The 53190-nt window shown below is 71.8% G+C and carries 52 protein-coding genes, 2 pseudogenes and 1 riboswitch; of the genes and pseudogenes, 31 read left to right on the forward strand and 23 right to left on the reverse strand.

Going from position 1 to position 53190, the window contains the following annotated elements:
• From E1286_RS14925 to E1286_RS50220, 3 genes are all read right to left on the reverse strand, one after another.
• Window positions 1–991, reverse strand: a 991-nt coding sequence (locus E1286_RS14925; protein WP_165969738.1) for a PH domain-containing protein, incomplete at its 3' end; no start/stop codon positions are given.
• Complete coding sequence (locus tag E1286_RS14930) at window positions 988–1479, reverse strand: PH domain-containing protein (RefSeq protein WP_246074868.1); 492 nt, start codon at window positions 1477–1479, stop codon at window positions 988–990. The genes E1286_RS14925 and E1286_RS14930, both read right to left, overlap by 4 nt.
• A complete protein-coding gene (locus tag E1286_RS50220; RefSeq protein WP_246074869.1) occupies window positions 1476–1703 on the reverse strand; it encodes a hypothetical protein in 228 nt (75 codons plus the stop codon). Before E1286_RS50220 ends, E1286_RS14930 begins: the two co-directional genes overlap by 4 nt.
• A gap of 110 nt (window positions 1704–1813) precedes the next feature.
• Here E1286_RS50220 and E1286_RS14935 point away from each other — a divergent pair, with 110 nt between their 5' ends.
• Together E1286_RS14935 and E1286_RS14940 are read left to right on the forward strand one after the other, a co-directional pair.
• Window positions 1814–3037 (forward strand): sensor histidine kinase, encoded by a 1224-nt coding sequence (locus tag E1286_RS14935; protein WP_246074870.1) that lies wholly within the window; start codon window positions 1814–1816, stop codon window positions 3035–3037.
• A complete protein-coding gene (locus tag E1286_RS14940; RefSeq protein WP_132612816.1) occupies window positions 3034–3699 on the forward strand; it encodes a response regulator in 666 nt (221 codons plus the stop codon). The genes E1286_RS14935 and E1286_RS14940 overlap by 4 nt, the downstream gene beginning before the upstream one ends.
• A 4-nt stretch (window positions 3700–3703) precedes the next feature.
• On the opposite strand, the gene E1286_RS14945 is transcribed toward E1286_RS14940, so the two are convergent.
• Window positions 3704–4765 (reverse strand): phosphotransferase family protein, encoded by a 1062-nt coding sequence (locus tag E1286_RS14945; protein ID WP_132612818.1) that lies wholly within the window; start codon window positions 4763–4765, stop codon window positions 3704–3706.
• 154 nt (window positions 4766–4919) lie between these two features.
• Between E1286_RS14945 and E1286_RS51275 the strand changes: the two genes are divergently transcribed.
• Window positions 4920–6242, forward strand: a complete 1323-nt coding sequence (locus E1286_RS51275; protein ID WP_132612820.1) for an NYN domain-containing protein — start codon at window positions 4920–4922, stop codon at window positions 6240–6242.
• Window positions 6243–6340: 98 nt separating this feature from the next.
• Window positions 6341–7300, forward strand: a complete 960-nt coding sequence (locus E1286_RS14955; protein ID WP_132612822.1) for a C40 family peptidase — start codon at window positions 6341–6343, stop codon at window positions 7298–7300.
• 624 nt (window positions 7301–7924) lie between these two features.
• On the opposite strand, the pseudogene E1286_RS50235 reads toward E1286_RS14955, so the two are convergent.
• Window positions 7925–7999, reverse strand: a pseudogene (locus E1286_RS50235) (hypothetical protein); the annotation flags it as partial.
• A gap of 703 nt (window positions 8000–8702) precedes the next feature.
• Window positions 8703–8867: riboswitch (cyclic di-AMP (ydaO/yuaA leader) on the forward strand.
• A gap of 79 nt (window positions 8868–8946) precedes the next feature.
• Between E1286_RS50235 and E1286_RS14965 the strand changes: the two are divergent.
• The 4 genes from E1286_RS14965 (at window position 8947) to E1286_RS14980 (ending at window position 12905) form a co-directional block, all read left to right on the forward strand.
• Complete coding sequence (locus E1286_RS14965; protein ID WP_246074871.1) at window positions 8947–9462, forward strand: C40 family peptidase; 516 nt, start codon at window positions 8947–8949, stop codon at window positions 9460–9462.
• Window positions 9463–9547: 85 nt separating this feature from the next.
• Window positions 9548–10366, forward strand: coding sequence for a gluzincin family metallopeptidase (locus E1286_RS14970; protein ID WP_132612826.1), 819 nt, complete (start codon window positions 9548–9550; stop codon window positions 10364–10366).
• Window positions 10367–10512: 146 nt separating this feature from the next.
• Entirely contained in the window at window positions 10513–11799 is a 1287-nt protein-coding gene (locus E1286_RS14975; RefSeq protein WP_246074872.1) for a M48 family metallopeptidase, read from the forward strand.
• Between the two features lie 20 nt (window positions 11800–11819).
• On the forward strand, window positions 11820–12905 hold the full coding sequence (locus E1286_RS14980) for a glycosyltransferase family 4 protein (protein ID WP_132612830.1): 1086 nt from the start codon (window positions 11820–11822) through the stop codon (window positions 12903–12905).
• A 7-nt stretch (window positions 12906–12912) separates the two neighbouring features.
• On the opposite strand, the gene E1286_RS14985 is transcribed toward E1286_RS14980, so the two are convergent.
• From E1286_RS14985 to E1286_RS14995, 3 genes are read right to left on the reverse strand one after another with little or no spacing between them, the layout of a single operon-like run.
• Window positions 12913–13806, reverse strand: a complete 894-nt coding sequence (locus E1286_RS14985; RefSeq protein WP_132612832.1) for a carbohydrate ABC transporter permease — start codon at window positions 13804–13806, stop codon at window positions 12913–12915.
• The gene (locus tag E1286_RS14990; protein ID WP_132612834.1) at window positions 13803–14675 is read right to left on the reverse strand and encodes a carbohydrate ABC transporter permease; all 873 of its coding nucleotides are present in this window, start codon (window positions 14673–14675) and stop codon (window positions 13803–13805) included. Before E1286_RS14990 ends, E1286_RS14985 begins: the two co-directional genes overlap by 4 nt.
• Window positions 14675–15952: an ABC transporter substrate-binding protein gene (locus E1286_RS14995; RefSeq protein WP_132612836.1), complete on the reverse strand. Its 1278-nt coding sequence runs from the start codon at window positions 15950–15952 to the stop codon at window positions 14675–14677. Before E1286_RS14995 ends, E1286_RS14990 begins: the two co-directional genes overlap by 1 nt.
• Window positions 15953–16195: 243 nt before the next feature.
• On the opposite strand from E1286_RS14995, the pseudogene E1286_RS50240 reads away from it, so the two are divergent.
• A pseudogene (locus E1286_RS50240) lies at window positions 16196–16393 on the forward strand (DeoR family transcriptional regulator); the annotation flags it as partial.
• A gap of 58 nt (window positions 16394–16451) precedes the next feature.
• Here the strand turns inward: E1286_RS50240 and E1286_RS15005 are convergent.
• Window positions 16452–17135: a TetR/AcrR family transcriptional regulator gene (locus E1286_RS15005; RefSeq protein ID WP_132612838.1), complete on the reverse strand. Its 684-nt coding sequence runs from the start codon at window positions 17133–17135 to the stop codon at window positions 16452–16454.
• 162 nt (window positions 17136–17297) lie between these two features.
• Between E1286_RS15005 and E1286_RS15010 the strand changes: the two genes are divergently transcribed.
• Window positions 17298–18341, forward strand: a complete 1044-nt coding sequence (locus tag E1286_RS15010; protein WP_246074873.1) for an aldo/keto reductase — start codon at window positions 17298–17300, stop codon at window positions 18339–18341.
• Between the two features lie 53 nt (window positions 18342–18394).
• Here E1286_RS15010 and E1286_RS15015 read toward each other — a convergent pair whose 3' ends face one another.
• Complete coding sequence (locus E1286_RS15015; protein ID WP_132612840.1) at window positions 18395–18799, reverse strand: hypothetical protein; 405 nt, start codon at window positions 18797–18799, stop codon at window positions 18395–18397.
• An 857-nt stretch (window positions 18800–19656) separates the two neighbouring features.
• A complete protein-coding gene (locus E1286_RS15020) occupies window positions 19657–21399 on the reverse strand; it encodes an AMP-dependent synthetase/ligase (RefSeq protein WP_132612842.1) in 1743 nt (580 codons plus the stop codon).
• A 128-nt stretch (window positions 21400–21527) separates the two neighbouring features.
• Between E1286_RS15020 and E1286_RS15025 the strand changes: the two genes are divergently transcribed.
• The 7 genes from E1286_RS15025 (at window position 21528) to E1286_RS15055 (ending at window position 27295) form a co-directional block, all read left to right on the forward strand.
• The gene (locus tag E1286_RS15025; protein WP_132612844.1) at window positions 21528–22295 is read left to right on the forward strand and encodes a metallophosphoesterase family protein; all 768 of its coding nucleotides are present in this window, start codon (window positions 21528–21530) and stop codon (window positions 22293–22295) included.
• A 69-nt stretch (window positions 22296–22364) separates the two neighbouring features.
• The gene (locus tag E1286_RS15030; protein ID WP_132612846.1) at window positions 22365–22808 is read left to right on the forward strand and encodes an SRPBCC family protein; all 444 of its coding nucleotides are present in this window, start codon (window positions 22365–22367) and stop codon (window positions 22806–22808) included.
• A complete protein-coding gene (locus tag E1286_RS15035) occupies window positions 22805–24010 on the forward strand; it encodes an ArsA family ATPase (protein WP_132612848.1) in 1206 nt (401 codons plus the stop codon). Before E1286_RS15030 ends, E1286_RS15035 begins: the two co-directional genes overlap by 4 nt.
• 42 nt (window positions 24011–24052) lie before the next feature.
• Window positions 24053–24493 carry a DUF5304 family protein gene (locus E1286_RS15040; protein WP_132612850.1) on the forward strand — a complete coding sequence of 147 codons (441 nt, stop codon included), beginning with the start codon at window positions 24053–24055 and terminating at the stop codon, window positions 24491–24493.
• 14 nt (window positions 24494–24507) lie between these two features.
• Window positions 24508–25440: an ROK family glucokinase gene (locus E1286_RS15045; RefSeq protein WP_132612852.1), complete on the forward strand. Its 933-nt coding sequence runs from the start codon at window positions 24508–24510 to the stop codon at window positions 25438–25440.
• A gap of 12 nt (window positions 25441–25452) precedes the next feature.
• Window positions 25453–26148 carry an endonuclease/exonuclease/phosphatase family protein gene (locus E1286_RS15050; protein WP_132612854.1) on the forward strand — a complete coding sequence of 232 codons (696 nt, stop codon included), beginning with the start codon at window positions 25453–25455 and terminating at the stop codon, window positions 26146–26148.
• A gap of 37 nt (window positions 26149–26185) precedes the next feature.
• Window positions 26186–27295, forward strand: a complete 1110-nt coding sequence (locus E1286_RS15055; RefSeq protein WP_246074874.1) for a hypothetical protein — start codon at window positions 26186–26188, stop codon at window positions 27293–27295.
• A 4-nt stretch (window positions 27296–27299) separates the two neighbouring features.
• Here E1286_RS15055 and E1286_RS15060 read toward each other — a convergent pair whose 3' ends face one another.
• Both E1286_RS15060 and E1286_RS15065 read right to left on the reverse strand, forming a co-directional pair.
• Window positions 27300–27797 carry a hypothetical protein gene (locus tag E1286_RS15060; RefSeq protein WP_132612856.1) on the reverse strand — a complete coding sequence of 166 codons (498 nt, stop codon included), beginning with the start codon at window positions 27795–27797 and terminating at the stop codon, window positions 27300–27302.
• 46 nt (window positions 27798–27843) lie between these two features.
• Window positions 27844–28602, reverse strand: a complete 759-nt coding sequence (locus E1286_RS15065) for an alpha/beta hydrolase (RefSeq protein WP_132612858.1) — start codon at window positions 28600–28602, stop codon at window positions 27844–27846.
• Window positions 28603–28719: 117 nt separating this feature from the next.
• Between E1286_RS15065 and E1286_RS15070 the strand changes: the two genes are divergently transcribed.
• Window positions 28720–29469, forward strand: a complete 750-nt coding sequence (locus tag E1286_RS15070; RefSeq protein ID WP_425464757.1) for a lysophospholipid acyltransferase family protein — start codon at window positions 28720–28722, stop codon at window positions 29467–29469.
• A 3-nt stretch (window positions 29470–29472) separates the two neighbouring features.
• Here the strand turns inward: E1286_RS15070 and E1286_RS15075 are convergent, their stop codons facing one another.
• Window positions 29473–29931, reverse strand: a complete 459-nt coding sequence (locus E1286_RS15075) for a MarR family winged helix-turn-helix transcriptional regulator (protein ID WP_132612860.1) — start codon at window positions 29929–29931, stop codon at window positions 29473–29475.
• An 83-nt stretch (window positions 29932–30014) separates the two neighbouring features.
• Here E1286_RS15075 and E1286_RS15080 point away from each other — a divergent pair, with 83 nt between their 5' ends.
• Window positions 30015–30443 (forward strand): DoxX family protein, encoded by a 429-nt coding sequence (locus E1286_RS15080; protein ID WP_132612862.1) that lies wholly within the window; start codon window positions 30015–30017, stop codon window positions 30441–30443.
• Window positions 30444–30455: 12 nt separating this feature from the next.
• Here the strand turns inward: E1286_RS15080 and mmuM are convergent, their stop codons facing one another.
• A complete protein-coding gene (gene mmuM / locus E1286_RS15085; protein WP_132612864.1) occupies window positions 30456–31322 on the reverse strand; it encodes a homocysteine S-methyltransferase in 867 nt (288 codons plus the stop codon).
• Window positions 31323–31366: 44 nt separating this feature from the next.
• Window positions 31367–32026, reverse strand: coding sequence for a Crp/Fnr family transcriptional regulator (locus E1286_RS15090; RefSeq protein ID WP_132612866.1), 660 nt, complete (start codon window positions 32024–32026; stop codon window positions 31367–31369).
• A 74-nt stretch (window positions 32027–32100) separates the two neighbouring features.
• Here E1286_RS15090 and E1286_RS15095 point away from each other — a divergent pair, with 74 nt between their 5' ends.
• Window positions 32101–32364: a YciI family protein gene (locus E1286_RS15095; RefSeq protein WP_132612868.1), complete on the forward strand. Its 264-nt coding sequence runs from the start codon at window positions 32101–32103 to the stop codon at window positions 32362–32364.
• A 10-nt stretch (window positions 32365–32374) separates the two neighbouring features.
• Here E1286_RS15095 and E1286_RS15100 read toward each other — a convergent pair whose 3' ends face one another.
• Window positions 32375–34780 (reverse strand): VIT domain-containing protein, encoded by a 2406-nt coding sequence (locus E1286_RS15100; RefSeq protein ID WP_132612870.1) that lies wholly within the window; start codon window positions 34778–34780, stop codon window positions 32375–32377.
• Window positions 34777–35604 carry a helix-turn-helix domain-containing protein gene (locus tag E1286_RS49210; RefSeq protein ID WP_223189967.1) on the reverse strand — a complete coding sequence of 276 codons (828 nt, stop codon included), beginning with the start codon at window positions 35602–35604 and terminating at the stop codon, window positions 34777–34779. Before E1286_RS49210 ends, E1286_RS15100 begins: the two co-directional genes overlap by 4 nt.
• 111 nt (window positions 35605–35715) lie before the next feature.
• On the opposite strand from E1286_RS49210, the gene E1286_RS15110 reads away from it, so the two are divergent.
• The 4 genes from E1286_RS15110 (at window position 35716) to E1286_RS15125 (ending at window position 38875) form a co-directional block, all read left to right on the forward strand.
• Window positions 35716–36183, forward strand: a complete 468-nt coding sequence (locus tag E1286_RS15110) for a Dps family protein (RefSeq protein ID WP_132612872.1) — start codon at window positions 35716–35718, stop codon at window positions 36181–36183.
• Window positions 36184–36372: 189 nt separating this feature from the next.
• Window positions 36373–37029, forward strand: coding sequence for a TIGR04282 family arsenosugar biosynthesis glycosyltransferase (locus E1286_RS15115; RefSeq protein WP_132612874.1), 657 nt, complete (start codon window positions 36373–36375; stop codon window positions 37027–37029).
• Window positions 37026–37652 carry a class I SAM-dependent methyltransferase gene (locus E1286_RS15120; protein WP_132612876.1) on the forward strand — a complete coding sequence of 209 codons (627 nt, stop codon included), beginning with the start codon at window positions 37026–37028 and terminating at the stop codon, window positions 37650–37652. Before E1286_RS15115 ends, E1286_RS15120 begins: the two co-directional genes overlap by 4 nt.
• 200 nt (window positions 37653–37852) lie before the next feature.
• Window positions 37853–38875, forward strand: coding sequence for an alkaline phosphatase PhoX (locus E1286_RS15125; RefSeq protein WP_132612878.1), 1023 nt, complete (start codon window positions 37853–37855; stop codon window positions 38873–38875).
• A 32-nt stretch (window positions 38876–38907) separates the two neighbouring features.
• Here the strand turns inward: E1286_RS15125 and E1286_RS15130 are convergent, their stop codons facing one another.
• Window positions 38908–39501 carry a TetR/AcrR family transcriptional regulator gene (locus E1286_RS15130; RefSeq protein WP_132612880.1) on the reverse strand — a complete coding sequence of 198 codons (594 nt, stop codon included), beginning with the start codon at window positions 39499–39501 and terminating at the stop codon, window positions 38908–38910.
• 124 nt (window positions 39502–39625) lie between these two features.
• Here E1286_RS15130 and E1286_RS15135 point away from each other — a divergent pair, with 124 nt between their 5' ends.
• Window positions 39626–41800, forward strand: coding sequence for an MMPL family transporter (locus tag E1286_RS15135; RefSeq protein ID WP_132612882.1), 2175 nt, complete (start codon window positions 39626–39628; stop codon window positions 41798–41800).
• On the opposite strand, the gene E1286_RS15140 is transcribed toward E1286_RS15135, so the two are convergent.
• Entirely contained in the window at window positions 41757–42617 is an 861-nt protein-coding gene (locus E1286_RS15140) for a bifunctional helix-turn-helix transcriptional regulator/GNAT family N-acetyltransferase (protein WP_246074875.1), read from the reverse strand. The genes E1286_RS15135 and E1286_RS15140 overlap by 44 nt on opposite strands.
• A gap of 94 nt (window positions 42618–42711) precedes the next feature.
• Here E1286_RS15140 and E1286_RS15145 point away from each other — a divergent pair, with 94 nt between their 5' ends.
• The gene (locus E1286_RS15145) at window positions 42712–43614 is read left to right on the forward strand and encodes a lactonase family protein (RefSeq protein WP_132612884.1); all 903 of its coding nucleotides are present in this window, start codon (window positions 42712–42714) and stop codon (window positions 43612–43614) included.
• Here E1286_RS15145 and E1286_RS15150 read toward each other — a convergent pair.
• Window positions 43607–45079: an FGGY family carbohydrate kinase gene (locus tag E1286_RS15150; RefSeq protein WP_132612886.1), complete on the reverse strand. Its 1473-nt coding sequence runs from the start codon at window positions 45077–45079 to the stop codon at window positions 43607–43609. The two genes, E1286_RS15145 and E1286_RS15150, sit on opposite strands and share 8 nt — an antisense overlap.
• Before the next feature lie 131 nt (window positions 45080–45210).
• On the opposite strand from E1286_RS15150, the gene E1286_RS15155 reads away from it, so the two are divergent.
• Window positions 45211–46236: a 6-phosphofructokinase gene (locus E1286_RS15155; RefSeq protein ID WP_132612888.1), complete on the forward strand. Its 1026-nt coding sequence runs from the start codon at window positions 45211–45213 to the stop codon at window positions 46234–46236.
• A 130-nt stretch (window positions 46237–46366) separates the two neighbouring features.
• On the opposite strand, the gene E1286_RS15160 is transcribed toward E1286_RS15155, so the two are convergent.
• The gene (locus E1286_RS15160; protein WP_165969740.1) at window positions 46367–47221 is read right to left on the reverse strand and encodes an MHYT domain-containing protein; all 855 of its coding nucleotides are present in this window, start codon (window positions 47219–47221) and stop codon (window positions 46367–46369) included.
• A gap of 217 nt (window positions 47222–47438) precedes the next feature.
• Here E1286_RS15160 and thiI point away from each other — a divergent pair, with 217 nt between their 5' ends.
• On the forward strand, window positions 47439–48635 hold the full coding sequence (gene thiI, locus E1286_RS15165; RefSeq protein WP_132612890.1) for a tRNA uracil 4-sulfurtransferase ThiI: 1197 nt from the start codon (window positions 47439–47441) through the stop codon (window positions 48633–48635).
• Window positions 48636–48638: 3 nt separating this feature from the next.
• Here thiI and aroF read toward each other — a convergent pair whose 3' ends face one another.
• Window positions 48639–49670 carry a 3-deoxy-7-phosphoheptulonate synthase gene (aroF, locus tag E1286_RS15170; RefSeq protein WP_132612892.1) on the reverse strand — a complete coding sequence of 344 codons (1032 nt, stop codon included), beginning with the start codon at window positions 49668–49670 and terminating at the stop codon, window positions 48639–48641.
• Between the two features lie 239 nt (window positions 49671–49909).
• Between aroF and E1286_RS15175 the strand changes: the two genes are divergently transcribed.
• The 3 genes from E1286_RS15175 (at window position 49910) to E1286_RS15185 (ending at window position 52538) form a co-directional block, all read left to right on the forward strand.
• Window positions 49910–50521, forward strand: coding sequence for a sulfite oxidase-like oxidoreductase (locus E1286_RS15175; protein ID WP_246074876.1), 612 nt, complete (start codon window positions 49910–49912; stop codon window positions 50519–50521).
• A 55-nt stretch (window positions 50522–50576) separates the two neighbouring features.
• Window positions 50577–51728 (forward strand): sensor histidine kinase, encoded by a 1152-nt coding sequence (locus tag E1286_RS15180; RefSeq protein WP_132612896.1) that lies wholly within the window; start codon window positions 50577–50579, stop codon window positions 51726–51728.
• Window positions 51729–51797: 69 nt separating this feature from the next.
• The gene (locus E1286_RS15185; protein WP_132612910.1) at window positions 51798–52538 is read left to right on the forward strand and encodes a LytR/AlgR family response regulator transcription factor; all 741 of its coding nucleotides are present in this window, start codon (window positions 51798–51800) and stop codon (window positions 52536–52538) included.
• Window positions 52539–53190 lie beyond the last annotated feature (652 nt).

The following is a 53190-nucleotide window of genomic DNA, read 5'->3' on the forward strand; positions in this document are numbered from 1 at the left end:
GGGGTGGGGCGAGGGCGGCGACGTCCTCGGTCTCGCCCTCGGCGGCCTTGCCCAGGCCCGTCGCGATCGCCCTGACGCGGGCCGCGCCGCCCAGCCGCAGCAGCAGCGGCTCGCCGACCTCCACCCCGCGCAGGCGGCGCTCCTCCAGCGTCAGCGAACGCGTGGTGAGCAGGCCACGGCGCAGCCGGAGCCGTCCCGGCTCCCGGTCGAGGCGGTAGCGGCCCCACGACTCCGCGAACAGCAGCGCCGCGCCCAGCACGCCCACCGCCGTGTTGACCACGAGCAGCACCGGCACGGCCAGCAGCGGCTGCGCGGCGATCCACTCCCACAGAGCGGTCGCCGCGCGGGTGACCAGGCTCTTGGCGCCGAACGACGTGAACACCTTGTACAGCGCCCCGAGCACCACCGCCGCGCCCGTGAAGGTCCACACCGACAGCGGCGCGTACCGCAGCCACGACCAGCGCAGCTCCGCCAGCGGCCCGTGCTCCGGCGCGTCCTCCTCCTGGCGCAGCAGCGTACGGCGCAGCGCCTCGGCCTCGTGCCTGGCCAGCGGGTCGAGCGCCAGCTCGGTGTCGTCGCCCGCGTGCTCACCGGTGCCCACCTTGACGACGGTCAGCCCGAACATCCGGTTCACCGGATCGGCCCGCAGGTCCACGCTGCGTACCCGCTCGCGCGGGATCGAGCGGTGACGGCGGGTGGTGACGCCCGAGAGCAGCTCCAGGCGCTCGGGGGTGAGCCGCCAGCGGGACGCGCGCAGCCGCGCCGCGTCGTACGCCACCACGGCCAGCACGATCAGCACCGCCGCCCCGGCGCAGGCGGCCGCGATGCCGGCGAACGTCCAGTCCTGTTCCGTGAGGAAACGGACGAGACCGGCTGTCGCGCCCGCCACGATCGCCAGCGACTTGACCGCGGACGCCCACAGGCTCCGCCGGGACAGCCGCCGCCATCCGTGCTCCCCGTCCGCCACGCGTTCCCCCGCGGACGTGCTCATGTGGCGTCCCCCGGCGTGGCCTGGGTGATCGCGGTGAGGCGTTCGGCCAGCTCGGCGGCCAGCTCGTGGTCCAGGGCCTCGATCTTCACCGCCCCCGCGGACGAGGCCGTGGTCACCGTGACGTCCGCCAGCCCGAACAGCCGCTGCACCGGCCCCCGCGCGGTGTCGACCCGCTGGATGCGCGACATCGGCGCCACCCGCCAGGTGTGCGTCACCCACCCCTTGCGCGTGTAGACCGCCTGATCGGTGACCTCCCATCGTTCCACCCGGTACGCGGCCCGCGGCGCCACCAGCGCCAGCGCCAGGCAGCCCGCCGCCGACACCGCGACGACGACCCCCAGCCAGAGCGGCCGGTCCGTGAAGATCCAGTACACCGCCACCGCGGCCCCGGCCACCGGCACCATGAGGATCAGCCACTGCACCGTCCACCACGGGATCGCCCGCGGGTCGGCCTGGTTGCGCGGCGGACGCAGCGTGGTCGCGCTCAAGCCCCCTCCTTCGCCTTCTTCGCCGACTCCACCATGGCGAGCAGGACGAACCCCAGCACGCCGATCACGATGGCACCGAACACCTCGTATCCCTTCAGGAACGGCAGGTGGTTGACCACGAGCAGGTCGTGCGCCCACCGCCACCATCCGAACAGCGTGTTCGCCAGCCCTCCTGCTCCTTGCAGGAGCAGCAGCCAGCCGAACGCCGTCAGAACCGCTTGCATGTCCAGAGCCTCGCCGCCCCGGCGGGCCGCCCGCGTCGGTCCCTGGTATCGGCCGGGACCGACTTTGGTCGCTGTCGCGGCACCCTCGGCAGGGCCTAACCTCGGTGGATGTGACGGAGCTGCGGGCGGGCGGTGGCCAGGAATACCGGTGGGCGCTGCCGTCCGTGCTGCTCGGCGACGGGCTGGAGGGCCGTCCTGTGCGGCGTTCCACGCGCGACTGGATCGTCGACGTCGCCATGTTCCTCGTGGCCTGCGGCATCACGTTCCTGTCGCTGGTGGAGATGAAGCCTCAGCCTGAGCCGCTGCTCGCGGTGGAGCAGGTGGCGGGCGCGCTGGCGTGCGTGGCGGTGTGGCTGCGCCGGCGCTGGCCGGTCGCGCTCTCGCTGGTGACCGGGCTGTTGTCGTCGTACCTGGAGTTGGTGGGCGGGGCCTCGGTGGTGGCGCTGTTCACGGTGGCCGTGCACCGGCCGTTCAAGATCTCGGGGCCGGTGACGCTGCTCAATCTCTTCACGCTGGCCCCGTACGTCATGCTGCGGGCCGGCACCGACGACGAGCGCATGTCGGCGCTCGCGCTCGGCGTGACCTTCGTGCTGCTGGCGTTCGCGTGGGGCATCGTGGTCCGGGCCAGGCGGCAGCTCGTCTGGTCGCTGCGGCAGCGCGCCGACAGCGCCGCCGAGGAGGCCAAGCGGCTCGAACGCGAGCGCATCGCCAGGGAGATGCACGACGTGCTGGCGCACCGCATCTCGATGCTGAGCCTGCACGCCGGCGCCCTGGAGTTCCGGCCCGACGCGCCGCCGGACGACATCGCGAGGGCGGCCGGGGCCATCAGGACCAACGCCCACCTGGCGCTGCAGGACCTGCGCGAGGTCATCGGCGTGCTGCGCCACGCGGGCCCCGACGAGGGCGACCCGGTGCCCGACCGGCCGCAGCCGACGCTCGCCGACCTGCCCGCGCTCGTCGAGGAGTGCCGGCAGGCCGGCATGGACGTACACCTGCACCTGCGGGCCGGCGGCGCCCCGGAGAGCCTGGGCCGCAACGTCTACCGCATCGTGCAGGAGGCACTCACCAACGCGCGCAAGCACGCCGACGGCGCGCCGGTGACCGTCTCCGTCACGGGCGGGCCCGGCGAAGGGCTGTCGGCCGAGGTGCGCAACCCTCTGGGAGTCCGTCACGGCGCGCGCCTGCCGGGGGCCGGCGCCGGGCTCATCGGGCTGACCGAACGCGCCGAGCTGGCGGGCGGGCGACTGGAGCACGGCCCCGCCCCCGACGGAGACTTCGTGGTACGCGCCCGGCTGCCGTGGCCGGCGCAGACGAGCGGGGAGGGCGACGCATGACGACCCCAGAGGGCCCGATCAGGCTGCTGATCGTGGACGACGACGCGATGGTGCGCGCCGGGCTGTCGATGATCCTCGGGGCCGTGGCCGACATCGAGATCGTGGCCGAGGCCGGCGACGGTGCCGAGGTGCCGCCCCTGGTGGCCGCGCACCGGCCCGACGTGGTGCTGATGGACATCCGCATGCCCGGCATCGACGGGCTCACCGCCACCGAGACCCTGCGCCGCACGTCCGCGCCGCCCGAGGTGGTGGTGCTGACCACGTTCCACGCCGACGCGCAGGTGCTGCGGGCGCTGCGCGCCGGGGCGGCGGGCTTCCTGCTGAAGGACATCGCGCCGGGCGACCTGGTGCAGGCCATCAGGAGGGTGGCGGAAGGCGAGCCGATCCTGTCGCCAGCGGTGACGCGGCAGCTCATCGCGCACGTGTCCGACGGCGGGGCCGACGATCGCGCCCAGCGCGCGCGCAGGCTCCTCTCGCGGCTCAGCGAGCGCGAGCGGGAGGTCGCGATGGCCGTGGGCCGGGGCAGGTCGAACGCCGAGATCGGGCAGGAGCTGTTCATGAGCGTGCCCACGGTGAAGGCGCACGTCTCCCGGATCCTCACCAAACTCGACCTGAACAACCGGGTGCAGGTGGCGCTGCTCGTCTACGACGCCGCCTCATAGCCTGTCAGCGGGCGAGCAGCTCCTCCAGAGCGGCCCGGTGCAGCACGAGGTCGTCGGGGTCGGCCGGCATGGGCTGCTCGCCGAAGTGGATCCTGCGCCGCCACAGGCGGGCCATGATGACGCCGTGCCGGAGGGCGGCGTACATCTCGTAAAAATCCATGTCTCGCGGCTCGTAGCCCGTTAATTCGCGATATTTCGCGCAAACGGCGTCGCGCTGCATGAAGTCGGGCATGCCAGGAAGGCCCATGCTGACGGCGAAGTCCTGGAAGAACCGGTGCATGAAGATCATCCAGGACAGGTCCAGCTCGCGCGGTCCCACGGCGGCCATCTCCCAGTCGAGCACCGCGACCGGGGTGAAGTCGCGGAACACGATGTTGCCGATCCGGGCGTCACCCCAGGTGAGCACGTCGGGCCCGGGGTCGTCCGGCCAGTGCGCCGCCAGCCAGTCGAAGGCCCGCTCCAGCACCGGAACGCGCAGGTCGCCGTGCGCCCAGGCGTAGTAGGCGCGCTGCGCCTCGACGTGCGCGCGCAGACCGGCGGGCCCGAACGGGGCCAGCTCCGGCCGCGCGAACGCCGTCTGGTGCAGCGCCGCCACGATCTCCACGCTCGCGTCCTGCAGCCGCCGCCGGTCCTCGGGGGAGGCGTCGTGCAGCCAGCCCCCCATCGTGTACGGCGCCACGTCCGGCGGCACCTCGCCGTCCACGCACTCCATGACCAGGAACGGCGTGCCGAGCGGTGCGGGGTCGGGCTCGAACCAGAGGGCCCGTGGCGCTGGGATCCCAGCTTTTTCCCGGGCCAGCCGCATGATCTCGAACTGCGCCCGCAGGTCGTACGAGGGGAACATGGGGACGGCCTCCAGCGCCGGCGCGAGCCGGGCCACGCAGCGGGTTTCCCGCCCGCCCCAGGCAGCGGTGAAGAAGAGGGTCTCGCTGGACAACCCGTTTCCCGACGGCCTGGACATCTTCGACACCACGGCATCGCCGCCCACCTGGGCACGGAGCCACGCTGCGGTGCGCCCGCGCAGTTCATCCAGGTCGCGGGTGGAGGTACGCATCTGTTCCGTCACTTCATGTCTCCCGGCTGGACATCCGTCCTTCGACAGTCGTACATCGGCGAGAGAAAGCGATCAAGCGCTTGTCCAGACCGGAGTGACCGTTACGGTCAGGTACGCAACAGCCGTACCCTTGTCTGAAAGGGCATGTCACGAAGGGACAAGTGGGATGAGTTCAGCGGGTGAAGGCCTGGCTCGCCCGCTGCCCGAGCCGGTCCGGCTCAACGTCGTCGACCTGGCGTCCCAGGTCCTCAGCTCGATGCCGGCGGCCCTCATCCCGCCGCCCTTGCGCGGCATCGCCAAGTTCGACCCCCGCAAGCGCGCCAAGCTGGGCAGCGCCCCGATAGCGGCGCAGCTGGAGAACGACAAGAAGTTCCGCGAGCTGGTCGCCGAGTCGGTGGAGTCCGGCTGGCCGGAGCTGGTCGCGTCCCTGGCGGAGGGCAACGTCCCGCCCGCCGCCGACCCCGTGCTCGTGGCCGCGGCCGCCTACCTCACCCGGCCGCCGGGCTGGGCCGAGATGATCGAGATGGCCCGCGCCGACCTGGAGCGGTCGGCCGTGGCCGCCGAGGGCTCCGAGCGCGAGGAGGCCGTCACGCGGCTGCGCGAGCAGCTCGCCGCCCAGAAGAGCGCCGCCAAGGAGGAGTCCGACCGGCTGCGTGAGCAGCTCAAGGTGGCCCGCGCGGAGAACTCCGAGCTGCGCCGCAAGCTGCACGAGGCCCGCGAGCGAGCCAAGGCCGCCGTGCGCCGGGCCGAGGAGATGGAGCAGGCGGCGGAGGAGGCCAGGTCGGCCGCCTCGGCCGCGGGCAGTGCCGGCGAGTCGGAGCTGCGCCGCCTGCGCGAGCGGCTGGCGGACGTGGAGCGGCAGCTGGAGGCCTCGCGCCGGGCCGCGCGTGAGGGCAGGTCCATCGAGGACGCCCGCATCCGCGTGCTGCTCGACGCCCTGCAGGACGCCTCGGCCGGGCTCCGCCGCGAGCTGGCCCTGCCCACGACGATCAGCCGGCCGGCCGACTCCGTCGTGGCGGTCACCGGCGAGCGTCCCGGCGTGCGCGGGGTCCCGGCCCGGGCGCTGGCCGACGACGATCCGCAGCTGCTCGACCAGCTTCTGGCGCTGCCCCAAGTGCACCTGATCATCGACGGCTACAACGTCACCAAGTCCGGCTACGGCACGCTCACCCTCGCCGACCAGCGCAACCGGCTGATGACCTCGCTCGGCGGGCTGGTGGCGCAGACCGGGGTCGAGGTCACGGCCGTCTTCGACGGCGCGGAGCTGAACGCCCCCGTGCAGGTGGTGAAGCCCCGAGGGGTGCGCGTGTTGTTCAGCGAGCCGGGGGAGACCGCCGACGATCTCATCCGCCAGCTCGTCCGCGCCGAGCCGCCCGGCAGGGCCATCGCCGTGGTGTCGTCCGACCGCGAGGTGGCCGAGTCGGTCCGGCGCATGGGAGCCAGACCCGTTCCGTCGGGTTTGCTGCTGCGCAGGCTCGGCCGCGCCTAAATTGCGAATTGGCACGTTCGGCTGAGCCTCACGTGCCACTTCTGTACTATTCGCCCCAGATGTAATCCCTGGGAGGCGAAACAGTGAGGTTTGGCCGGGTGCCGGTTGCCGCGGGTCTAGCGTTCGGGCTGGTGGTGACCCCGATGGGAGTGGCCGTCGCCGATCCCAGACCCACCCTCAGTCAGGCCAAGGCCAAACTCGGCAAGCTCAACGAGCGGGCCGACAAGGTCGTCGACCGGTTCAACACCGCCAACGAGCGCTACAAGAAGGCCAAGACCGGCTACTCCAAGCTGAACGAGAGCTACAAGCGCAAGCTGGAGACGGTCGCCGACCTGCGCGCCCAGGTGGTCGGCATGGCCGTCGACAGCTACAAGCTCGGCAACGACGTCACGTCCTGGCCGGGCCTGGTCGGGGCCGACAACCCCGACGCGGTGCTGAACGGCCTCGCGGTGGCCGGGCAGCTGGCCCAGGAGCGGGCGCAGAAGCTGGCGGCGTTCGACCGCGAGAACCGCGGGCTGAAGATCGAGCGCGACAAGGCGGAGGACGCGCTCCAGGAGGCCGACAAGGAGCGGGACGCGGTCGAGAAGGAGCGCAAGGAGATCCTCAGCCTGATCAAGGAGCAGAAGAAGCTCCTGGATCGGCTCGGGGCCTACAACCCCGGCAACCCCAACAGCACCGGGATCAAGTACACCGGCCCGGCGTCGGGGAGCGCGGCCGCGGTGCTGCGGTTCGCGTACGCGCAGGTGGGCAAGCCGTACATCTACGGCGGGACGGGGCCGGGCGGCTACGACTGCTCAGGGCTGACCCAGAAGGCGTGGGCGGCGGCGGGGGTCTCGCTGCCGCGTACGACGTGGCAGCAGTGGTCGTGGGGCGCCAGCCGCCGAGTCTCCCTGGACGCCCTCCAGCCCGGGGACCTGATCTTCAGCGAAGGGCTGGGGCACGTCAGCATCTATGCGGGCAACGGGAAGATCGTCCACGCGCCGCAGACGGGCGACGTCGTCAAGGTCGTCAATCTCTCCGACTACGGCCGCTCCCTCTACGGCGCCGTCCGCCCGTAACCCCGCTCGCCGCCGCGGCCTCGGCCGCGAGGCGACCTCGCCTCCGCACCGGTGCCGTCTTCTTTCCTTCACGGCTGCGCCAAGTGGGCCCCGCCCGCCGTCGCCACCTGAGGACCCTCCAGGGAGACGCTCCTCCGCCTCACCGGCGCACCGCCGTGACGCGCGCCTCCTTGCCCCTGCCCCTCCGCTACCCGGGGCGTCGAGATCGGCGAGGAGGTCGTCGAGGGCCTTCCCGAGGGCTGCGGAGTCGGCCGGGGTGAACCAGGTGGTCCGGATGCGTTCGTCGCTTCCGTTCGGGGTCTCGTGGTCGGCCGCGAGCCGGTGCAGGGAACGGCTCTCGTCGCTCAGGGAGCGCCCGACGCCCTGGAAGAGGCCGCGGACGTTGAAGGCCGCCTCGTCCTCGACGGGGAGCACCCCGCCCAGGTGTTCGAAGACAGAGCTCACCACCGGGTGCGACGGGCACGTCACCGTGACGGAGCGCCGTTCGCGTACGGCGGGCAAGGGGATGGCCCGTACCAGCGGGGCGTCGGTGGCCAGTGTCCGGCGCAGGTCGTCGTTGCCGACGCCGGCCATCACGTCGACCACCGCCTCGTCGCCGTCCACCCGCAAGCCGGCGAGTGCTTCGTGCCGGTCCTGGCGGCGCACGGCGATGATCACCACCTCTGAGCGGTCCACCACCTCCTGGTTGTCGGCGCACACCTGTACGCCCTCGTGGCGCGCCGACAGCTCCGCGGCCGTGCGGGCTCCCCGGGGGAGAGGAAGACCTCTGGCGGCTTGTCACCCCCGTCGCACAGGCCCGTCACGATGGCCCGGCCGATCTCGCCCGCCCCGATGACGCCGATGCGCTTCACTGCGGCTGGCTCCATGCTGCGTGTGGTGTCCTGACACATTTGGGTCCAGGCCGCGACCGAGCCGCTCGGCAGGCGTCCCGCCGAACAGCGCCCAGAGGGGGGTTTTGGACCGTTCCCTTGATCCTGGCTGTGATCACGGTCACGCGGAGGCGGGGCGGCGAGGCCGGTGGGAAGGGCCCCGGGTGGCGGAAACCGGTCGCTGACAGTGATGGGTCGGGTTGGAGCGGTCCCGGATCACCGTGCGCAAGCGTTGTGACAGATGTGACTTGAGTGACAATTGGTACCTGACAAAAGGTCTCGTTCGGAAGTGTGAGAAGGGTCACATTTAGGTAACAGAGCCTGGGGCTCCAGCAGGGGTTTCGCACCTTACTGACCCCATTGATTGATCTTTACAAGCTGACTGACCCTTTGCCGATTTTTGACCTGCGAAGTAGCTTCTGGCGTCGTCGCGGCGGACAAGCCATGTCGCCGCGAATCCGCATCGGTCCCTCCCGATGCGAGAGAAGAACCCTCCGCCGGTCGCCCCCGAGTATCCCCATCACTGAAGATCGGGCGGCGGCCTGCCGAATCCGTGCAGCCAGGAGGCACGGAGCCGGGGAACCAGCGATCCCACGTCCCCTAGGGATCAGGGGTGAATCGGCGTGCCATCACGCCGTAGGGCGATCTTCCAGGCCCGAATCCGTCAGCTAACCCGGTAGGCGTTCGTGGAAGACCCAAGGAGAAATCCTGTCTACAACCCTGCAGAACCCCCGCCTGTCCCGTCTCGTCCTGAGTGGCGCTGCGCTCACGGTGTCCGTGGCGGCCGGAGGTCTGGTCCTCCATGCCCCGGCGGCCCAGGCGGCGACGGCGACGAGTGAATCGGCTGACTCCTCGGCCCGGGCGGCGACGACCGCCCGTACCGCGAAGTCGGCCACGGCCGCCCGCAAGGCGGTCAGGATGGCCCGGCAGCAGGCGAAGGCCCACAGGGCCGTGGCAGTGGCGAAGAGCCAGATCGGTGACCCGTATCGGTACGGCGGCACAGGGCCTGGTTCGTTCGACTGCTCCGGTCTCGTCCAGTACGCCTGGAAGAAGGCCGGAGTGAAGCTCCCGCGCGTGACGAACACCCAGTTCGCCCGCGTCAGGACGAAGGTCTCGTGGCGCAATCTGAAGCCCGGCGACCTGATGTTCTTCAGCGGGCTCGGCCACGTGGGCATGTACGTCGGCAAGGGCAAGATGATCCACTCGCCTCGGACAGGCGAACGGGTACGCATCGACAAGCTGGGCGGATGGCGCAAGTCGGCGTTCGTCGGCGCGGTCCGTCCCGGCCTGTGAGGAAGCCCCGCCCGGATTCTGGGAGTCCCCCTCCCCGGAGCCGGGCGGGGCTCTTGCACGTCCACGGGGGTTACCATCGGGCATCATGTCCGAGCAGGTGAGCCGGCGGGCCGCGGTGACGGGCCTCCTGCTCCTCGTCTTCGCCTCCGGCGGCGCCCCGGCCGCCGACGCCCCGATCCTTCCCCCCGAGCTGCGCGGCCTGTGGCCGGACGCCGCGGTCGTGAGCCGCGGCATCCGCTCCACCGTCGCCGGCCACCGCACAGACCCCGCCGTGCTGGCCGAGGTGGCCCGCAGGGCCGACACGGCGGCGCTGCGCGTCGCGGCCGTGCTCGGCGGGCCCGTACGCCCCCTGGTCGCCGTGCCGGCCTCCGCCCGCGAGGCCGCCGCGCTGGCCGGAGCGTCCCGCCTCGACGGGCTCGCGGCGGTCGCCGACGGCCGGCGCGTGATCGTCGTGCCCGAGGCGTTCGCCACCCTCAATCCCATCGGCAAGGACGTCGTCCTCGCCCACGAGCTCACCCACGTCGTCGCCGGAACGGACGGCGTGCCGCCCTGGCTCAGGGAAGGATTCGCCGACTACGTGGGCTACCGCGACGCCGGGCTCCCCGTGGCGACGGCCGCCGCCGAACTGGCGGCCGAGGTCCGCGCCGGACGCCTCCCGAACGCTTTGCCCGAGCCTGCGGCATTCGCCGCCGACGGGCGTGACCCCGGCCGTCTCGCGCGGGCGTACCAGGAGGCCTGGCTGGCGTGTCGCTTCCTCGCCGACAGGTTCGGTGAGGCCACCCTGGTGAGGCTCTACCGTGAGGCCCGCGCGGCCGGCGTCGATCCGGCGCTCGCCGCGGTGGGTCTGTCCGTCGCCACACTGACGGAACGGTGGCGCGCGTACGTACGGGACCTGCTCGTATGAAGGGGAGGCAGATGAGCGAACGACAGGACGGTGACGGCGCCGTGGACGCCGCTGAATCGGCGGGGCTTTCGAACCAGGATGAATCTGGTCAAAGTAGACCGGATCGGGATGGACCGGCCCAGGGGGCGTCGCGAGAGGGTGGGGAGGTGTCCGTGGCGGAAGACGACTCGCGGGCCGGCGGCCCCGATCCGTACGACGGGCGTTTGAGGCGCCAGGCGGCCGTGGCGCTGGTCCTGCTCGGCCTCGCGACCGTGGTCGCGGCGGCCCTCACGACGCCCTGGCGGGTGCTGACCGGAGGCCCGCCCGATCCGGACCGCGACTTCACGGTCGCCCAGATCGCCAGGGCGCAGGCGTTCGACGCGGCCGTGAGCCTGTCGAGCTACCTGTCGCTGGCGATCACCCTCGTCTTCGCCGGCGTCCTCGTCGCCACCCCCTTCGGCGCCCACGTGCTGGCCCGGCTGAAGGGCCCCTGGTGGCTGCGGGTGATCCTGGGCGTCGTCGTGCTCACGGCGATCGTGGAACTTCTCCGCTGGCCCCTGGGCGTCTGGGCCGAGACACTGATGCGCGACTACGGCCTGTCCACCCAAGACTGGGGGAGCTGGACGGCCGACCGGCTCAAGAACCTCGCCGTGGAGGTGTTCCTGACCTCCCTGATGCTGGTCGCGCTCGTGGCGCTGGCCCGCAAGGTGCGGCGGTGGTGGATCCCGGCCGCGGCGGGCGCGTTCGCGCTGACGGTGGCGGCGTCGTTCGTGTACCCGGTGGTGTTCGAGCCGCTGTTCAACGACTTCACCTCCATGCGGCAGGGCCCGCTGCGGACGAACCTCATGGCCATGGCCGAGCGCGACGGCGTGCCCGTCGAGGACGTTCTCGTGGCCGACGCCTCCCGCCGGACGACGGCGCTCAACGCGTACGTGTCCGGTTTCGGAGCCACCCGCAGGATCGTCGTCTACGACACGCTGCTGCGCGCCCCGCAGCCCGAGGTCGAGCTCGTCGTCGCCCACGAGCTGGGCCACGCCAAGAAGGACGACGTGCTGCACGGCACGCTGATCGGCGGCCTCGGCGCGGCGCTCGGCGCGATCCTGCTGTACCTCGTCTTCGGCGCCCTGCGGCGGCGTACCGGCGTCACCTCGGTCGCCGACCCCCGGGCGGTCGGCGCCGTCATGGGCCTGATGACCCTCGGCTCGCTGCTCATGAGCCCCGCCCAGAACCTGATCAGCCGCCACATCGAGGCCAGGGCCGACGTGCACGCGCTCGACCTGACCCGCGACCCGGCCACGTTCGTCGCCATGCAGAGACGCCTGGCCGTCACCAACATTTCGGATTTGTCGCCGGATGCGATGGAATATCTGCTCTATGCCTCCCATCCGTCCAGCCCGGAACGCATCGCGATGGCCCGCGCCTGGGCGAAGCTGAACGGCGTCCCAGTGCCGTGACAGGGCCAGTGCCGGCTGCCGTGTCGAACGTGCTCATCGTCACGAACGACTTCCCGCCCCGCCCGGGCGGCATCCAGTCGTTCGTGCACGGGCTCGCGCTGCGCACGCCCGGCGTGGCCGTCTACGCCCCCGCCTGGCCGGGCTGCGCCGAGTTCGACCGGCGCCAGCCGTACCGGATCGTGCGTCATCCGACGCGGCTCATGCTGCCCACCCCGGCCGTCGCCCGGACGGCGGCCGGGCTGGTGGCCGAGCACCGCGCAGGGACCGTGGTGTTCGGCGCGGCGGCGCCGCTCGGCCTGCTGGCGCCGGCGCTGCGCCGGGCGGGCGCGCGGCGCGTGGTGATGCTCACCCACGGGCACGAGGCGTCATGGGCGAGCGCCCCCGGCTTCCGCGCCGTGCTGCGCCGGATCGGCGGGCACGCCGACGTGGTGACGTACCTGGGGGAATACACCCGAGCGCGCCTGGCGGCGGTGATCCCGCCCGCCAAGCTCGTCCGTCTCGCGCCCGGCGTGGACGTCGGGCAGTTCCACCCGGGCGCGGCCAAGGCCGAGCTGGGCCTGGACGGCCGGCCCGTGGTGCTGTGCGTCTCGCGCCTGGTGCCGCGCAAGGGCCAGGACCGGCTCATCCAGGCCTGGCCGCGGGTGCTGCGCTCGGTGCCGGACGCCGTGCTGCTGCTCGTGGGCGGCGGCCCGTACCGCGGGAGTCTGGAGCGGCTGGCCGGCGGGCGGGAGTCGATCAGGTTCACCGGCACCGTCCCGGCGGCCGCGCTGCCGGGCTACTACGCGGCGGCCGACGTGTTCGCGATGCCGTGCCGTACCCGGTGGCGCGGGGTCGACGTGGAAGGGCTCGGAATCGTGTTCCTGGAGGCGTCCGCGTCCGGGCTGCCGGTGGTGGCGGGAGCCTCCGGCGGCGCGCCCGACGCGGTGCGGCCCGGCGAGACCGGGCTCGTGGTCGACGGCGAGGACGCGGACGAGATCGCCCAGGCCGTCGTCGAGCTGCTCACCGACCCCGCGAAGGCCCGCAAGATGGGCGCGGCCGGCCGCGAGTGGATCACCGGCGAGTGGGCGTGGGAGCGCGTCGCCGCCCGATTCCACGCCCTTCTCTGACCGGCCTCTAACCTTTCGTGGAGCCGAGCGTGAGCCCGGCGACGAACTGCTTGTGCAGCAGCTGGAAGACGATCAGGGTCGGCAGCGCCACCAGCATCGAGCCGGCGGCCAGCAGGTTGTAGTCGGTGAAGAACTGACCGCGCAGGTTGTTCAGCGCCGAGGTGACGGGCAGCTTGTCGCCCGACGACATCAGCACCAGCGCCCACAGGAAGTCGTTGTACATCCAGGTGAACTGCAGCGTCGACAAGGCCGCCAGCACCGGCCGGCACAGGGGCATGGTCAGCCGCCAGTAGCGTGTCCACACCCCCGCCCCGTCCACCAGCGCCGCCTCGTTGATCTCCTCGGGGATCGTGCGCATGAAGTTCGCCATGACGAACACGCAGAAGCCGAACTGGAACGCCACGTGGACGAGGATGAGCCCGAGGTAGGAGTCGTACAGCGACATCGAGTCCGACAGCCACGCGGGCAGCGGGATCATCGTGTAGACGGTGTAGAGCGGCGTGATGAGCACCTGCGGCGGCAGCAGGTTGCCCGCGGTGAAGACGATCAGCAGCGTCCTGCGGCCCGGGATGCGCAGCCGCGCGATCGCGAACGCGGTGAACGACGCCAGCAGGAGCGTCAGCACCACGCCGGGGATCACGATGATCAGCGTGTTGAGGTAGTAGCGGGGCAGCTCGGCCTGACTCCACGCCTGCGTGTAGTAGTCGAGCGTGAGCTGCTCGGGCAGCGAGAAGTAGCCCAGGCGCGCCGTCTCGTCGTACGGCCGCAGCGAGGCGTACACCGCCAGGGCGAGCGGCAGCAGCCACCCGAGCGCCACCAGCGTGAGGAAGACGTGCAGCAGGATCCGCAGCGGCCGGACCCGCCGCGACGGAGCCCGGGGAGCGGAGGCGGTGACGGTCATCGCTCCTCCCGGAACATCTGCGACAGGTACGTGGCGATGAACCCCACCGAGATCGCCAGCAGGATCACCGCGATCGCCGAGCCGAACCCGATCCGGCTCGCCTCGCCCACGATGTTCTCGGTGACCAGCACCGACAGCAGCTCCAGCCCGTTCCTGCCGCGGTTGATCGCGTACACGATGTCGAAGGCCCGCAGCGCCTCGATCACCGTGATGACCAGCACGATCACGTTGACCGGCCGCAGCGTCGGGAACACCACCCGGAAGAACGCCTGCCGCTCGCTGGCCCCGTCGATGGCCGCGGCCTCCTTCAGTGCCGGATCCACCGCCTTCAGCCCGGCCAGGTAGATCACCATGACGTAGCCGACGTGCCGCCAGGCGGCCGCCACCATCACCACCCAGATGTTGACGGAGCTGTCGCCCAGCCAGTCCACGCTCAGCCCGGTCACCGAGTTGAGCACGCCGTAGTCGGAGGAGTAGACGAGCTGCGCGATGAAGCCGACCACGGCCAGCGACAGCACGACCGGCATGTAGAGCGCGCTCTGGTAGAACCGCGACAACCGCAGCCGCCGGTCCAGCAGCACCGCGCAGAACAGCCCGAACGGCGTCGCCACCAGGGCCAGGAAGCCCAGCCATAGCACGTTGTTGCGGACGGCCGACCAGAACGGCGGATATTCGGCCGCCAGGTCGTGGTAGTTCTGGCCGCCCACCCACTCGATGGGCCCGATGCCGCTCCAGTCGGTGCCGGACAGCCCGATGGAGGCCAGCGCGGGCCCCCAGATGACGCCCACGTTGACGACGATGGCCACCCCCAGCCCGATGACCAGGACGGCCATGTCGCGGGCGGAGTAGCGACGGGTCTTGGCGGCCATCAGCGGAAGATGTTGGCCTTCTGCTGCTCGATGCTCGCCAGCAATGAGTCGATCTCGTCCGGTTCGCTGACGAACGACTGCAGTGACGGGATCATCACGGTGGAGGCGAAGTCGGGGCGGGTGTCGCGGTCGAGGAACTGCGCGATGTGCGTGGCCTTCGACACCAGCTCGGCGCCGCGCTTCTGCAGGGCGCTGTAGCCGGAGGTGTCGGCCTTGGAGCTGGCGGCCAGGGTGCCCGGGTCCAGCTCGGTGGCGATGTTCTGCGACGAGGCCTGGGCGAAGTGCTTGAGCAGGGCCTTGGCGCCCTCCACGTTCCTGGCCTTGGCGGAGATCATGTAACCGTCGATGGGGGCGTCGATGGAGTCCGTCCCGTACGCCGGGTTGATCTCGGGGAAGGTGAAGAAGTCGAGGTCGTCGCGGTCCGCCTCCGGGAACTGCTGGGCGACGAACATCCCGAGCACGTACATCCCGGTCTGCTTCTGCGCCAGCGACTGCGCGGCCTCCTGCCACGTACGGCCCAGCGCCGCCGGCTGGTGGAACTCCATCAGACCCCGCCAGGTGTCGAACACCTGCCGCACCTTCGGGTCGGTCCACGACTGCTTGCCCTGCATGAGGGAGACGTGGAAGTCGTAGCCGTTCATCCGCATGTTGATGATGTCGAACGTGCCCATCGCCGGCCAGCCGTCCTTGTCGGCGAACGCGATCGGGATGATGTCGTCGCCCTGCATCCTCCTGGCCAGGGCGGTGAGCTCGTCCAGCGTGGCCGGGACCTCGTAGCCGTTCTCCTCCCACAGGCTCTTGCGGTAGAAGACCGCCCACGGGTAGTAGCTGAACGGCACGAAGTACTGCTTGCCGTCCACGCCGGTCGACTGGTCCTTGAACGCCTGCGTGTAGTCGGCGCCGATCTCCTGCCAGACGTCGGAGATGTCGACGGCCAGCCCCTGCTCGGCGAAGAACTGCATGCGATAGCCCGCGAACCAGGTGAACACGTCCTCGGGCGTGCCCCTCAGGTAGCGGTTGATGTTCTCCTGGAACGTGTTGTGGTCGACCGTGTTGATCCGCGTCGTGGCCTGGGTGAAGCCCTTGACCACGGTGTCCAGGGTCTTCTTCGGGATCTCGTCGGAGGCGTTGGAGCCGATGGTGACGGTGCCCAGGTTGCCGCCCGGCCCGGGCGCCGGGCTGTCGGAGCCGCACCCGGCGAGGACGGCGGGGACGCCGAACGTGGCGGCGGCACCGAGCAGGAGATGACGGCGGGAGATCGGCAGACGTTGGTCCATGGTGGGGCTCCTCCTTGCCGGACCCTTCACGTTCCCCCGAGTTCGCGCACTTCCATTCATCGAAAAGCGAACATTTCCGACTGTCAACGCACAATTTCATGACGAATCACGCGGAATATTGGCCGTGCCGCCATGTCATGATGCGAAAAGAAATCCACTTGAGCCCTTTGGAACCGTGTCGGAACCTGTCGGGATCTGGTGAGGCGATGCTCGCCCCTCAGCGTCGACGGGCGATTCTGGAACACGAACTCGGTGCGCGTCGCCGACGTCTTCCGGCACATCGGTCGCCGCGACCAGTCGGTGGTGCTGGTCGGCGGCGTACGCACGCCCTCGGACGCGCTGGTCGGCCCGGTCGCGGTGGCCGCCATCCGCCGCCTCAAGGTGGACGTGCTGTTCCTCGGGGTGCACGGCATGACGCTCAGGGCCGGATTCACCACCCCCCGACATGATGGAGTGTGGACGATCGTTCCGGCGAACCCCGACAGCAGCGGTTCTCGTCTCAGAAGGATCCACGCGTGGGAGATGAACGGGCCAGGAGGCCCGCGAGCGTGGTCTGCAGGATCTCGCCGTACATGGTGGCGAAGTCCACCCGGGAGCCGGCCAGCCGGGGGTCGGCCGTGGCCGCCACGATGGTCGGGGTCGGGTTGCTGAGCGGCCACAGGCCCACCAGCGCGACGACGGCGTACCGCGTGAGCGCGAGCGCGTCGTCCACGCCGAGCCCCGGCACGCGGTCGCTGACCAGGCGCGCCAGCGCGGTGCGGTCGTCCAGGTCGGTCAGCTTGTAGGCGCGTACGGCCTCGGCGGAGACGTTCCGCTCCAGAACGGTCGGCAGCAGGCTCCACAGCTGGCACAACATGGGCCGGGCGGCCAGCGAGCCGGCCCACGCCCGCATCACGTGATCGGCCTCGCACGGCGGGGCCGGCCACTCGCTCGCCAGCGCCTCGAGCCAGGAGCGCCGCAACCGGCTGAGGAGCTCCAGGAAGACGCCCTCGCGGCTCTCGAAGTAACGCACCACATGCGTCTTCGACACGCCCAGCCGCCGCCCGAGCTCCCGGAGGCTGATCTCCTCCACCGGCATCTCCGCCAGCAGCGCCTCCGCGGCGTCCAGGATCTCCCGCCGGCGGAGCTCACGGTGCTCGGGGCGCCGGGCCCGCTGGAAGGCCGGCGCCTCCACGTCGTCCATCGCACCTCCTAGGGGCTTCAGGATAGCGGTCCACCGGCCACTTGCTAAGTGTCCGGTGGACCGCTAACGTCACCCTGTAACGGTCCACTGGACACCTACTTAGTAAGGACGTCTCCTGCTCGCCGGCAAGACCAACGGCGCCTGAGAGTCCGGAGGAGCACCGTGAGGGAAGCCCGTGTCACCCTCGGACACACCGACATCTCCATCCGGCCGATCGGCCTGGGCTGCATGGGGATGTCCCAGTTCTACGGCGACGCCGACGAGGAGGAGTCCGTCGCCGCGATCCACGCCGCCATCGACGCCGGCATCGACTTCTTCGACACCTCCGACATCTACGGCGCGGGCGGCGCGGCCACCGGCCAGCCCGTGCGTGGGTTCGGCCACAACGAGGAACTGCTCGGCCGCGCCGTGCGGGGCATGCGCGACCAGGTGGTCCTGGCCACCAAGTTCGGCGCGCGGCTCGGCCCGGACGGCTCGGTGTCCGTCGACGGACGCCCGGAGTACGTCGCCCAAGCCTGCGAGGCCAGCCTGCGCCGCCTCGGCGTCGACCACATCGACCTCTACTACACGCATCGCCTCGACGCCGCCGTGCCGATCGAGGACACCGTCGGCGCGATGGCGGAGCTCGTGGCCGCGGGGAAGGTGCGGGCGATCGGGCTCAGCTCGGTCGGGCCCGACCTGCTTCGCCGGGCCGCCTCGGTGGCGCCTCTGTCGGCCCTGCAGAGCGAATACTCGCTCTGGGCGCGGGAGGTGGAGCAGGAGATCCTGCCCACCTGCCGGGAGCTGGGCATCACCTTCGTCCCGTACAGCCCGCTGGGGCGCGCCGCGCTCGCCGGCCGCTTCACCGGCGACACCGCGTTCTCCGGTGACGACTTCCGCGCCACTCTGCCCAAGTTCCAGGGGGAGAACTTCACGGCGAACCTGCGCCTCGTGGAGGAGCTGAAGGCGTTCGCCGACGAGCGGGCCCACTCCCCGGGGCAGATCGCCCTGGCCTGGCTGCTCGCCCAGCCGTACGACATCGCGCCCATCCCCGGCACGAAGCGGGCGGCGTACGCACGACAGAACGCCGCAGCCACGGCCGTCCCGCTCAGCGCGGACGACGTCGCCTACCTGGCGCAGCTGTTCGACCCCGCCCGGGTGCGCGGCGGCCAGTACGGCGCGCTCAACGTCCGCCCCCGTGGAGCCGGCGAGCATGCGAGCCGGTGAGTCACATGGAAGGCGGGCCCGCCTGCTGCGCGGACCCGCCCTTCACGCAGGAGCTAGTTGACGTCGAGTTTGCGCTGGATGCCGAGGAGGATCCGCATCATCTCCGTCTGGGTGTCCAGCATGGACTGCTGAGTCGCCAGCATGGACTGGTGGCTGCCCTCCAGCCCGTCGAGCCTCTTCTCGACCCCGCCGAACTGCTCTTCCATGGCATCGAACTTCCGGTCGATGGCGTCGAACCGCTGGTCCACCGCGTCGAACTTCCGGTCGATGGCGTCGAACCGCTGGTCCGCCGCGTCGAGCCTCTTCTCCACCTTGGCGTCGAGGCGCTTCACGGCGTTGGCGACGCCGTTGATGCGTTCGGTGAGGTCCTGGCCGAGCTCGAGCTGGTCTGCGCGGATCTTGATGAGTTCGTTGTGGATCTTGCTGACGAACTCGATACCCGCTTCCTTGATGCTCACGGCATTCTCCCTTACCTTTGGGCAAGGGACCGGGGATGGTAAGGATCTCCGGTCCCGTTTTCTTTGCCCCGAGAATACTCCGCGACCTCCGGACGGCAAGGCGGAATCGAATGGAGATTCCCCTGTTCAGGTAGCCAATGGGTCGGGCAGATTCGGAATAATCCGCATATGTTGCGGCGACGATTTCCGGCGGCCCTGGTGTTCCTTCTCGTCCTTTACGGATGCGGATCAGGAGCTCCGGATTCAGCGCCCCCATCTCGAAGCCCGGCGAGCGCGCAACTTCAAAGAGGACGGGCTCGGCGACGCCGACCGCCGCCGATCGCGTCGGCGCACCGTACACGGAGGTGGTCGGTCAGTGGGTCCGCGGGCGCGGTCCACGTTCCGCGCGGCGGTGCGCAGGACATCGAGCCGAACGGTGATCTACAACGTAAAGGCGGGCGATCAGGGCGGTCAAGCTCCGGCTGCGCGTACGGCGACGCCGTCGCCCGCCTGCCTGGCAGTCGACCGGCGGTCACGGCCCGGCACTGCGGGCTTGTCGAGGTCCGCGACCGGGGGCCGACTCCTGCCGCGCCTGCGCCGCCGCCTCGGCGCCTCTCGGCCCGCGCGCCGGACGGCCGCCTCGTGGTGGCCCGGGGCGACTCGGCGCCGGTCATGTCGCCCCAGGATGGCGGGCGCGACCTGGTCGCCCCGACGCTGCCCGGCGGCAACCGGCCGGTCGCATTCCATGGGACGGTGTTCGGCGTGCCGCGGGAGTCGCCTCGGGTGACCGACTTCGGCCCGGCCACCGGCCGCGGCGGAGCCGGTCATGAGCCGTTCCGGCCAGGTCGAGGGCGTCGGCGAGGCGCTCGGTTGAACGCTCAGGCGTACAGCTCGTCGATCTCCTTGGCGAAGTCGCGCATCACGATGTTGCGCTTGACCTTGAGGGTGGGGGTCAGGTGACCGCTGTCCTCGGTGAGGTCGGTGCCGAGGATCGTGAACTTCTTGATCTGCTCGGCCTTCGACACCATGAGGTTCGCCCGGTCCACGGCCGCCTGGATCTCCGCCTGCGTCTTCGGGTCGGCGCGCAGCTCCGCCACGGAGACGCCCGGCGGCAGGGCCTCGGGGTCGAGGGTGATGAGCGCGGCGACGTACGGCCGGCCGTCGCCCACGAGCATCGCCTGGGAGATCAGCGGATGGGCGCGCAGCGCGTCCTCCAGCGGGCCGGGCGCGACGTTCTTGCCCGCCGCCGTCACCAGGATCTCCTTCTTGCGCCCGGTGATGCGCAGGTAGCCGTCGGCGTCGATCTCGCCGGCGTCGCCCGTGTGGAACCAGCCCTCGGCGTCGATCACCTCGCCGGTGGCCTCGTCGTTCTTCCAGTAGCCCTGGAAGACGTTGCGGCCCTTGGCCAGGATCTCGCCGTCGTCGGCGATGCGCAGCGCGACGCCCGGCAGCGGCTTGCCGACCGTGCCGATCTTGTTGGCGCCCGGCAGGTTGACCGAGCACGGCGCGGTGGTCTCGGTCAGCCCGTAGCCCTCGAACACCTCGATGCCGACGCCGCGGAAGAAGTGGCCGAGCCGGTCGCCGAGCGCCGAGCCGCCGCACACCGCCGCCGAGAGCCGGCCGCCGGTGGCGGCGCGCAGCTTGGCGTACACCAGCTTGTCGAAGACGGCGCGCTGCAGGCGCACGCCGAGGCTCGCCCCGCCCGTGCTCTCCGCCTTGCTCCAGGCCACGGCCACGTCCACGGCGCGGGCGAAGATCTTGCCCTTGCCACCCGCGATGGCCTTCTGCTCGGCGGCGTTGTAGACCTTCTCGAACACGCGGGGCACGCCCAACAGGAAGGTGGGCTGGAAGTCCTGCAGGTCGGGGGCGACGTTCTTCATGTTGGGCGTGTGCGCGAGCACCGCGCCCGCCTCGACGATCGCCACCTGGATGATCCGGGCGAAGATGTGCGCCAGCGGCAGGAACAGCAGCGCGGACGGGCTCTTGCCGGCGAACAGCGGCTCCAGCGGCCCCCGCAGTGTGTTGAGCGCGGTGAACAGCAGGTTGTCGTGGGTGATCCGGCAGCCCTTGGGCCGGCCGGTGGTGCCGGAGGTGTAGACGATCGTGGCCAGGTCGGCCGCGACGACCTGCTTCCTGCGCTCGGCGACGTCGAACGCGGTGACCTCGCCGGTGTCCAGCGGTTGGTCGACCCGCCAGACGCTCTTGATGCCGGGCGCCGCCTGCATGACGGTCTCGTCGTGCCCGTCCAGCTCGACGAACACGGCCGTGGCCCCGCTGTCCTCCAGGATCCAGCGGACCTGCTCGGCCGAGGAGGTTTCGTAGATCGGCACGGTGACCGCGCCGATCGACCAGACGGCGTAGTCGATCAGCGTCCACTCGTAACGCGTGCGCGACATCAGGGCGACGCGGTCGCCGTGCTCGACGCCCGCCGCGATCAGCCCCCTGGCCAGCTCGACCACCTGGTCGCGGAACTCGGCCGCGGTGACCGCCGGCCATCCCGCGTCGGTCTTGCGCCGCAGGACCACGGTGCCGGGCTCCCGCTCGGCCCGCTCGAACACGGTGTCGGTCAGGCTGGCGGAGCCGGGCACATCGACCAGAATGGGCACGCTGTACTCGCGCACGGATCAACTCTCCTCTTTGGTGACCGCCAGGACGCTACCGCGTCAAGTTACGCACGGGTAGGTTTGTCATAGAGGCGTTATGAACGGCGTTCAACACGCTAGCAGCCGACACTCGTAGGATTTCCCTCATGAGGGTCCATGTCGTCAGCGACGTCCACGGCAGAGCAGACGCGCTGGCCAGGGCCGGTGACGGCGCGGACGCGCTGATCTGCCTCGGCGACCTGATCCTGTTCGTCGACTACGACGACCACGCCCAGGGCATTTTCCCCGCCCTGTTCGGGGCCGACAACGCGGCCGAGTTCATCGCCCTGCGCACCGCCAAACGCTTCGACGAGGCCCGGGCCATGTCGGCGCGGCTGTGGGCCACGCTCGACGGCGACCCCGGCGAGCACATCGAACGCAACGTGCGCGCCCAGTACGCGGCCCTCTTCGCCGCCATGCCCGTCCCGGCCTACCTGACGTACGGCAACGTCGACCTGCCGCGCCTGTGGGCCGACTACCTCAGGCCCGGCCACCAGGTGCTCGACGGTCAGGTGGCCGAGATCGGCGGGCTGCGGTTCGGGTTCGTGGGCGGCGGGCTCAAGACCCGCTACCGCACCCCGCACGAGATCAGCGACGAGGAGTACGCCGCCAAGGTCGAGGCCGTCGGCGAGGTCGACGTGCTGTGCTGCCACATCCCGCCCGCGGTGCCGGAGCTGCTCTACGACGTGGTGGCCCGGCGCTTCGAACGCGGCAGCGAGGCCACGCTCGAGGCCATCCGCCGCACCCAGCCGCGCTACGCCCTGTTCGGCCACGTGCACAACCCCCTGCGCCCCCGCGCCCGCATCGGCCGTACCGAATGCGTGAACGTGGGGCATTTCCGGGGGAAGGGTGTGCCGTACGTGCTGGAGTGGTGACCTGACCGCTTCGCGGTGCTGCGTTGGCCGGTCCACCGCAAGTTGCGGATTGTGCACTACGGTGGTCGCATGCCTGATCGCACCACTTCGAGCATCACCATCGGAGCCGGCCGCGCCGAGGTCATGGCGGTCATCGCGGACTTTCCGAGCTACCCGGAATGGGCCGGGCAGGTCAAGACCGCCGAGGTCGTCGACGCCGGCTCCGACGGCCGGGCGCTGACGGTGCGGTTCAAGCTGGACGCCGGCCCCATCAGCGACACCTACACCCTCGGCTACACCTGGGACGGCGACGACGGCGTCAGCTGGAAGGTCGTCGAGCCCGGCACGATGGTCTCCGACCTGCGGGGGAGTTACCGGCTCGCCGATGCGGGCAGGAGCACCGAGGTGACGTACGAGCTGGCGGTCGATCTCAGCGTTCCCATGATCGGCCTGATCAAGCGCAAGGCGGAGAAGGTGATCGTGGACACCGCGCTCAAGGGTCTGAAGAAGCGCGCCGAGGGCCGCGCCAGTTGAGCCCGCGCGTCCTGCTCTTCACCGGCAAGGGCGGCGTCGGCAAGACCACGGCCGCCGCCGCGACGGCCACGCTGGCCGCGCGTCGCGGGCTCAAGACGCTGATCGTGTCCACCGACACCGCCCACTCGCTGGCCGACGCGCTCGCCGTCGAGCCCGGTGAGATCGCGCCGGGCCTGCACCTGCACCAGGTCGACACCCAGAAGTCGCTGGAGCGCCACTGGGGCGAGCTGCAGGACTACGCCAGGAACGCCCTGGTCGAGCTGGGCCTCGACGAGATCACCTCCGAGGAGATCACGGTGCTGCCCGGCGCCGAGGAGGTCATCGCGCTGCTGGAGCTGCGCGAGCGGGCCCGCGAGGACCGCTGGGACGTCATCGTCGTCGACTGCGCGCCCACCGCCGAGACACTGCGGCTGCTGGCCCTGCCCGAGGCGCTCGACTGGCACGTCAACCGGCTGCTGCCGGTCGGCCGCAGGCTCGTCCGGCTGGTGTCGCCGTTCATGCGCAGCGTGGCCCACGTCAGCGCGCCCGGCCAGGACGTCATGAGCGCCGGCGAGCGTTTCCACCGCGGACTGATGGAGGTGCGCGAGCTGCTCACCGGCGACCACGCCTCCGTGCGGCTCGTGCTCACCCCCGAGACGGTGGTGCTCGCCGAGGCCCGGCGCACCCTGACCTCACTCAGCCTGTACGGCTACCGCGTCGACGCCGTCGTGGCCAACCGGGTCTTCCCTGCGGAGGGCGCCGACGGCTGGCGGGCCGGCTGGGTGGCGGCGCAGGCCCGGCTGCTGGCCGAGGCGGAGGAGTCGTTCGCGCCGCTGCCCGTCCATGTCGTGCCGTACCTGGCCGCCGAGCCGGTCGGCGTGGACGCCCTGGCCGAGGTGGGCGCCAAGATGTACGGCGCGTCCGACCCGTTCGCGCCCCACGAGGTCGAGCCGCCGCTGCGGCTCAGCTCCGACGAGCTGGAGCTGGCGTTGCCGGGCGCCGACCGCGACGACGTGGACCTGGCTCGCAAGGGTGACGAGCTGATCGTCACGGCGGGCCCGTACCGCAGGATCCTGGCGCTGCCCGCGGCGCTGGCCCGCAGGAAGATCAGCGGGGCGGCGCTCCGCGACGGCGTGCTCCGCGTGCGGTGGGCGCCGTCGGGCCCGCCCACGGGGTCCCCATCTGGACTACCGTCCAATTCGGGGAGCGAATCCGCAACCTGATGAGTTGAAGAGATGAGCGACCCCGGACGCATGGAGGGCCACATGACCGAGAGCAACGACAGAGACCCCATCGGCACCGTCGCCGACGAGGCACGCAAACTGTTCGAATCGATTCAGGGGCGGGCCACCCGCCAGGTCGGCAGGAGCGTGGTCAACTCGTTCACCGACTCCTTCACCGGAGGCGGCCGGCGTGAGCGCGACGTGTGGGAGGAGGCGGTCTCCGACACCCACGACGAGTACGTCTGCCGGGCCTGCCCCCTCTGCCGTGCGATCGCCGCGCAGCGCGAGTCGGGCAACGACGTGACGGGCCACCTCGTGGCCGCGGGCGGTGAGCTGTTCGCGGCGTTCCGCGGCGCGCTCGACGCGCTGAACAAGCCCGCCCCCCGCAGGTCGGCCGGCGAGCGCGACAGCGACGGCCACAGTGACGGTCACGGCGACGGTCACAGCGACCGCGACAACGTGGAACGCATAGATCTGGGATAGAGGAGACACGGGGCATGCTCACGATCGGTGTCGACATCGGCGGGACGAAGGTGGCCGCCGGCGTGGTCGACGACAACGGCGAGATCGTCGAACACACGCGCAGGCCCACCGCCGCCGACCGTCCCGACCTGGTGGCGGAGACGGTGGCCGACGTCGTTCGCGAGCTGTCCGCCGGCAGGGACATCGAGGCCGTCGGGGTGGGCGCGGCCGGGTTCGTCGACGAGACCCGGTCGATGGTGCGCTTCGCCCCCAACCTCGCCTGGCGCGAGGAGCCGCTGCAGAAGAAGATCAGCGGCCTCGTGGGCCTGCCCGTCGTGATCGAGAACGACGCCAACGCCATGGCCTGGGGCGAGACCCGGTTCGGCGCCGGGCGGGGGCAGTCTCACGTGATCTGCCTGACACTCGGCACCGGCATCGGCGGCGGCCTGGTCTTCGACGGCGCCCTCTACCGCGGGCGCTGGGGCATGGGCGCCGAGCTGGGCCACATGCAGGTGCTTCCCGGCGGCCGCCCGTGCGGCTGCGGCAACGTCGGCTGCTGGGAGCAGTACGCCAGCGGCCAGGCCCTGGTCAAGGAGGCCAGGGAGATCGCCGCCGCCGACCCCGGCCGCGCCCGCACGCTGCTCGGCCTGGCCGGCGGCAAGATCGAGGGCGAGGAGGTCACCGAGGCCGCGCAGCGCGGCGACGAGGCCTCGCTGGCCGCGTTCGACGTCTTCGCCGACTGGCTCGGGCAGGGCATGGCCGATCTGGCGGCCATCCTCGACCCCGGCTGCTTCATCATCGGCGGTGGCGTCTCCAGGGCCGCCGACCTGTTCCTCGACCGGGCCAGAAGGGCCTTCGCCGAACGGCTCACCGGCCGCGGCCACCGCCCGCTGGCCGACATCCGGCTGGCCGAGCTGGGCGCCTCCGCCGGCATGGTGGGCGCCGCCGACCTCGCCCGCCGGCGTTAGGGCCCGCCGTACGTGACGATCAGGGTCGCGACCTACAACCTGCACGGGATGCGCGACAGCGTGCCCGCGCTCACCAGGGTCATCACCGCCATGCGCGCCGACGTGCTGTGCGTGCAGGAGGCGCCCAGGTTCGGCCGCTGGCGGGCCAGGCGCGCGGCGCTGGCCGCGGCGGCGGGCCTGGCGGTGGCGACGCCGGGCCGGGTGGGCGGCGTGGCCGTGCTGACCGGGCGGCGAGCCCGCGTGGTGCACGCCGAGAGCCACCGGCTGCGCGGCTTCCTCGGGCTGGAGCGGCGCGGGATGGCCGTCGCCGTGGTGCAGGCGGGCGGGACGCGCCTGGCGGTCGGCTCACTCCACCTCGACCTCAGCGACCCGGCCAGGATGCACCACGCCGCCGAGGCGGTGGCGCTGATGGAACGCGTGTCCGCCCGGTTCGGCGCGGCCATCGTGCTCGCCGGCGACCTCAACGAGCAGCCGCACCAGCCGGCCTGGCGCTATCTCGCCACCCGGCTGGCCGACTGCTACGCCGCGGCGCCCAAGGGCGACGGTCCGACCTTCTCCGCCCGGCGGCCGTCCGTACGGATCGACGGGGTGTTCGCCGCCCGCGAGGCGCGGGTCGTGTCCTGCGGGGGAGTGGACGCGGAGATCGCCGACCTCGGCGCGGCCAGTGACCATCTCCCGGTCGTGGCAGAGTTGCGACTTGGGCACTAAAGGGCAAGAGGGGCCGGTCAGCCCGTAGCATTTGTTCATGACCCGTCGCTCTCAGCGGCGTGCGCTCTCCTTGATCTTGGCGACGTTCGTGGCCTCGACGCAGGTCACGCCCGCCGCGCATGCCGATCCCCGCCCGCGCTCGATCGAGGCGTGGCAGCAGTCGACCAGCGTGCGCCTCCAGGCCGACGGCTCATTGTCCGACGTGCTCGCGCTCTCCTCAAGCGATGTGTGGGCGGTCGGCCAGCAGGAGATCTGGGACGTCTGGAAGACTCGCGGCGCCATCCGCCACTGGAACGGCAGCAGATGGGCGGAGGTGGGCATGCGCGACGACACCTCCGCCGGAAACCTGCGCGGGCTGGCCGCCGCCTCGCCGTCACAGGTGTGGGCGGTCGGCGACGGCCACGACGGCCTGCCGTACATCGCCCACGGCAACCCGGCCGGCTTCGACCGCGTCCGGCCGCAGGGGCTGCGCGCCGGAGACTGGCTGGGCGGCGTCGACGCCAAACCCGGCCGCGTCGTCGCGGTCGGCGGCCGCGAGCGCAACGGGCTCGTCCTCACCGGCGACGGCACCACCTGGACGGTGCAGGAGACCAAGGAGAAGGGCACCCTCTACGCGGTCGACGGGGGCTTCGCCGTCGGCGACACCGGCACCGAGCCGCTGATCGTCCACCAGTCCGGCGGCTCGTGGAAGGCGATGGAGGTGCCGTCCATCCGCGGCGGCTACCTGCGCGACGTGCAGGTCGACAGCGCCAAGCGGGCGATGGCCGTCGGCGGCGTCTACCACGGGCCCGGCGACATCGAGCCGCTCGTGCTCACCTGGAACGGCAAGCGCTGGCGTGAGCTGCGGCTGCCCGGCTCCGAGGCGAGGCTCTACGGCGTGACCGGCGACGGCAAGGGCCGTTACTGGATCACCGGCTACGACCCGGCGCGGGCGGCCGAGCCGTTCCTGCTGCGCTGCGAGAAGGACGAGTGCGCCGCCATCCGCGGGGGCGCCCAGGACGGCCGGAGCAGCGTGCGACTGCAGGCGGTGACGTACCTGCCGGGCAAGGGCACGGTGTGGGCCGTCGGGCACCAGGTCGACGAGGACGACCGTTACACCGACGTCGTCGAGTCGTTCGCGCCGAAGACCCCCACCGCGAAGTCCTGACCTTCTAGACGACGGCGCCGTCGTCCCAGCCGGAGTCGTTGGGCGGGCCGTCGCCCATGCGCACCACCAGCGCCACGAACCCGCCGATGAACGCCGCCACTGCCGTGAACAGCGCCCAGCCCTCGATGCGCCAGCCCGCCAGCGCCGCGACCAGCAGGTAGGCCGGGCCGCCGAACAGAGCCACCCATGCCACCTTGGTCGGCAGGTCGACCTTGGGCAGCGGAGGCGGCGGCGGGGGCTCGAAGTGGCCCTCGTCGGCCTCGTCGGTCTCGTCGGCGTCGTTCTCGTCGTCCGTGTCGTCGGTCCGGACGGCCTCGAGATCATCGACGAGCGGGTCGTCGTCGAGGCGTTCCTCCGAGGGTTTGACGACCCGGCGGGTCGGTTCCGCCGGGAGGTTCTCGCTGTCCGGCCATGGCTGGTCGGCCGAGTCGCGCTCGGCTGTGTCGTTGAAGGACGCGACGATCTGCCGCCAGACCTCGTCCTCGTCACTCTGGGGCGTCACCTAGATGGGCCTCTCCGCAGCGATCGCGACTTCCCCCCGGGGGCGATCAGTCCCTCTGCAAGGGTACCGAGGCATGTGTCCGGATGAAGTCGAGGCTACCGGCAAAGATCCTGTGGGCATCGTTGTCCAGCGTCGCAACATGGTAGCTATCGGTAAGCTCCTCGATCGTGGCCTGCGGGACCTTCTCGCGGATGATCGCGACACTCGTGGGCTTGACCACGTGGTCCTCGACGCTGTGGAAGACCAGCAGCGGTTGTCTCACCTTCGCCAGGTCGGCCTGCACCAGGGACCACAGCCCCGGCAACGAGGCGGCGGCCTTCACCGGGGTGCGGCTGTAGCCCAGCTCGGTCACGCCGGGCTTCTTGACGTCGTTGGCGACGCCGGCCACGGACGGCACGAACCACTTCAGCAGCGGAGCGAGCCTCAGCAGCGGCACGTCGTTGGCGATCGACGGGTTGACCACGATCAGGCCCCTGATGGCCGGGCCGTGCACCTCGGCCAGGCGCAGCGCCAGGCAGCCGCCCAGCGACAGCCCGCCCACGAACACCTCCGCGCAGCGCCCCCGCAGGTCCTCGTACGCCTTCTCCAGCTCGGCGTACCAGTCCTCCCACCGCGTGCGGTTCATCTCCTGCCACTTCGTGCCGTGACCCGGCTGGCGCGGCAGTGAGACGCTCAGCCCGTGAGCGGCCAGATACTCGCCCCACGGCCGCAGAGACTGGGGTGTGCCGGTGAACCCGTGACAGAGCAGCACACCGATCTCGCCCGCCTCGTGATGGTACGGTTCCGCGCCTGGCATGAGCGGCATAACAGCTCCTCCGTGCTGTTTCATTCCGGCGATTTCCTCCAGAACGGCCCGATCGTCGCATGTTCCGGGGTGTTTGTGCGAGAGCTGGTGTAGGAGCATCGCCGTCGAGATGGGAAGATGGCACTGCTCGCCCCCACTGCGCTGAGGAAGAGGTGCCAGGTGTTCTACTGGGTGGTCAAGGCCATCTTGGGGCCGTTCCTCCACCTTGTGTTCCGGCCGTGGACCGAGGGCGCGGACAATGTGCCCAAGCAGGGCCCAGCGATTCTGGCGGGCAACCATCTGTCGTTCGCCGACCATTTCTTCGGCCCATTGCAGATCCGGCGCAAGGTCATCTCCCTGGGCAAGGCCGACTATTTCACCGGCCGCGGCATCAAGGGTTTCTTCACCCGCCTGTTCTTCAGCGGCGTCGGCACCGTGCCCATCGACCGCTCCGGAGGCAAGGCCAGCGAGGCGGCGCTGCGTACGGGTCTGCGCGTCCTGCGTGAGGGTCACATCCTGGGCATCTACCCCGAAGGGACGCGTTCGCCCGACGGACGTCTCTACAAGGGCAAGACCGGCGTCGCCCGGCTCGCTCTGGAGGCGCGCGTCCCGGTGATCCCGTGGGCGATGATCGACACGTACGAGATGATGCCGCCCGGGCGCCCGTTGCCCAAGCTCGGCATCCGGCCGGGCGTGCGGTTCGGCAAGCCGCTCGACTTCTCCCGCTACTACGGCATGGAGGACGACCGGCTGGTGTTGCGCGCGGTGACCGACGAGATCATGTACGCGCTGATGGAGCTGTCGGGCCAGGAATACGTCGACAAGTACGCCGCCAGCGCCAAGGTGGAGATGGAGCGCGCGCGGCGCGCCGCGGCGACCGGAAGCTGACGGTCACCCCGACCGTAAGGCCTCTTCCGTCTTGCGCATGGCCGAGGTCATCGCGCGCAGCTCCTCGCGGCTGAGCCGGTCGATGAGGTATTCGCGCACGATCTCCAGATGACCCGGCGCCACCTTCTCCAGCAGCCGGGCGCCGGCCGGGGTGAGCACGGCCAGCACGCCGCGGTCGTCGGACGGGCACGTCGTCCGCTCCACCAGCCCGACCTCCTCCAGCCGGCCCACCTGATACGTCAACGCGCTCTTCGACGCCACGACGCCCTTGGCCAGCTCCGTCATGCGCAGTCGCCGCCCGGTGGCGCCGGCGAGCCGCACGAGGATCTCGTACTGCGGGTGGGTGAGGCCGGCGGAGGCCTTGAGCTGCTCCTCGATCCGGCGCTCCAGCAGGTGGGAGGTCGTCAGGAAGGCGCGCCACGCCGCCATCTCGGTCTGGTCGAGCCAACGGGGCTGCGTCATCCGGTCAGTCTACTTCTCGTTCAGATTTGAACGTTCACTGTTAGAGTTGCCGTTCAAATCTGAACAACCATCGAGGAGTCCGCATGGTCGACCAGGCGCGTCCCGTCGTCCTGCTGCTGGCCAGGATCGCCATCGGAGTGATCTTCCTGGTGCACGGCTACCACAAGTTCGCGACCACGGGGATCGGGGGCACGATCGAGTTCTTCCAGTCCGTCGGCATCCCGCTGGCCGCCCTCGCCGCCCCGGCCGTGGCCGTGCTGGAGGTGACCGGGGGTCTGGCGCTGATCCTGGGCGCGGCGCTGCCGCTCGCCGGCACGCTGCTGGCCCTCACGATGGCCGGCGCGATCGTCTTCGTGCACGCCCCCAACGGCTTCGGCGCCGAGGACGGCGGCTACGAGTTCGTCCTGGCGCTGGCCGCGGCCAGCCTCGCGGTCGGCTTCTCCGGCGGCGGCGCGTTCGCGCTCGACCGCGTGCTGGTGCGCCGCCGCGGCCCCGTCACCGCGACCGCCTGACTCCCGCGCCGGTCAGGACAGGTGGGCGCGGATCTGGCTGATGTGCTCCGGCGTCGTACGGCAGCAGCCGCCGATCAGCGACGCGCCCGCCTGCTGCCACTCCTTGGCGGCCTGGCCGAACTCCACCGGGTCGGTCAGGCCCAGCCAGCGCCGGTTTCCGGCGTCCCACGTCTCGCCCGAGTTGGGGTAGACCACCACGGGCAGCCCGCCCGACAGCGCGCCGATCAGCCCGGTCATGTGGCGCGGCGCCGTGCAGTTGGCGCCCACGGCCACCACGCGCGGATTGCCGCCGAACAGGGCGGCCGCCTCGCGGATGGGGGTGCCGTCGCTGATGTGCTCGCCGTCACGGCACGAGAAGCTCACCCACGCCTTCACCCCCGGCGTGCCCTCCAGCAGCCTGGCCAGCGCCCGCGCCTCGGCGTAGGACGGGATGGTCTCGCAGGCCAGCAGGTCGGGCTCGGCCGCGACGAGGATCTCCCAGCGCGGCAGGTGCCAGGCGTACAGGCCGTCCTCGTCGAGGTCGTAGTCGCCGGTGTACTCGGCGCCGTTGGCCAGGAAGGCGCCGTACGGGCCGACCGAGGCAGCCACCAGCCCCCGGCCCGCCTCGTCGCGGGCCTGCCCCGCCAGCTGCACCGACAACCTGATCAGCCGCTCGGCCTGCGCACCGTCGAGCCCGCGCCGCGCGAAGCCGGGCAGCGTGGCCTGGTAGCTCGCGGTCGTGGCCACGTCGGCGCCCGCCGCGAAGTAGGCGGCGTGCACGCGCCTGATCAGCTCGGGCTCCTCCAGCAGCAGCCGCGCCGACCACAGCTCGTCGCGCAGGTCGGCGCCGAGCCGTTCGAGCTGGGTGGCCAGCCCCCCGTCCAGGACAAGTGTCGTCACTTATCCAGGGTAAGAGCGTTCCAGCGCGCTTTCGTCCGTGCTCCTCACCCGGGGATGGCGGCGATACGGGTCAGAGCCGGACGATCCAGCACGATCACCTCGCCGGGGCCGATCGCGATGATCCCGCGGCGCTCGAACCCGCGCAGCGCCCGGTTGACGCTCACCCTCGTCGCGCCGATCTCGGCCCCCAGACCGGCCTGGCCGCCGTGGAGCGCGACCCGGCCGTCGGCGCACCCGCGTACCAGCCAGGAGGCCACCCGCGCGGGCACGTCGCGGACCGCCGCGTCGAGCAGCCGCTCGTCCAGGTCGCGCACGGTGGCGGCCAGCGTGCGCAGCAACCGCGCCGCCACGGACGGCTCCGCCTCGACCAGCTCCAGCACGGCCGCCCGCGGCAGATAGGCGACCCGCACGGCCGTCATGGCCGTCCGCGTGGCCCGGTGAGGGCCGTCCACGAGGAGGGCCGTCTTGTCGAACGCCACCGGCGCCTCCTCCACGGCGAGCACCACCTCCCTGCCCTCGGCGCTCACCCTGGCGGCCTTCACCCGCCCCGCGAGCAGCACGACGAGCTGGTCGGCCGGGTCGCCCTCGGTGCACAGGACCTGCCCGGCCGGGTAGTGCCGCCACCGTGCCAGGCTCGCCAGCGCGCCCATCCGCTCCTCGGTGAGCGCGGCGAACATCGGCAGGTCGGCCAGTGCGAATGTCATGTATCCCGCTATACACCACCCGCGTGCCCCGCGATGCTGAGCCCGGCGGGCGCCGGGGCCTAGCGTGCGGTGCCATGGCGAGATACGTGTTGCACCTGGCCTTCGACGGCGACCCCCGGCGGCTGGCAGCCCGCCCCGCGCACCGCGACCACCTGCGGCGGCTGAAGGAGGAGGGACGGCTGCTCACCGCCGGGCCCTGGGCGGACGACAGCGGAGCCCTGCACGTCTACGAGGTGGCGGACGAGGCAGAGCTCCGCGACATCCTGCGCGAGGACCCGTACACGGCGGTGGACGGCTACGAGATCGTGCTCCTGAAGGAGTGGACCCCGATCCTGTAGCCACCGCCGCTCATGTGCGCTTCCAGAAGGGCGCGCGCGGTCCGCCGCCGGGGGCGCCCGGTCCGCCGGAGGCGCCGCCGCCTGGGGCGGGCGGCCGCTCGTCGCTCGCCAGCCTGGTCAGGACGGCGACGGCGTGGTCGTGGAGGGCTCGCGCGTTCGCGCCGGGGCGTTCGGCGGCCTCCAGGTCGCGGGCCAGGCGCTCCAGGTCCTCGTTCCCGCCGAGGTAGGCCGCCAGAGCGGCCAGGCGGGTGCCGAGGTCGGCCAGGTACAGCAGGTCGGGCGCCGGGAGGGCCCGCAGGCGGTCCAGCTCGGCGACGAGCTGGGGCCTGACCGACTCCGGGCGGTGCCCGCCGCGGCCACGCCGGCGACCCGGCGCGGGCGCCGGGGAGATCGGCGGCTGACCCGGCGGGTACCGCCGCACACCGGCGTCCGGCCCGCCGAAGCCGGGAACGGACACGTCACCGCCACCGGCGAGGAACTCCGGCCGGGCGGAGCCGAGGCCAGGACGCGGCAGCCCCATGCGCGAGGCGGCCTGCGGTGCGGCGGTGGGCCCGGCGGTGGGCCCGGCGGTGGGCGCGGCGGCCAGCATCGCGCCGAACCCGCCCGCCATCGGCGCCTGCGGCATCTCCCACCCGCTCGGCGGCTCGACCGGCTGGATCACGCGGTGCTCCGGCTCGCCGCCGGCGACCTCGCGGGTGTCCACCGCCACGTACGCGGTGAAGCGGCACAACACGCCGTGCTCCAGGGACGTCCGCACGATCCTGGACTCCAGATCGTGCTCGCCCATGGCGTACCGGTCCTCCAGCTCCCGCAGGTGGGCGCGGGCCCAGACGGCGCGCAGGGCCGGGGTGTCCACGGTCACGCCCTGGACGTGCTCCTCCCACGGCCCGCCGGCCGCCATCCCGCGCACGGTGACGGTGGAGCCCTCGCGGCAACGCCCGTACACCCGCAGGGGGACGCCAGGGAAGATCGAGCCGAGATGCGTGACCGTCTCCGGCTCGACGTCGAGACCCTTCAGCGACAGGTCGGTGACCAGGGGAGCGCCGATCCGGCGGTGGATGTGATCCATCGCGGCGTCCAGCCGGTCCTCCGACTCGACCAGCTCGCATCGGCCCGCGCCCAGCCCGGCCAGCCGGCCGAGGAATCCGGCGTTCACCGCCCGGTCGATGCCGACGGTGTGCACCCGCATCGCCGACAGCGCGCCGCCGGCCTGCTCCAGGATCTGGTCCTCGTTGCCCACCTGGCCGTCGGTCACCAGCACCACGACGCGTTCGCGTTCGCCCTGCGCGCCGAGCAGCGCCACGGCCTGGCGCAGCGGCGTGAGCAGCTCGGTGCCGCCGCGGGCGTCGACCCGCGACAGGTGCTCGACCGCGCGGTAACGGTTGCGGTCGGACGCCTCCACCAGCCCCTCGAACGCCTGCTCCACCACGGAGTCGAAGGTCAGCACCGCGAACCTGTCCTGCGGCGTCAGCGTGTCGACGATACGCGCGGCGGCCCGGCGGGCGCAGACCATCTTCCAGCCGCTCATGCTGCCGGAACGGTCGAGCACCAGCACCAGGTCGCGGGGCGTCCGCTGGGTCTGCAGCGGCGGCGGGAGCAGGGTCAGCGCGAACGTGCCCCGCCCGTCGAGCTGCAGCGACGTGGACGCGTCGAACGTCAGCCGCAGGATGAAGTCGCGGTCGAGCCGCTCGCCGGGGCGCAGCCGTACGGTGCCGCCCTCCTCCTCCACGACGTGCAGGCTGGAGGCCAGCTCGCGCAGTTCCAGGCCGGCGGCGTCCACGTCGGCGCTCAGCGACAGCCGGACCGGGTCAGGGAAGCCGGGCAGCAGCACGGGCGGGCTGATCCTGGAGGCGTCGGGCACCGCGTCGGTGTCGGGGGCCGTGCCGTCGCCGGCCGGCTCGCCGTCGACCGGGCTGCCCGGGATGTAACGCGGGGCCACGACCAGCGGGAAGCGGAACGTGGCCGCGCCGTCCTCGTACGGGAGCGGCTGGCTCATGGTGAGGCGGACCGAGACGCGCTCGCCCGGCAGGATGTTGCCCACCCGGATCGTGAACACGTCGGGCCGGTCCTCCTCGGCGATGGCGGCCCGTTTCCCCTCGCGCAGCGCCCGGTCGTAGTCCTGCCTGGCCTGGCCGCGTTCCTTGAGCACGCCCTCGACCACCCGGTCGTCGGCCTCCATCCGGAACCCGGTCACGGCCGCCCGGTCGGGCAGCGGGAAGACGTACGTGGCCTCCAGCGTGACGTCGAACGGGTTCGTGAAGTCCTGCGTGACCTCGACCCCGGCGACGAGCCCGGAGATGGCGGCGTGCACGTCGACGCTTTCGAGCGGCAGGTTGCCGCGGCCCGTCCGCAGCGCGCCGAACCCGGCGTCGGGCACCGGCAGGCACCGTGCGGGCTCCAGCGAAGTGATGTTCATAGGAGTTTCCTCTCTTCGAGCACCGCGAGCAGCGGCCCGGCCGCCGCCAGCACCGCCTGTACGTCTTCCTCGGACAGGGCCCGGGCCGTGTCCAGCACGATCCGCACCCGTTCGCCCAGCCTGATCCCGGTGACCGTCTGCCCGGCGCCGGTCGGGCGGTGGGCCGGGACTGTGGCGGAGCGCGGCGGACGCCAGGCGTCCCCGGCCCGGGCCGGGGCACGGCGGGTCTTGAGCGCGTCCGGCGCCGTGCTCGCCGCAGGGGTGCCCGCCGCAGGGGTGCCCGCCGTGGGGGCGCGTGGAGCGGGGCGAGTCTCCGGGCGTTCGGCCCAGAAGCGGCCGCGGGACTGGCCGTCACCGGCAGGACCCTCCGCGGCGCCGCCGGTGGGTGGCGGGCCGAGCGGAGAGCTCGCGGACGGCGCGCGCCCGGGTGACGGTGAGACGGCCGGCCGGGCCTGGTCCGTGAGGGCCGGCGGGGCCTGGTCCGTGAGGGCCGGCGGGCCCTGGTCCGGGAGGGGGAGCCGGGCCGCGGTCTCCAGCATGCGGTCGGTCGCGCCGGCCAGGGCGGTCTGGATCTCGGCGATCGAGTGGCCGGCCGCCTGCAGGCGCTTCACGGCCACGAGTTGCAGCAGGTGACGGCGGCCGTAGCGGGCGACCCGGCCGCGCCGGGCGAGCGGCGGGTCGACCAGGCCGATCGTCGTGTACCACCGGATCAGCCGCTCGCCGGGCACGTCGCGGACCCGGCCGCTGGCGGGCGGGGGAGCGTCGGAGCGCAGCGCGCGCGCCGCGTGCTCGGCCAGCTCGCCGATGGTCCAGGTGTCGCTCATACCTTCACGATGACACTGTCACTATTACAGTGTCAATGATGCAGTCGGAAGAACGCCCTTCCCGATTTCGTTGTCACTAGGGAAAGTCCGACCGACGGGGAGGAACTACTCATGGCTACGATCACCGGCCCGCTTTCGGGTGATGCCAGGAACACCGTCGCGGAAGTACTCCAGGGCACGCTGGTCGACCTCATTGATCTGTCTCTGGTCGCCAAGCAGGCTCACTGGAACCTCATAGGTTCCCACTTCCGCCCGATCCATCTCCAACTCGACGAACTGACCGACCTCGCCCGGCAGCACATGGACGCCATCGCGGAGCGCGCCGTCGCCATCGGCGTCAACCCCGACGGCCGCTCCGCCACCGTCGCCCGTTCCACCAAGCTGGCGCAGCCGGACGGCGGCTGGATCGAGGACGGCAAGGTCGTGGCGACCGTCACCGACATCCTCGACGGCATCAGCAAGCGCATGTACGAGCGCATCCGCGCTGTCGATGAGCCCGACCCGGTCACCCAGGACCTGCTGATCGCGGTGGCCCAGGACATCGACAAGCAGCACTGGATGTTCCAGGCACAGCACTGACAGGCCCAGCACAGGCATCGCCGAAGGGCGGTGCCGGTGGTGCGCCGCGGGAGGCCCGGGCCGAGCGCCCGGGCTTTCGCCTGCCGCAGGCGAATCTGCCGGAACGTCGTGCTGGTGTGCTCGGGCCCGCGCATGCCGTAAGCGGCACGTAAGAGGTGACCGGCCCTTGCCGATCTAGCGTGCGGGTCTATGAGCAACACGCAGATCGTCGTGCTCGCCAAGCGGCCGCGCCCCGGTTTCGTGAAGACCCGGCTGACGCCGCCGTACACGCCGGAGGAGGCGGCCGAGCTGGCCGCCTGCGCGCTGCGCGACACCCTGGACGCCGTCGCCGCCACCCCCGCCGCCGCCCGCGTGCTCGCCGTCGACGACGTACCCGGCTTCCACGCCGACCCCCGCTTCGGCGGCGGTGCCGGCTTCACGGTGATCGGGCAGCGGGGTGGCGGGCTGGATGAGCGTCTGGCCGGGGCGTTCGGCGACGCGTACGCCCGCTGCCCCGTCCCCGTGCTCCTCGTCGGTATGGACACTCCGCAGGTGACCCCCGAGCTGCTCTCCCGGGCCGCGGCGGCGCTGGACGGGTGCGACGCCGTCTTCGGGCCGGCCGCCGACGGCGGGTTCTGGCTGCTCGGCCTGCGCCGCGCCGACCCCGCCCGGCTGCTCGGCGTCCCCATGTCCCGGCCCGACACCGGTGCGGCCCAGTTGCGCCGCCTGGACGGACTGTCCGTCGCCACGCTGCCCGTGCTCACCGACGTGGACGACGCCGCCTCCGCCCGCGAGGTCGCCGCCCGCGCCCCGCGCACCCGCTTCGCCGCCGCCCTCGCCCGCCTCGCCGCCGGGGCCACCCGGTGATCGGCGAGCTGTACGCCGACTCCCTGACCGGAGCCGAGACCGACATCGAGTACGAGGACGGTCGCCGCCGCCCGCTCCACGCCACGCGCTGGCTCGAACCCATCGACGGCGACGAGGTCATGCTGTCGCGCTGCTCGGGCCCCACCCTCGACGTCGGCTCGGGGCCCGGCCGGCTGACGGTCGCGCTCGCCCGGCGCGGTGTGGTGGCGCTCGGCATCGACGTCACCCCGCACGCCGTCCGGCTGACCAGGCTCGCGGGCGGCATGGCCCTGTGCCGGGACGTCTTCGGGCCCGTACCGGGGGCGGGTCGCTGGACGACCGCGCTGCTGGCCGACGGCAACATCGGCATCGGCGGCGACCCGCCCGCGCTCCTGCGCCGCATGCGCGAGCTCGTCCGGCCGGGCGGCGAGGTGATCGCCGAGCTCGCCCCTCCAGGCGCCCCCACCCGTGCCGAACGGGTGCGCCTGCGCCGCGGCACGGTCACCGGCCCCTGGTTCCGCTGGGCCGACGTGTCGGTCTCGGACGTGTCGCGTCTCGCCCACGACACCGGCTTCACGGTGACGACCTGCGACGAGGCGTCCGGCCGCTGGTTCGCCTGCCTCCGACGGACCCACCGAGCCTGAACGGGCCGCCCGATGCCGCGCCGCCATGCGGCAGGTCCGAAGAAAGGGGGAGCGCTCGGCGGGTCAGGGCATCCGCGGGCTGCACCCTGCGTGGGTGAGCGGGTGCGGCGGGGTGGGGTTTGCGCAGAGTTTGGTGTCGCGAGTCTCTGCCATTCATGTCCGTGCGGTCGACTAGCGTGGCATCCAGAGGGAGGCCCACGATGTCCCACAAGACTCTCCTCCGCACGGGCCCGCTCGTGCCGGGCGGCGTCAGCCCGTACGGCCCGATCGGCCTGCCGGGCGAGGGCGGTCTCGCGCTGCCCCCGCACTTCACCGGCCGGGTCGTGGCCCGTTCGGGCGCCAAGCTGGCCGGTCTGACCTGGCACGCGGCCCCCGACGGCGGCGCCTGTTTCCCCGACGGGAGCGGCTGGATCTACGTGTCCAACTCCGAGCTCCCCCTGCTCGGAGGCGCCTCGGCCGTGCGTTTTCGCGCCGACGGCGGCATCGCCGACGCCTACCGCATCCTGTCCGGCACCGACCTCAACGGCGCCGGCGGGGCCACGCCGTGGAACACCTGGCTGTCGTGCGAGCTCGGCCACCGCGGCCGCGTCTTCGAATGCGACCCGTACGGCGCCCGTGCCGCCCGCCCCCGCCTGGCCATGGGTCGCTTCAAGCACGAGGCCGCCGCCTGCGACCCCGAGCGGGGCGTGATCTACATGACCGAGGACGAGCCCGACGGCTGTTTCTACCGGTTCCGGCCCGGCGACTGGGGCGACCTGACGGAGGGCACGCTGGAGGTGCTGTGCTCCTCGGGCCGCTGGCGGCCGGTGCCGTCACCGGCCGCGCTCCTGAAGGAGGCCCGCCACCAGGTCGAGGACGCCCGCCACTTCGACCGCGGCAACGGCTGCCACTACGCGGGTGGCGTCTGCCACTTCACCACGAGGGGCGACTGCGGCCTGTGGGCGTACGACGCCGAGGCGGGCACGCTGGAGCGGCTCGGCGGGGGCGTGCGCGCCATCACCGCCGCCCCCTCGGGCGACCTGTACGCGGCCGGCACCGGCACCCGGATCGACCTCATCGCCCCGGACCGCGCGGTGACCCAGTTCCTGCGGCTGGAGGGTCACGACGGGGCCGAGCTGACGGGCCTGGCGTTCTCGCCGCGCGGCGACCGTCTCTACTTCTCGCTCAGGAGCGGCCGGACCGAGGGCCTGACCTTCGAGGTCTCAGGACCGTTCCGCGCCTGACGGCGAGGTTCCGGGCCCGGTCCGCGCGGGTCTCAGCCGAGGTAGCGCACCAGCAGGTGCTTCAGCTCGGCCACCAGCTCGGCCGAGCGTTGCGGCGGTGACGAGGTGACCATCGGCATCACCGCCTTCACCATGGCCAGCGCCATGGTCCCCATGAGCCGGGCGCGTTCCTCGGGCAGCCCGGGGGAGCGGCGCCGCAGCATGTCCGCGATCCGCAGCGCGACGTCGTCGTGCAGCCGCTGCGACGCCGCGGCGAACCGGTCGCCCGTCGCCGTGCCGTACAGCAGCGACCAGTACGCCGGCGACTCGCTCTTGAACCGCACGCTCTCGTCCACCAGCTGTCCGACCAGCGCCTCCAGCGGGATGCCGGGGGTGACGGCGGCCAGCCGCGCGGACCAGTACTCGGCCCGGTCGACGGTGTAGCGGGCCACCAGCCCGTCCAGGATCTCCTCCTTGTTCCGGAAGAACTGGTACAGCGTCCCCGGCGACACCCCCGCCCGCGCGGCGACCTGGTTGGTCGTCATGTCCGGATAGCCGAGCTCGGCGATCACCGCTTCGGCGGCGTCGAGGATCTCGGCCATGCGCTTCAGGCCGCGCGCCTGCCGGCGGACCGTGCGTTCAGTCATGCGTCCCTCGTTGACAAATGCGAGCTTTAACTTGTATTTCTGAAGGCCTACAAACACGAGTAGTTTACCGATTTTTCGGGAGTTCCCCCATGAAGAGCGTGATGACCAGGACGGTGGCGGCGCGATGGCGGTGAACACCCGCACCCGGCCGCCCGGCCCGGCGACCGCCGGCCCGCCCCTGCGCCGGCTCGGGTTCCTCCTCGTCCGCCACCGCAGGCTCGTCCTGTCCTTGGCCCTGGCCCTGCTGGTCGCCGCCGGCGTGTCAGCGGCCGGGGCGGTGCCGCGGCTGTCCCTGGCCAGGTTCGAGGCCCCGGGCTCGGAGTCGGACCGCGCGCAGGCCGAGCTGCAGGCCCGCTTCGGCACCGGCAGCCCCGACATGATCTTCCTGGTGACCGCCAGGACCGGCACTGTCGACGATCCCGCGATCGAGGCGGCGGGCCGCGAGCTGACCGCCCGCGTCGCCCGCGCGGACGGCGTCGCCGAGGCCGCCTCCTACTGGACCCGCGGCCGGCCCGTCACCCTGCGCAGCGAGGACGGCCGGCACGCGCTCATCCTCGTCCGCGTCCCCGGAGACGCCGACCACGTGCGCGCCGGCGTCCTGCCCCGGCTCGTCCCCGAGATCACCGAGGGCACCGAGCTGCTCCAGGTGCGGGCCGGGGGAGGGGAGGAGGTCTTCCGCGAGACCGTGCCCCTGTCGCGGCAGGACTTCGTCCGCGCCGAGCTGATCATCTTCCCGCTGGCGTTCGTGCTGCTCTGGCTCTACCAGCGGCGCGTCATGGCCGCGCTGGTGCCGATCCTGGCCGGCGTGTACGCCATGGTGATCGGCCTGGCGCTGCTGGCCGGCGTGCTGGCGTTCGCCGAGATCTCGACCTTCGCCCTCAACCTGACCCTGGCCATGGGCCTCGGTCTCGGCATCGACTACTGCCTGTTCGTCGTCCATCGCTTCCGCGAGGAGGTCCGGCGCGGCGCCGACCGGGCGGCGGCGGTCGCCGGTGCCGTCGAGCACGCGGGCAGGACCGTGCTGTTCAGCGGGCTCACCGTGGCGGCCTCACTCGCGGTGCTGTTCGTGCTGCCCTTCGACTTCCTGCGCTCCTTCGCGTACGCGGGCGTCGCCGTGGTCATCGGCGGCCTGGTCGCGGCGGTCCTCGTGCTGCCCGCCGTGCTCGCCTCGATCGGCGGCACGATGCTGCCCGGGCGCGAGCGGCCCGAGCGCGAGAACGGCCTCTGGCACGGCCTGGCCACCCGGGTGATGCGCCGGCCGCTGGTGTCCGGGGGCGTGGCCACGGCGCTGCTGCTGGTGCTCGCCTCGCCGTTCCTCGGCCTGCGCTTCGGCGTGGCCGACGACCGCGTCCTGCCGCCGCAGGCGTCGTCGCGGCAGACCCAGGAGGTGATCCGGCAGACGTTCCCCGCCGAGGAGACCGACGCCATCCAGCTCGTCTCGCGGGACGCCGTGACCGCCGACGTCACCTCGTACGCCACTGCCCTGTCGAGGCTGCCCGGCGTCGCCCAGGTGGACACGGCGGAGGGCTCGTTCGCCGGCGGCGCGCGCATGGGCGGCGGCGACCCCGCGAGGTTCCGGGGCGACGGCACGTGGTTGTCCGTGGTGCCCTCCGCCGCCGCCCTCGCCGACGACCCCGTCCGCCTGGTCGGGGCCGTACGCGCGGTCGAGCCGCCGTTCCCGGTGCTGGTCGGCGGCTACCCGGCCGAGCTGGCCGACTACCGCGCCTCCGTGGTCGACCGGCTCCCGCTGGTGATCGGGCTCATGCTCGTCATCACGTTCGCGGTGCTGTACGTCATGACGAGGAGCGTGCTCATCCCGCTCAAGGCGACCCTGCTGAACGTCCTCAGCCTCGCCGTCATGTCCGGCGTCCTCGTCTGGGTCTTCCAGGACGGCAACCTGTCGGGCCTGCTCGGTTTCACCGCGACGGGCACGCTCGACCCCAGCATCCCGATCCTCATGCTCTGCGTCGCCTACGGACTGTCCATGGACTACGAGGTCTTCCTGCTCTCCCGCATCAAGGAGGAGTACGACAGGACCGGCGACACCGAGCGGGCGGTCGCCGCCGGGCTGCAGCGCGGCGCGCCGCTGATCACCGCTGCGGGCGGCATCCTGGCGCTCACGTTCGCCGCGTACGCCACGGCGGAGGTGATGTTCGTGCAGATGCTGGGCGTCGGCATGGCGGTGGCCGTGCTGGTGGACGCCACGGTGATCAGGGCGGTGCTGGTGCCGAGCCTCATGCGCCTGGCGGGTCCGCTCAACTGGTGGCCGAAAGGTCGCGCGACCACACCTGGTCGGTGACCTCGACGCCGTTCTCGACGCCCTTCTCCTCCGACTCCAGCGTGAACCCGGCCGCCTGGTAGATGCGCCGCGCGCTCACCAGGCTGTCGCGTGTCCACAGGGTGATGCGCTTGCAGCCCATGGCGCGGGCGTGGCGCAGGCACTCGTCGACGAGCCGCCGCCCGATGCCATGGCCGCGGGCGGACGGCTCGACCAGCAGCATCCGCAGCTTGGCCGTCGTGTCGTCCTGCCGCACGCAGAACACGCAGCCGGCGCGTTCGCCGTCGACCTCGGCGATCCAGCCGGCGTCGCGCGAGAGGTCCAGCTCGCCGACGATGCGGGCGACGAGCTGCTCGAAGTCGATACCCCAGCCGTACTCGGAGCTGTAGAGCTCGCCGTGGCGGAAGACCACCCAGCCGAGATCGCCAGGACGCGACGGCCTGATCACCACCGCCTCCTGCTTCTCCTCCGCGCCGAGCAGCCGCCTGATCGCCGCCATGCTGGAGACCAGCCGCTCCTGGTCGGGCCCGGGCAGCCCGGCCAGCAGCCGGTCGATCTCCTCGCTCTGGCGCCGGTCCAGCCCGGCGAAGACCTCGGCACCCGCCGGGGTGAGCTTGACGAGCTGCCGGCGCGCGTCGGCAGCCGACCGCTCCCGGGCGACCAGCCCGTCGCCCTCGAAGCGGGTGAGGATGCGGCTGAGGTAGCCCGCGTCCAGGCCGAGCAGCCCGCGCAGCTCGCCGGTCTCCATCGAGCCGGTCCGGGCCAGCTCGAAGAGCACCCTCACCTCGGTCAGTGAGTACGGGGAGTCGAGCATCCCCGTCTGGAGCGCGCCGATCACTTTCGTATAGAACCGGTTGAAGGCCCTGACCTCAGAGACATTTGACTCTGTCAACGAATTCATTGCTTCAGTCAACCATAGGAGGATCCCCGCTGTGAAGAGCGTGTTCATCGGCGGCTACGGCCCGGGCATCGTCATGATCGGCGGCGGCCTCACCAGAGTCGCCTCACCGTCGTTCCTGGCCGTCCATCCCACCCAGCGGGTGCTGTACGCCGTGGGGGAGCTCGAACGCGGCTGGCTCACCGCCTACGAGGTGGAGCGGAGTCCCGCGCCTCTGGACGAGCGGCCGAGCGAGGGCGACAGCCCTTGTCACGTCGCCGTGGACCCCGAGGGAGCGCTGCTGGCGGTGGCCAACTACGGCGACGGCACGGCCACCCTCTACCGGCTCGACGAGCGCGGCGCGTTCGCGGGCGATCCGATCGTGCTGCGTCACGAGGGCTCCGGCCCGAACGCCGAGCGCCAGGAGGGCCCCCACGCCCACCAGGCCGTCTTCCACGACGGCCTGCTGCACGTCTCCGACCTCGGCACCGACGAGATCCGCCGCTACCGCTACGACGGCACCCCGGTGGAGCCGATCAGGCTGTCGCCGGGCACCGGCCCGCGCCACTTCGCCTTCTCCGGCTCCCGCCTGTACGTCGCGGGCGAGCTCGACGGCTCGGTCACCCTCATCGACGGCGAGCGCCGCACGGTCGTCCACGCCAGCCGCCGCCCGGGCGAGAACGCCCCCTCGCACCTGCAGCTGGAGGGCGACCTCGTCTATGTCGCCAACCGCGGCCCCAACACCATCTCGGTGCTGCGCGCCGCCGACCTGTCGCCGGTGGGCGAGGTGCCCTCGGGCGGCGACTGGCCGCGCCACTTCGCCATCGACGGCGACCGCATGTACGTGGCCAACCAGCACTCCGACCAGGTGACCGTCTTCGCGCTGCGCGGCGGCCTCCCCGAGCCGACCGGGGAGGCGTACGACGTCGACAGCCCCGCCTGCGTGCTGATCAGCTGAGCGGCCGGGCGGCGGCCGTGGTCAGTCCCACCGCCGCCCGCCACCGCTTGTATCCGGCGTCGTCGGCCTGCTCGGGCTCGAAGCGCCGGTCGAGGTGCCAGGTCTGGCGCAGCTCGGCCTTCGACCCCCACACGCCGGCGCCCAGCCCCGCCAGGAACGCCGCCCCCAGCGCGGTCGTCTCCTGGATCGCCGGCCGCTCCACCGGTGTGCCGAGCTGGTCGGCCTGCAGCTGCATGAGCAGGTTGTTGACGCTGGCCCCGCCGTCGGCCTTGAGCACCGGCGCCGAGCCCGCGGTCATCGCCTCCACCACGTCGCGCACCTCGTACGCGATCGCCTCCAGGGTGGCCCTGACCAGGTGCGCCCGCGTCGTGCCGCGCGTGATGCCGGTGATCAGGCCGCGCGCGTCCGGCTCCCAGTGCGGGGCGCCCAGCCCGGTCAGCGCCGGTACGAACACCACGCCGCCGGTGTCGGGCACCGTGCGGGCCAGCGCCTCCGACTCCGCCGCGGTGCCGAGCACCCCGAGCCCGTCGCACAGCCACTGCACGGCCGCCCCGGTCACGAAGATCGACCCCTCCAGGGCGAACGTGCGCTCGCCGGACGGCGTCTGCCAGGCCACCGTGGTCAGCAGCCCCGACTCCGAGCGCGCGATCTCGCCGCCCAGGTTGGTCAGGACGAACGAGCCCGTGCCGTAGGTGCACTTCACGTCACCCACGTCGAAGCAGGTCTGCCCGAACAGCGCCGCCTGCTGGTCGCCGGCCACCCCGCTGATCGGCAGGTCGAGCCCCAGGAAGGCCCCCGGATCCGTACTCCCCAGCGGGCCGTAGTTGGGCACGATCTCCGGCAGGGCCGACTCCGGCACGCCGAACAGCTCGCACAGCTCCGGCTCCCAGGCGCCGGACTCCAGGCCGTACAGCAGCGTCCGGGAGGCGTTGGACGGGTCGGTCACGTGCCGCGCGCCCGCCGTCATCCGGGCGATCAGGTACGAATCCACCGTCCCTATCGCCACATTTCCGGACTCGACCCCTTCCCACAGCCCGGGGTCGTTCTCGGCCAGCCAGCTGAGTTTGGTCGCCGTGAAGTACGGGTCGAGCCGCAGCCCGGTCAGCTCCGATATGCGCGGTTCGTGGCCCGCCTCGCGCAGCCGTAGGCATTGCTCGGCCGTGCGGCGGTCCTGCCAGACGACGGCCCGGCGCGGCGCGGCCAGCGTCCGGCGGTCCCACAGCACCGCGGTCTCGCGCTGGTTGGTGATGCCGACGCAGGCCGGCGACGCCGCGGCGCCGCTCAGCGCGGCGGCGCAGGCCGCCAGCGTCGCCTGCCAGATGTCCTCGGGATTGTGCTCGACCCAGCCGGGCCGGGGGAAGTGCTGAGCGAACTCCTCGTATCCCTTGGTTTCGATATGTCCGTTATCGGTGACGACGACTGCTGTGACCCCCGTCGTCCCGGCGTCGATGGCCAGCACGCTCATCGATATTTCCTCCCGTTCGAGGTTCGGCCGGTGTGCCCTGGCGTTTGGTCTAGACCACTGGCTGTGATGGAGGGCACAATGCGAGTCTGTCATCAGCACTGGTTCGTGACCCTCATCGGGAGGAACCCGCCATGCGTATTGGAGTGCTCACCGGAGGCGGCGACTGCCCCGGGCTCAACGCCGTCATCAGGGCAGTGGTGCGTAAGGGGGTGAGCGTCCACGGCCACGAGTTCGTGGGTTTCCGTGACGGCTGGCGCGGCCCCCTCGAAGGCGACACGATGCCGCTCGACATCCAGGCCGTGCGGGGCATCCTGCCGCGTGGCGGCACGATCCTCGGCTCCTCCCGCACCAACCCCATCAAGATGGAGGGCGGCGTCGACCGGATCAAGGAGAACCTGTCAGCCGCCGGAGTGGACGCGCTGATCGCCATCGGCGGCGAGGACACCCTCGGCGTCGCCCGGCAGCTCTACGAACGCGACGTCAACGTCGTGGGCGTGCCCAAGACCATCGACAACGACCTGTCGGGCACCGACTACACCTTCGGCTTCGACACCGCCGTCAACATCGCGACGGAGGCCATCGACCGGCTGCACACCACGGCCGAGTCCCACCACCGGGCGCTCATCTGCGAGGTCATGGGCCGCCACGCCGGCTGGATCGCCCTGCACGCGGGCATGGCGGGCGGCGCCAACGTCATCCTCATCCCGGAGAAGCCGTTCGACATCGACCGGGTCTGCGAGTACGTCGAGTCGCGCTTCCGCACCCGTTACTCGCCGATCATCGTGGTCGCCGAGGGCGCCCATCCGATCGAGGGCCAGATGGAGCTGCAGGCCGGCACGCTCGACGCGTTCGGCCACGTACGGCTCGGCGGCATCGGCGAGGCGCTGGCCAAGGAGATCGAGAAGCGCACCGGCAAGGAGGCCCGCACCACGGTGCTCGGCCACATCCAGCGCGGCGGCACCCCGACGGCCTACGACCGCGTGCTGGCCACCCGGTTCGGGCTGCAGGCGATCGACGCGGCGCACGAGGGCGACTACGGCATCATGGTCGCGCTGCGCGGCACCGACATCGTCCGCGTCGGGCTCGACGAGGCCACCGCCGAGCTGAAGACCGTGCCGGTCTCGCGCTACGAGGAAGCCGAGGTGTTCTTCGGCTGAAAGCGGTTTGCAAGCGGCCGGCCGTACCCTCGGGCGCAGCGGTTCCTCCGCTGCATCCCCTCAGGGTACGGCCCGCGCCGCAGCGAGTCGGCGGCCCACCACACGCGTCGCGAGCCGTGCCCGGGGGAGGCTACCTCCGCCTCGGCGCCTGCTGCGCGGGGCGCGGGGCGGTGCCGTTGTAGAGCAGCTCCTGCTGGTGCTGGGTGGCGCGCCGGCGCAACTGCAGCTTGGCCACGAGCTCGGCGTCCTCCCGCTCCTCCTCCTCCGACGGCGACAGGATCACCATGAGCAGCATGGTCAGCGTGATCAGGCTGATCACGGTCATGAGCGGGACGAGGAAGTCCAGCGCGTCCGCCCCGCCGACCTCGCCGGGCTCGGGGTGCACGGCGACCTGCATGGCGTACATGCCGGTGTAGTGCATCCCGGCCACGGCCGCGCCCATGACGAGGGAGGCGGCGGTGATCCAGAGGGTCTTCTTGACGCGGAGGGTGAACCACAGCGCCACCGTGGCGGCCACCACGGCGATGCCCACCGAGGCGCCCACCAGCAGCCGGTCGTAGGAGACGTGGGCCGACATGTTCATCGCGTACATGCCCAGGTAGTGCATCGAGGCCACGCCGAGGCCGGTGAGCAGGCCCCCGCCGAGCAGCGACGGCAGGCGGCCCTGGCCGTACGAGACCAGCAGCAGACCGGTGCCGACGACCACGATGGCCACGACCGCGGAGGCCGCGGTGAGCCAGACGTCGTACTTGATCTGGGTGCCGTTCACCTGGAAACCCATCATCGCGATGAAGTGCATGACCCAGATGCCGGTGCCGCCGATGGAGACGGCGGCGCCGAGCAGCCAGCGCACCCGCGCGCCGCCGCGCGAGGCGTGGGCCTGCGCGGTGAGGCGCAGCCCGAGCATCGACCCGATGCAGGACATCACGTACGCCAGCACGGGCGTGAGCAGTCCGTAGGTGAAGTGATTCACAGCAGAGGTCATCGATCGGTTCCTTGCCTTAGGGGTCCGAGGATTCTGGCATCCGAGATGTCCCTTTCGCATGGATAACGCAACTATCTGTCAACTGGACTGTCCGAAAACATGAAGGTCGTTCACGCCTTCGACATGCGATCGAGCAGGTGCGGGGGGCGGACTAAACTCGATGCGTCGCGACGTTGCCATCTAGGCGCGCTTCTCCCCGTCTTCCGGAGGTTCCACCATGACGATGACCGCCCTGGGCGAGCCATGCGTTCTGCTCAAGCTGGGCGAGATCGTCCTCAAGGGCAAGAACCGCGAGCTGTTCGAACGCCGCCTGATCAGCAACATCCGCGAGGCGCTCCAGAGCGTTGACATCAAGGTCGACGTGCGCAAGCGGCACGGCGTGATCGCGATCTTCCTGCCGCAGGGCGCCACCGCCGAGCAGGCCGACGCCGTCGCGCGACGCGTCGCCGACGTGCCCGGCCTGGTCTGGATCCACCGCGCCTGGCGCGTCGCCAAAGACCCCGACAGCGTGCTGAAGGCCGCCGTCGAGCTGGTCGGCGAGAGCGAGGAGGTCAAGCGGGGCGCCCGCTTCGCCGTGCGGTCCCGCCGCCGCGACAAGCGCTTCCCGATGACCTCCAACGAGCTCGACCGCTTCGTCGGCGGCGCCATCAACGACGAGTACGGCCTGCCCGTCGACCTGTCCAAGCCCGAGCTGACGGTGTCCATCGAGGTCGACCGCGACGAGGTGTTCGTCTTCACCGGCGGCATCCCCGGCCAGGGCGGCCTGCCCGTCGGCAGCAGCGGCCGGGCGCTCGTGCTCATGTCGGGCGGTATCGACTCGCCGGTGGCCGCCTACCGGATGATGCGGCGCGGCCTCCACGTCGACTTCCTGCACTTCTCGGGCATCCCGTTCACCACGTCCGAGTCGATCTACAAGGCGTACGCGCTGGTCAGGAAGCTCGACCGGTTCCAGGGCCGGTCACGGCTGTGGGTGGTGCCGTTCGGCAAGGCCCAGCAGTCGATCCGCAACTCCGGCCAGGACCGCCTGGCCGTGATCGCGCAGCGGCGGCTCATGCTCAAGACGGCCGAGGAGGTCGCCCACCGCATCCACGCCGCCGCGCTGGTCACCGGCGACGCGCTCGGTCAGGTCTCCTCCCAGACCCTGGCCAACATCACCGCCCAGGACAACGCCGTCGAGCTGCCGATCCTGCGTCCGCTGGTCGGCTGGGACAAGACCGAGATCATGGCCGAGGCCCGGCGCATCGACACGCTCGCGATCTCGGAGCTGCCCGACGAAGACTGCTGCTCCCTGCTGGCGCCCAAGCGCGCCGAGACCCGGGCCAAGATCGAAGACCTGAAGCAGATCGAGCGGCGGCTCGACGCGGAGGAGCTCTGCGTCCAGCTCGCCGACTCGATCCAGGAGTACACGCTGTAGCCGTCACACGGTGAGGGCCGCGGCGGCGGTCTTGCCGAGCAGCGCCGGGAAGTCGTTCATCACCTGGGCCAGCTCGCCCAGGTCGGCGCCGACCAGGGCCTGCGGGCCGTCGCAGAGCGCCTGCTCAGGGTGCGGGTGCACGTCGATGATCACACCGTCGGCGCCCACCGCGACGGCCGCGCGGGTCAGCGGCAGCACCAGCTCGCGCCGGCCGCCCGAGTGCGACGGGTCGACGATCACCGGCAGGTGCGACAGCCGCTGGGCCACCGGCACCGCCGAGACGTCGAGCGTGTTGCGGGTGGCCGTCTCGAACGTCCTGATGCCACGCTCGCACAACACGATGTCGAGGTTGCCGCGCTGGGCGATGTACTCGGCGGCCATGAGCCACTCCTCGATCGTGGCGTTCATGCCGCGCTTGAGCATCACCGGGCGGCCCGCCGCGCCGACCGCCTGCAGCAGCGCGAAGTTCTGCATGTTGCGAGTGCCGACCTGCAGCATGTCGGCGTACGACGCCACCAGCTCGACGTCCTGGGCGTCCACGATCTCCGTCACGATCGGCAGGCCCGTCTCCTCACGCACGTCCGCGAGGATGCGCAGGCCCTTCTCGCCCAGCCCCTGGAACGCGTACGGCGACGTGCGGGGCTTGAACGCCCCGCCGCGCAGCAGCACCGCACCGGCGGCCTGCGCCATCCTGGCCGCCTCCAGCGTCTGCTGGTGGGTCTCCACCGCGCACGGCCCCGCGATCAGCGTCACGGTGTCGGGGCCGATCGGCACGCCTCCCACGTGGACGGTGGAGCGTTCCGGATGGTTCTCCCTGCTGACCAGCTTGTACGGCGTCGACACCCGCATCACGTCGCGCACCCCGCCCATACCGCGCAGGGCGGCCGGGTCGAGCTGCGTCACGTCGCCGACCAGGCCGACGATCGTACGGCGCACGCCCTTGCTCACGAACGCCTCGACACCCGCCGCCTGGACGACGTCCACGATCGACGCCAGATCCTCCGCGGTGGCCTCGGGCCCCATCACGATCACCATCTGCTGCTCTCTTCCTCGTCGGAAAGTCTCCAGGGAACGCGAAAGGCCCCGGGTCCTGGAGGACCCGGGGCCTTTCGTTCGCCTTGTCTGCTAGCGCAGCGTCAGGTGGCGAACGGACTCGGGTCCGTCGCCATACCAAAAAATGAACGCGGTGCGCATAGTGCGTTCATCGTAGCGCACCCAACCCGCTCGCGAACCACGCGAGGTCCGGTGGCAGGATGGCTCAAGATGCGAGACCGGTGAGGAGAGTGATCGTGGAGGAGTCGCGCCTGCCTCCAGGCCAGTACGTCCCACGCGGCCGGCCCGTGATCCACTACGGCAGGGTGCCGGCGTTCAAGCCCGACAGCTGGGATTTCCGCGTCTTCGGGGCCACCGCCTCGGGAGAGGAGCACCGCTTCACCTGGGACGAGTTCGCCGCCCTGCCGCGCGTCACGCGCATCGCCGACTTCCACTGCGTCACGAAGTTCTCCCTCATGGCCAACGAGTGGGGCGGCGTCTCCCCGGCCACGATCATGGCCGCCGCCCCGCCCGACCCCGGCGTGCGGCACGTGATGATCTGGGCCGAGTACGGCTACAGCGCCAACCTGCGCATGTCCGACTTCACCGCCCCCGGCACGCTGTTCGCCCTGGAGCTCGACGAGAAGCCGCTCAACCCCGACCGCGGCTTCCCCCTGCGGATCGTGGTGCCCCACCTGTACGCCTGGAAGAGCGTCAAATGGGTGCGTGGCATCGAATACCTGCTGGAAGACCGGCGGGGCTTCTGGGAGGAACGCGGCTACCACAACATCGGCGACCCCTGGCACGAGCAGCGCTACTCCTACCAGGAAGAACCGGGCGACGGCCCGGCCTGATCGCAACCGTACGTTTTCCCCCGGGCACGCAGCGTTCTTGGCTACGGTTGCCCGCATGCTGACCACCGCATGGGTGGCGCTGTCCCCCCTTGCCTTCCTGCTCGGTTACGTGGCCGCCCGGGCCCCGTGGCGCCGTCCCGCTCGCTCCGGGGAGCGTGGCGGGGGCGACGACGCGACGTCCGCCACCTATATGACCTTGCACGCCGCCGCGCTGGCCGCCCCCGCCCTGCGCGCCGGGCTCGACCGCGACTCCGCCCGCGGGGCCGTGCACCATCTGCGCGCCTTACTCGGCACCCGGGGCGTGGCGATCACCTCGGCGGAGGCCGCGCTGGCCTGGGACGGCCCCTGCACGGACGACGTCCTCGCCTACGCCAGGGTCACCGTGGCCGCCGGGAGCGCCCAGGTGTTCCCCGGCGAGCCGCACGGGGCGGTCGTGGTGCCGCTGACCGTGGACGGCGCGGTGGTCGGCACACTGGCCGCCTACCACGACGCGGTGAGCGCCGCGCTCGTGCGGGCCGTCGTGGAGCTCGGCCGCTGGGTGTCCGGTCAGCTGGAGCTGGCCGAGCTCGACGCCCTGCGGCGGCGCGCGGTGGAGGCCGAGATACGCGCCCTGCGCGCCCAGATCTCGCCGCACTTCGTCTACAACGCGCTCACCACGATCGCCTCGTTCGTCCGTACGAACCCCAAACGCGCCCGCGAGCTGCTGCTCGACTTCGCCGACTTCTCCCGGTACGCGCTGCGCCGGGCGCACGACTTCACCACGCTGGCCGACGAGCTCACCTGCGTCGACCGCTACCTCCTCCTGGAACGCGCCCGCTTCGGCGACAAGCTGCGCTTCAGCATGCAGGTGGCGCCCGAGGTGCTGCCCGTGCCGGTGCCGTTCCTCTGCCTGCAGCCGCTGGTCGAGAACGCCATCAAACACGGCATGCGCGGCCGGGGCGGCGGCGGCGAGGTGCGGGTCGTGGTCCGCGACGCCGGCCCCGAGGCGCACATCTCGGTGGAGGACGACGGTGCCGGTATGGACCCCGAGTGCGCGCGCCGCATGCTCGACGACGACCCCTCACGCGAGGGCAGCGGCATCGGGCTGGCCAACGTGGACCTGCGCATGCGCCAGATCTACGGCGACGCCTACGGGCTCGTCGTGGAGACGGCGCTGGGGGAGGGGACCAAGGTGCGGCTGCGCGTACCCAAGAGGCGATTCAGCTGAACGTGGCTGAATGATTACGCTACGCTTGCATGTCCCAGCCGGGCTTTGCTTTCATACGGCAGCGTGGACATGCTGAGAGTTCTGGCCGTGGACGACGAAGTTCCTGCTCTGGAGGAGCTCGCCTACCTGTTGCGTCAGGACGAGCGGATCGCGCACGTCACGACCGCGGCCGACGGCGTCACGGCCCTGCAGGACATGGTCCAGATGATCGGCTGCGGCGAGCGGCTCGACGGGGTGTTCCTCGACATCCGCATGCCCGGGCTCGACGGTCTCGACCTCGCCCGCCTGGTGGGCGGCTTCCCCTGCCCGCCCCGGCTGGTGTTCGTCACGGCGCACGAGGAGTGCGCGGTGCAGGCGTTCGAGCTGGAGGCGGTCGACTACCTCCTCAAGCCCGTCAGGGCCGAACGGCTGTCGGAGGCCGTACGCCGGCTGGAGGCCGCCGCCTGCCCCGCCCCCGAGCCGGGCCAGGACGACGTGATCCCGGTCGAGCTGGGCGGGCGCACGCGGTTCGTGCCGCAGCAGGCCGTCTGGTTCGCCGAGGCCAAGGGCGACTACGTGCGCCTGCACACCGTCGACGGCAGCTACCTCGTCCGCATGTCGCTGGCCGCGCTGGAACGCCGCTGGTCGGAGGCGGGGTTCCTGCGCATCCACCGCAGCACGCTCGTGTCGGCGCGGCACGTCAGCGAGCTCCGGTTCGAGGGCGGGCGCGTCAGCCTCACCGTCGGCACCGAAACCCTCCAGGTGAGCCGCCGCCACAGCCGCCAAGTCCGCGAACAGCTGGTCCGCCAACACCGCAACGCCCTCTCCTGACCTCTCCGGTACGCCTCCACCTCGCCGCTGACGCGCGCCCCCCGGCACCTCGATCCCGCGGGCCTCACCGCTGACGCGCCGCCCGGTAGCTTGATCCCGCGTGACTCCGCGATGCCGGCACCGCCCCGTCCGCCCAGCGACGGCCGCGCTCGACCACGCGCCTCCCCGCGTGGGGCGAACACCCGTAAGCGCCGCTCCCGCCCACCCGGCTACGCGCCTGTCCGCGGGGTGGCGATCCGGCGACACGCGCCAACCCGCCCGTGAGGGGTCCTCTGCGCGGCGACGGCTCGTGTGGCGGGCTTCCCGTGCGACTCGGCGCCCGACCGTCCGTGTACGGCCTTGTGGCGCGGCGATGCGGTCGCCCGGCCGGGCCGGGCTTGCCGCCGCCCGTCCGGCGAGCGTCGCGGGGCCCGTAGGGAGGGGATCCGCGCAGACTCCGCCTCGCCGTCGCAAGCGTGCCTTGTAGCGACCGGGTTGCGCGGCGACGTGGCTGCCTGTGTGGTGCGGCGTCCGCGTAACACCGCCCTGGTTGTGCACTGCGGGCCCGTGGCGCGCGGGTGGCGCCGCCGCGGGGTGTCAGGAAGGCCGTGCGGGGGGCGTGAGAAGGGGGTGTGCGGCGGGGCGGTGCAGGTTGGTGGCCGCTGTGGCTGTC

It is taken from the genome of Nonomuraea terrae (assembly GCF_004348995.1).
Lineage (GTDB): Bacteria > Actinomycetota > Actinomycetes > Streptosporangiales > Streptosporangiaceae > Nonomuraea > Nonomuraea terrae.

Coding starts and splice junctions, on each gene's coding strand:
- E1286_RS50220 (WP_246074869.1), bottom strand. CDS start 1,703: ATGCAAGCGGTTCTGACGGCGTTCGGCTGGCTGCTGCTCCTGCAAGGA.
- E1286_RS14940 (WP_132612816.1), top strand. CDS start 3,034: ATGACGACCCCAGAGGGCCCGATCAGGCTGCTGATCGTGGACGACGAC.
- E1286_RS51275 (WP_132612820.1), top strand. CDS start 4,920: ATGAGTTCAGCGGGTGAAGGCCTGGCTCGCCCGCTGCCCGAGCCGGTC.
- E1286_RS14970 (WP_132612826.1), top strand. CDS start 9,548: ATGTCCGAGCAGGTGAGCCGGCGGGCCGCGGTGACGGGCCTCCTGCTC.
- E1286_RS14985 (WP_132612832.1), bottom strand. CDS start 13,806: ATGACCGTCACCGCCTCCGCTCCCCGGGCTCCGTCGCGGCGGGTCCGG.
- E1286_RS14990 (WP_132612834.1), bottom strand. CDS start 14,675: ATGGCCGCCAAGACCCGTCGCTACTCCGCCCGCGACATGGCCGTCCTG.
- E1286_RS14995 (WP_132612836.1), bottom strand. CDS start 15,952: ATGGACCAACGTCTGCCGATCTCCCGCCGTCATCTCCTGCTCGGTGCC.
- E1286_RS15005 (WP_132612838.1), bottom strand. CDS start 17,135: ATGGACGACGTGGAGGCGCCGGCCTTCCAGCGGGCCCGGCGCCCCGAG.
- E1286_RS15025 (WP_132612844.1), top strand. CDS start 21,528: ATGAGGGTCCATGTCGTCAGCGACGTCCACGGCAGAGCAGACGCGCTG.
- E1286_RS15030 (WP_132612846.1), top strand. CDS start 22,365: ATGCCTGATCGCACCACTTCGAGCATCACCATCGGAGCCGGCCGCGCC.
- E1286_RS15040 (WP_132612850.1), top strand. CDS start 24,053: ATGACCGAGAGCAACGACAGAGACCCCATCGGCACCGTCGCCGACGAG.
- E1286_RS15045 (WP_132612852.1), top strand. CDS start 24,508: ATGCTCACGATCGGTGTCGACATCGGCGGGACGAAGGTGGCCGCCGGC.
- E1286_RS15055 (WP_246074874.1), top strand. CDS start 26,186: ATGACCCGTCGCTCTCAGCGGCGTGCGCTCTCCTTGATCTTGGCGACG.
- E1286_RS15065 (WP_132612858.1), bottom strand. CDS start 28,602: ATGCCGCTCATGCCAGGCGCGGAACCGTACCATCACGAGGCGGGCGAG.
- E1286_RS15070 (WP_425464757.1), top strand. CDS start 28,720: ATGGCACTGCTCGCCCCCACTGCGCTGAGGAAGAGGTGCCAGGTGTTC.
- E1286_RS15075 (WP_132612860.1), bottom strand. CDS start 29,931: ATGACGCAGCCCCGTTGGCTCGACCAGACCGAGATGGCGGCGTGGCGC.
- E1286_RS15080 (WP_132612862.1), top strand. CDS start 30,015: ATGGTCGACCAGGCGCGTCCCGTCGTCCTGCTGCTGGCCAGGATCGCC.
- E1286_RS15090 (WP_132612866.1), bottom strand. CDS start 32,026: ATGACATTCGCACTGGCCGACCTGCCGATGTTCGCCGCGCTCACCGAG.
- E1286_RS15095 (WP_132612868.1), top strand. CDS start 32,101: ATGGCGAGATACGTGTTGCACCTGGCCTTCGACGGCGACCCCCGGCGG.
- E1286_RS15100 (WP_132612870.1), bottom strand. CDS start 34,780: ATGAACATCACTTCGCTGGAGCCCGCACGGTGCCTGCCGGTGCCCGAC.
- E1286_RS49210 (WP_223189967.1), bottom strand. CDS start 35,604: ATGAGCGACACCTGGACCATCGGCGAGCTGGCCGAGCACGCGGCGCGC.
- E1286_RS15110 (WP_132612872.1), top strand. CDS start 35,716: ATGGCTACGATCACCGGCCCGCTTTCGGGTGATGCCAGGAACACCGTC.
- E1286_RS15115 (WP_132612874.1), top strand. CDS start 36,373: ATGAGCAACACGCAGATCGTCGTGCTCGCCAAGCGGCCGCGCCCCGGT.
- E1286_RS15125 (WP_132612878.1), top strand. CDS start 37,853: ATGTCCCACAAGACTCTCCTCCGCACGGGCCCGCTCGTGCCGGGCGGC.
- E1286_RS15130 (WP_132612880.1), bottom strand. CDS start 39,501: ATGACTGAACGCACGGTCCGCCGGCAGGCGCGCGGCCTGAAGCGCATG.
- E1286_RS15135 (WP_132612882.1), top strand. CDS start 39,626: ATGGCGGTGAACACCCGCACCCGGCCGCCCGGCCCGGCGACCGCCGGC.
- E1286_RS15150 (WP_132612886.1), bottom strand. CDS start 45,079: ATGAGCGTGCTGGCCATCGACGCCGGGACGACGGGGGTCACAGCAGTC.
- E1286_RS15155 (WP_132612888.1), top strand. CDS start 45,211: ATGCGTATTGGAGTGCTCACCGGAGGCGGCGACTGCCCCGGGCTCAAC.
- E1286_RS15160 (WP_165969740.1), bottom strand. CDS start 47,221: ATGACCTCTGCTGTGAATCACTTCACCTACGGACTGCTCACGCCCGTG.
- thiI (WP_132612890.1), top strand. CDS start 47,439: ATGACGATGACCGCCCTGGGCGAGCCATGCGTTCTGCTCAAGCTGGGC.
- aroF (WP_132612892.1), bottom strand. CDS start 49,670: ATGGTGATCGTGATGGGGCCCGAGGCCACCGCGGAGGATCTGGCGTCG.
- E1286_RS15180 (WP_132612896.1), top strand. CDS start 50,577: ATGCTGACCACCGCATGGGTGGCGCTGTCCCCCCTTGCCTTCCTGCTC.
- E1286_RS15185 (WP_132612910.1), top strand. CDS start 51,798: ATGCTGAGAGTTCTGGCCGTGGACGACGAAGTTCCTGCTCTGGAGGAG.